We start from the raw sequence: 57671 nt of genomic DNA on the forward strand, positions 1-57671 counted from the left end.
AATCATGGCGCGTATCCGGTTATCACCAATTGCCACAATCGCTGCTTCGATTTTCCCCTGACGATATTGTTCCAGCAAAGCATCACGCCCACCTGATACAGCATAGCCAAAGAACGTCTGACCATGCAAAGCAACATTATCGTCAAATAACGTTGCAACCCGATACCGCCCTTCACGCTCCACAATATCAATCACCACCTTGGCGTGACCGCTTGCACCAAAGATACAAATATCAGGCTGGTTCATCGTCATTAGTCTGCTTCCCAGTAAATTTTGGCATCGTCACATGACCCGACTGACTCACCCCTTGCGGGCGTATCACCCGCAACACTGTCATCCATGCAATCCGCATATCCAGCGCAAAGGACAAATGATCAACATACCACACATCAAGTTTAAATTTTTCATCCCAGCTCAACGCGTTACGCCCATTGATTTGTGCCCAACCGGAAATACCCGGTTTTACCTCATGACGACGATACTGCGTTGCACTATATAACGGCAAATACTCAACCAGCAACGGGCGCGGGCCGATAAAGCTCATGTCGCCTTTCAGTACATTAATCAACTGTGGCAGTTCGTCCAGACTCAGCGAGCGTATCAGCTTGCCCACGCCTTTCAACCGCATATCATCCGGCAGCAGGGCGCCGTTAACATTGCGCTCATCAGTCATGGTACGGAATTTATAGATAGGGAAAATCTGCCCGTGCAAACCTGGTCGCAACTGACGGAACACCACAGGTCGTCCCATCGTCATGAAGATTGCCAGTGCCGTCAGCATGATCACTGGCAACAGCAAGGTCAACAACACCAACGCGCCAATTTTGTCCAGCAGGGGTTTGAAAAGTTTGATATACACAGTCAACCGCTTGTAAATTAAGGAAAGCGTATTAGCTTATGATCATGCTGTGACGACACACCATCAGACATGCCAGCAAAACACTAAGCCATTTTTTGCCAATAACATACGCCTGGCAATCCAGCGAAATGAGCATCAGATGTATATAATTGCGCATCAGCAGCAATCGCACTGGCATAGACCACTGCATCAGCCATAGCCAATTTATATCGCACAGACAAATCTGCCGCCGACAACGCTATACGTGTATCAAGTGGCCGCACCAGACAACTCTCGGTAATGCCAATGATGTCTAACGCAACAGCCTCATCCCTTTCGCGCATACACCATTTATAAAGTTCGAATTGCACCAATGTTGGCACAATCAAATTGGCATTATCAATCAGAAAAGGAGCGAAATTCTCCGCCAATGCCCCGTCAGTCAACCACTCTATCCAGCCGCAAGTATCAACAACCCGCATCAGAATCGGTCCACACGATCACGCAAGTTATCAGTGTTAGCGCCTTTGAACAAACCGCGCACAGCCTTAATATCGCGACGGGGAATCATGATAATGGCGTCCCCCTTGGCAACAAAAACAAATTGTTGCCCGGCTTTCAACCCAAGATCATCCCGAAACGCCTTGGGAATACCAATTTGAAATTTTTCAGTGAGTGTCGCAGCGTACATACTTACTCCTTAAATATCGTTCCACATAAAGTAAGAATACAGGACATAAAAACGCAACTCAAGCATAGAACATCATGCCAAGCTTTTTCAATTCCACGTATCAACGAATCACAGCAGGCACAACCCGCGCATAAAACGCCACCACTTCGCCCGTCACATACGCCTGAGAAAAACCCCTCCGCGCCCGCTGCATCGCCTGCTCACCCAAACGCTTGCGCAATTCCGCATCGGTGGCCAGCAACCGCATCTTCTCAGCAATCTCATTGACTGCTTTGGCCGTATGCAGCAAACCGGTCTCCCCCTCAACCACGGCATCAGTAATACCGTAGATGCGTGATGCCAAAGCCGGTATGCCCATCGCAGCCGCTTCTATCAGCACCGTACCGAAGCCCTCACGATAGCTGGGCAAGCAGAATACATCCGCTGCCGCCATCTCCACTTCAGGCGCGTGACTGCGCCCGACAAAATGCACTTGCGCCACAACTGCCTGACATTGCGCCATAATCACCGGCATCATATCGGCCTCGTCCGGCCCCACAATCAGCCAATGCCAGTTAGGTTGTGCGGCCAGTGCAAATGCCGCTGCCAAATCCAGCAGTCCTTTGTCAACATTCAACCGCCCCAGATACACAAACACCAAATCAGTATCCGCGATATCTAGCTGTTCACGTACTGCTTGCCGATGCTGCACATTCGGCACAAAGCGGGCAATATCCACCCCGCTGATCGAACCATGCCCGAGTACACGAGCCTTCTCCGCCGAAGTTACCCTCTCATCAATCAAAAACTGACGCTGAGAATCGCTATCCGTTAATAGATGCGTTGTCAGCCGTGCCGTCACCGTATCCAGCGTTTTCAGCACCAGCCGGGCCAAACCACTCCGAGTCGCCCAGACCTGTCCTGTGAACGTATGAATACGTACCGGCACCCGACACATTGCCGCAGCCAGCATCGCCAGCAGCCCCGCCTTAGGGGTTACCGAATGCACCGCAGCAAAATGCTCGCGCGAGAATATACGTACCAACTGCAACAGCGCCACACCATCCCGCCACACACTAATTTTACGCTCGATCTGTACTGGCAATACCCGAATAGTCAAACCCGCCTCGCGCAAAAAATTCGGATTATCGGTATTCACAATCAGCGTCACATCATAACGCTGACTTAACGCCGCCAGCTGATCCAGCAGGAACGAACGCACAGTCAGCTCGCTGGCGGTGATGAAACAGATTTTGGGTTTTAGGGGCATAAGGAAATGGATAAAAGCACGGGGCACCATGCACTAAATTCGATTAATCAATATCAATATTCGCAAAATCAAATTATCAATCAATTTTTGCCGCCAAACTTCTCTGGAGAACACTAATTTCAAACGCGACCAAAACGAAGATTTGGCAGCGATGAAATGATCAATAACATGCCTTTCAGGCGGAGGAATTCGGTTTCCATAAATTTTGAGGAACGTCATAGCATGGTCGCTACACCAAGCTCGCTGCTTACCTCTGCCGAAAAATCTTCGGAACCTTCTGCCATATCGAGCCATGATATTAGTCGCCACGCCAATCGTATTATTGCCATGCTGGCGATATTTAATCGTGGCTGCCGGATCAAAAATAACCTCACCAAAGCACGACAGCACCAAATAACACCACCAATCATGCATCTGTGGGCTACTTGGCAAATTCTCACAAAGCAGATCAATTGCTTTACGATTCAGTACTATCGTACAACCGGTAGCAATATTCTCAACCAATGCATTACCAAACCCGATCTTTCTGGGAACATCACCGAAACTGATATGTACTAAATGCTCATCAACCAACTCGACCCTGGTGCAATACATGGCTGGGCGCTCATTCGCAACCACACTCAAAGCCGAAACTGCTTGGGTAATTTTCTCAGGCTGCCAAACATCATCCTGATCACAAAAGGCAACATAGGCAGTATCAGTTAAGGCCGCTTGCCGCAGCAACTCAAAAAAGCTCAAAGCAGGGCCTAAATTATTTTGCGATTCCAATACATCAACGCGGCCCTCTAATTGCTCAACGCCTAATACATTTTTTGTCGAATCGGACGAGCCATCATCCCTGACCAGCATCCTGATATTCGGATAAGTTTGTTGATATAACGTATCTAACTGTTGCTGAAGGAATTTGCCCCCATTGTAGGTTGAGAGCAATATCGTAACCGCACCTAGCTTACTGGTTTGTAACGTCATTTATTATTCGTAAGCACAATACATTGTTTAAACATGAACGTGTCATACCACTTCAACCTGCGGCAATGGAAAAACCAAATGCATGCCAGCAAACTTTGCATTATTCTCAAAAAATCTTCTAAAATGCCACGGCAACACAATCAGGTAATCTGGTTTTTTTGCCAACAATTCTTCTTCCGGAATAATCGGTATCCAAGTACCTGGTGTATAACAACCAAACTTCTCGGCATTTACCTCACCTACAAACTCAACCTCTTTTGGGGTTAATCCGCAATATTGCAACAACACGTTACCCTTGGTTGATGCACCTAGTGCAGCAACAGTTTTACCCTCTGCGTGTGCATTTTCAATAAATTTCAATAAATCACGCTTTGTTTGAGCCACCCGTGCAGCAAATGCTTGATATGGGACAAGCGTATCCAATTTCTTTTCAATCTCACTATCAAGAATCTTTTGCACTGGTGCGGCAATGCTTGCATCACCATTTGCCTTCGACACCATGATCGAAAAACTGCCACCATTGATGTCATTGAATTCCACATCAATAATCCTGAAACCCACCCGATCTGTCATCCATTTAATCTGATGCAACGCATAAAATTCGAGGTGCTCATGACAAACTGTATCGTATGAATTCATATCGAGCATAGTTGGCATATAGCTTTGCTCAAATACCCAAACACCATCATCAGCGAGCACGTCATACACTTGCTGCATAAAACTCATCGGATCTTCAAGATCGTAGAACATTGAGAATGAAGTAATTACCTTTGCTTTCTGATTTGGGAAACGCGCGTTCACTAACGCAGAAGAAAAGAAATCAGGAATTAATTGAATATGTGCAGGATAATAACTGTGGAACTTGATACCGGTCGGATCTACACCTACCAAAATCGGCCCTGAAGATGGATACGCTTGCAACGTCGTGCTGTCATTGCTGCCAATATCAATTACAAGATCACCCTCAGCCAACTCAACCTGCCCAAGGATTTTTTTCACCTTATTGTTGAGATGTGTCACCATGCTTGCATTAAGGCCAGAGCGATACCCATAGTTCTCACCATACATCTCACCTAAATCGTATGAGTGCTCCATCTGCAGCAAGCCACACACATCGTCACCCGTACATTTGACCAGCCGCAACGGACCGGTTGTGACTTTTGCGTCTTTCTCACGTGGGAATACACCTGTTAACATTTGTTCACCCAAATCGAGCACGCATTCAAGATGTGTATTGCCACAAATTCTGCACTTTTCTATTTTTTTGTACACGGTTTTACACCCTTTCAGTTCATATTAATTTTGAGTGAGTAATTGCAGATCAGCATCCACCATCATACTCACCATCTCACGAAACCTTACTTCAGGCACCCAGCCCAATTGATTTTTGGCATTTGTGGAACAACCCACCAATTGCACGGCCTCAACAGGGCGATACCAAACAGCATCCTCTTTCACATAATCACGATAATCCAACCCAAGCCGTTCAAATGCAATTTCGCACAACTCACGAACCGAATGCGTTTCACCAGTAGCCACAACATAATCATCCGCATGTAATTGCTGTAACATCAACCACATCGCACGTACGTAATCCCCCGCAAAACCCCAATCCCGACGAGCATCAAGATTCCCAAGACGAAGCTCAGTGGCCAGACCCAGCTTGATTTTTACTGCCTCATGCGTAATTTTTCTGGTCACGAAACCTAATCCACGACGGGGGCTTTCATGATTAAACAAAATCGCAGAACACCCAAACAAACCATAATGCTGACGATAAATCCGAATCATTGAATGCGCATATAACTTTGCTGCGCCATAAGGAGTACGGGGGCGAAATGGTGTTATTTCCGACTGTGGGCTTTCTAATGCTTCACCAAAAAGTTCGCTGCTTGATGCCTGACAAAAACGGATACGTGTATCTACAGTACGAATAGCCTCCAATATACGAGCAACTGCAATGCCATTAACCTCACCGATCCCAACAGAGTCATCAAACATACCCGCACCTGATGAATAAGCTGCGAAATTATATATTTCGGTTGGGCGATATTCTGCCAACACCTCCATCATGTGGAATTGCTCCAACATGCTCCACTCAACTAGTTCCACACTACTACTCATTAGAAATGGAGGAAGGTCTTCTGCAGACCGCCCTGTTCTAATCGCACCAATAACACGATAACCTTTGCTGAGTAAAAACTCAGCCAAGTACGAGCCATCCTGACCTGTGATCCCAGTAATTAGCGCAGTCTTATTCATTTATAATCAGAGAAATTTGGCCAAAATCCGGCTCATCCAACTGGCATGCTGGCTACGAGAAATACTATCCAATGCCGTACGAGCCTTTCTATTCACGAAAACACAGTACAGCCCAGCAATAAAATTTGCTATTGTCGCTGGGAAAACTGCAATGCCAAAAAATACGGCACGAGACATACCATTTGCCCCGGCAGCCAATAGGCGACGGTACTCGGTTATGGTGTATCCCCCTATAGCCCGATAGAAAAACAATAGCCGCCCCCGCCGCCACGGTTCACGTGGGCAAACTGATATTTTGGCCTCATTTGAAAAATCCGTGAAAGACCAAATCAATTCTGGCCATTTAAACATCCAAATCTCAAAACCACGCGGCGTCCACATCGCATTACCATAGCGAATCATGATTAACGGCTCAGCTATAACCTTGGCTCTCACTATAGGAGGTTGCTGAAAAATCACACCAACATGAATAAACAATGTTCCGTAATAAGATGAACGGTCACGCTCTTGCCATAAGCTACGTTTAATCACAACGCCACCAATGAACGAAAGATAATTTGCCACTTCCGAGAAAAACTTTTCCCCAGCTACCGACGAGTACACCCTATCATCAGTAAACTTAAGAAAACCTTCTTCAAGCACGGTTGAAAAATCCACATTTCTTACTTCCGAATTCACCACGACAAGTTCATGATTGTCATTCAGCGACTCAAGTACGCGAAAAATCGCGCCAGAATGCATTAAATCATCATCCGTCATTAACCAGCAGTATTCGCCCCGCGCATAACCTACTGCCTTGTCATAGTCGCGATCAATCCCTGAGTTTTCCTGCTCTCGGTAATAACGAATTTCAGGATAACGTGCCATATATTGCACCATCACCTCTGGAGTAGAGTCTGGTGATGCGCCATCAACAACCACAAGTTCAACACCAGGTTCCATCTGCCCGAGAATGGAATCCAGTGTTTCACCGATGAATCGCCCTCTGTTGTATGTTGCAATACAGATCGACAGTTTCGGAAATTCATTATTAACCAATTGCAATTCAATCATCTGGTTATGCACTTTTTAATTGAATATGCCATTTCAAGCATGACAACAGGTGCCATTTTATAAAATGCATATTTCATCCTATTTTCAAAACCTGCGTTGGCATAATGAATTTTTACAATACGATTAAGCACATTAATATCTTCTTTTTCCGGGCTTTTGAATGCCATTAACTTTGCCATTATCAGTGCGCGAAACGGGATATCTTGTTGCAGCACTCGGCGAATGTGAAACGCTTCTTCGGAATGCTCTCCAAACACCATGTTAGCTATATGTTGAAAAGCTTCGATGGCAATCCGAAAACGATTAACAATACCGAGATTAGCAAACGAATCATTTTCTCCTCGTTTGTGAAGCAATATCTCACCCAAATACTTCACAGTAATCCCGGCGGGGATTAAACTCAGCAAGTGTCCAGCAACTATCCAACATGTACCGCGAAAAGATTCAGGCACGCTGGCGCTATCCCAAGCTGTTTTCTTGAATATAGGGCTAGACATGAAACTAAAGAATGCCTCACTGGTTCTAGCAGAACGGAAATAATCTTTTTTCTGCAAAACATCCGCAAGATTAAACAATTTAGGATGAGTCACATTTTTAAACGGCGGGTATTCACGAATTGGCTTCATCGCCAAATCACACAAAACATGCTCACAGAGATAAACATCGTAGTTTGAACTAATAGCCTCAAGCACCTTATCTATCGTACCTGGCAACATAATGTCATCAGCCGAGAATAACCAGCAATATTGCCCCTGCGCTAAACTGACAACTTTCTCAATATCACGATCAATACCGCCACGGAAATTTTGATAAACATACTTTAACAGAGGGTAATTCAACTGCTTAGATTGGACTACAGCGGATGTTTCATCTGTTGAACCGCCATCAAGTATGACGACCTCAATTTCTGGGGAAGCTTGCAGCAGAATGCTATCCAGCGTTTGCCCAATAAATTTCCCAAAATTGTAAGTTGGGATGCAGATTGATAACCGTATCATATTAAAACCAACTGCTTATAAACGTTTAAATGCTGTTCTGCAATATTCCGCCATTCTAATATTGGTTGCTTGCATGCAATATGCTGTCCCGCGTACTTTTGAATTGCGGCAATCATTTCATCTACATTGCCAGGTTTAGCAAAATAGATATTTCTTTCGTTGTTATAACCATTAACAATGACAGACGTACTTAAAACAAATACACCCTGAGCAACAGCCCCATCAATACTTGTATTCCATGCACCGGCCCCATCCCTAAAAGGAAGCACAACCGCATCCGAGGAAGCCAGAATAGAGGCCAACTGATCTTCTGGTAAAAAACCCATTATAGTTATGCGTGATGCAATCCCCATAATCGCAATATTATCCAATAACGACCTATGATAATCATCGTCAGATAGAAAGTCGCATGCCATCAATAGTCTTGCATTTGTTTTAGCGACGATTTCAAACAAAGCCTCAATGCCTTTAAGAGGTGCCACAAAACCATAATAAGTCAGCAATACATCGTTCTCTGAAGCATATGACTGACGAAACTTTAATCGCTGCTCATCAGACAACTTTGCTGTAGGCAACAAAGATGCTGCGGGTATCCAGATCAGTTTTGTACGTTTAAGCGCTTTTTGAGTTAACTTGGGAATGCTACCCATGAAATCTTCTCTTACAGTCACCAGAACCCTTAATCCGATTGCTAACAATACCCCTGACCAGCCGAGAACAGGCTCATGCCATGTTTGTACACAGGGCTTAGCTAACAAGCGCATTAACAGAGGCAAAAACCTCGGCATTCTGCCGGAGTAACCTTGCGTTGGGTATTGTATATGGACAACATCTGGATTCAATTGTTTGATATATCTTGCGATCCGAAACAATTCGATCATTCCCCAGCCCCTAACAATTGACAGCACCTCAATCCCATTCACTGTTACCGCTTCACTAGCGCGAACATCGGTTAGTACGGTTACTTGCATATCACCGTATTCTGTAAGCGCTACCGCCAGTCGTTGCGTATAAGCCCCAACTCCACACTTCATCGGTGGGTATGATCCAGTAATCAAAAGCACCTTCATATTTAGGTAGATTTTTTAAGTACCAACCAGCCAAAAGTATATTGCTTATCCGCGCAATCTATCGGCTTATCTTTGCCGTCATACTTCATCTCCCCATTGGGAGAAAAACCATAAGCTGCCGCCGCATTTACAAAATCCACGACTTCATTTTTTGAAAAAATTTTCCAGTCCATACCAAAAAACTTGGTTCCCGTTGTATCAATTTTCTCAGGCCAATAATCGAACGATGCTATGAAATAGCCTCCGGGTTTTAAAAGACGTGACATTTCCTTCAAAAGAGACTGCCCATCAAATCCATGTTCAATTACAGAAATTGATGTAATTGCTTGAAATGAAGCATCTTCAAATTTGGTATGCATGAAATCAGTAATTTCATAATGAATATCATTCTGATATGGCATTTTCCGTAAGTTCGGATTCAGATCTGCACCTGTTAAATTTGAAAATCCCAATTTATGCAACGCAACGATCACCTCTGATGCATAACACCCGATATCAAGTATCGGATCATTTTTTTGCACATTTTTTTCAAGAAAATCTACCGTGGCAAGCACATCCCAGCTTTTTACCATATCACCCATTGCCACGCCGCGCACTAACCCAAGTTTTCTCAACAAAGATCGCAGCGGAGATTCAATTAGAGAAGCGCCTTTATTTACCAATTCTTGACGCGCTTTGCTTATTTGCAATTTATCTTGTAAAACTTCCATAGTCATCGCATTTCCTTTCTAGTTTATTTCAATTTTCTCATCTCAAGAAAAGCTTGAGTTTAGTTTTATTATCTGGATAAAGCGATTTCGAATCATCAACATTAAAGATGGGGAAACTAACACTATTAATACGAAAGTAATCAATGTCAAACCGCCTCCGATAAATAACGTCGCATAAGGAGAATAGCCCAACCCACGAACTTCACCACCAACGATACCCAGCAACAGTAATGACAAGACAAGTGGCAGTCCAACATCCCATAACAACCATTTTAAACCAACACCTTTAAGCAATGCTCTGTGCGTGAGCCACGTACCAATTAACAAATATATGCCATTTAGTAGCGCCCACGATATTGCCCCTCCGATCGCACCAAACCGTAAAGCGAGAAAGATAGTCATGGGTATCATCACCATTATTAATATGGCATTGATGATAAGCGGCAAACGCGTCATACCATAAGCCAATTGCAATGCATAAGGAAAATGCATTGCACCATTTAGCGCAGTACCAAGCAAAAATAGTGAGACTATCGGCGCTGTGCTTGATGCCAAGGATGAGTTCCCCGTCCATAAAAAGAGCAGTTCATTTGAAAAAACAGCTGCAGTTACCGATATTGGAAACAATATGGCTAGGAGCAAACGGGTTCCATTCCTATATAAACTAATCAGCGTTTTTGTATCCCCGGTCACGACAAGTGCCGATAAACGCGGATAGATCACATTAAATGCAGGTGTAAGTAACACGTACAAACCACTTGCAACCACTCCGGCCAGCGCATACCGTCCAAAATCTTCCAAGCTAAGAATTCTGCTCAATAACACTTTATCTAATTGCATCAGGATAACTGCCGAAATGGCAACACCGCTCATGCCAGCAGAAAACCGCCATATACGCTTCAATTCATCAACATCGAACCGAATCACCTTTAATCGCCCTATGACCCGCCATGCAGCCAATCGCATGATCGCAGCATAAACAAGAGCCACCCCAGCCTGCCAAATAAAGAGCGCTTCAATCGTAGGCGACACAAACGCAAGAACTGCCACCGCACCCAAACTGCCAAAAGTTGCCATTACAATGCTCACACTGCTTGATACCGTCAAACGTTGCGCGCCCATCAATGCGCCTTGATACAAACCAATTGGCCAACGGCACGCTACGACTAGGCCCATTAGCATTACAGCATGCTCTACAGTTTGCTGAGTAAGATGTTTTGATTGCAGCCAATATTCAGCAATCCATGGTGCAAGCGCTATAACCAATAATGCAATTGCTATCGCCATACTCCAATAAACGATAGCTAGCGTATGCAGCAACTTCCCCGCCTGCTTCAAATCGCCAGTTGCTGAACAGCGTGCAACCTCGCGATTAATCGTTGGAGCCAACCCCATATCAAGGAGGCTAAGCACAGCTTGCGTAGTCGCAAAAAAGCCGATCAGCCCGTAAGCTTCAATGCCTAAATACTTAAGATACAGCGGGACAACCGCCAAGCCGATCAGTGCCGACCAGATCGAATTCGCCAATCCAGCCAACAAGTTACGACCTAGCCTCACATTAAATTACTCATGACTGTCATTCGCATAATAACCGTGACGCTTCACCAGTTCGTCGCGCTCAGCGGCCTTTAAATCTTCTCTTACCATTTCAGCCACCAGTTCATCAAAGCTAGTTTGCGGGGTCCAACCAAGCTTGGTTTTGGCTTTGGTCGCGTCACCCAATAACGTTTCAACCTCAGTGGGGCGGAAATAACGCGGATCAATTGCAACGATACAACGACCTTGTGCGTCGTAACCCTTTTCATCTGCATTTTCGCCACGCCAGGTGATCACCATGCCCAACTCTTTTGCCGCCGCATTGACGAAATCGCGTACGCTGTATTGCACACCGGTTGCAATTACGAAATCTTCTGGCTGATCTTGTTGCAACATGAGCCATTGCATTTCAATGTAATCGCGAGCGTGCCCCCAGTCGCGCTTGGAATTAAGATTGCCAAGATACAAACAATCTTGCAGTTCAAGCTTGATTCGAGCTAATGCGCGAGTTATTTTTCGGGTAACGAAAGTTTCGCCACGTATAGGAGATTCATGGTTAAACAGGATGCCATTGCACGCATACATGCCATAAGCTTCCCGGTAGTTCACAGTAATCCAGTAGGCATAGAGCTTAGCTACCGCATAAGGAGAGCGCGGATAAAAAGGTGTAGTTTCCTTTTGCGGGGTTTCCTGTACCAATCCATAAAGCTCCGAAGTCGATGCCTGATAAAACCGGACAGTTTTTTGTAGCCCAAGTATGCGTATCGCTTCAAGTATGCGTAGCGTACCCAGCGCATCTGAGTTCGCTGTATATTCCGGCTCTTCAAAACTTACTGCGACATGACTTTGTGCTGCGAGGTTATAAATTTCGTTCGGCTGCACTTGCTGAATAATTCTCAGTAGGCTACTGGAATCAGTCATGTCACCATGATGCAGGTGAAAATGACTGGTTTTGTCCTGAGGTTCATGTAACAGATGATCGATGCGACCCGTATTAAATAGTGAGGTACGGCGCTTGATACCATGTACCTCATATCCTTTACCCAACAAAAACTCAGCCAGGTAGGCTCCATCCTGGCCGGTCACTCCGGTGATAAGTGCTTTTTTCATTTTAATCTCTCATTGGATTCAATATCGTTCTGCAATTGCTGTATTTCAGCTTTTATCGCTTCGTATTCCGCCAGTTTATATTTCAGAAACTGCACGGTTATTTTCGCTTTTTCTTCAACGCCACTTGGGGTAAGCAAATAGATATAGCCTTTTTTATTCTCACTTTGACGAAAATTATTGGCTTTAACCAAGCCCTTTTCTATCAATGCATTCAGGCAATAATTTACCTTACCCAAGCTAATCCCTAACTCTCGCGCGAGTTCGCGCTGGCTGACTTCTGGCTCGGCTTCGAGTTTCTTAAGTATTTTGTAGCGGTATTCGTCAGTTAACATATGAACTGTTACGCCTTAAAAACGTTCGTTCAACCATTGAACATGCCGAATTTAAGCACTTATCCGGGATAAATTCAAGCATTGCAATTTACTTTTTTACGAAAACAGGCATCGCAAAAATGGACAATACCCACCCGGAGTCGGAGCAATACAATGAGTCGGTTCATGATCGCTTTTGAAAACTGCCTGGATAGGGATATCGAGAAAGTGTTTACACTCGGTTATTTACAGCCTCAGGCATTCATGCGCACGCATTTTCGCTTTTGTGAACGATGCCTATTTTTTATCCCGAAAGCCAATATAGCCGGTCCTCAGCGAGGTGTAAATTTTTTCCAGATTTGATTTAGCCGCATAAATTGCGTTGAGTGCATCAGCCGCTTGTTGCGGTTCATCTTCATACTGATGAGCGATATTGTTTCGGATTTTCCGCAATTCCAGCCAAACATTTTTGTCTTCCAGCAAAGCCAGCTGTTCCAGTCTGTTCAAGACATCGATAAAAGGTTTGTTTTTCGGATTTTCTTCTTGCAAAAACTCAAGCAGAAGGACAAATAATTTTTCACCCATGGCATCTTGTAACTTTGCAAATCGGAATAGAAATTGATCAATGTGCTCGACTTCATCATCGCCTAAAACTCGATACTTGGCTGCATCCAATGGCATAAACACAGCCATTTTTGCATAGGCATGATTGATTCTTGCCAAATGCTTATCACACTCGGCAATCAGTTTTTCCATTCTCAAATTGATCATAGTTTCACACCCGAAATCATTGCCTGTTGCTCTATCAGTCTATTTTTATCAGTAGCCAAAACCACATCAATTTTTTGTTCGCCGATTTTCTGCTCAAGCAAAACCTGAAATTTGATCTTGTGCGCGAGATCGTTGCCAGATTGTGGTTTGATATACAAGTCGATATCTCCCCCTCTTTTTGTATCATCCACCCTGCTGCCGAATAAAAACACCTCTGCCCCCGCCCCGAATACCGTCTGAGCAGTTTGCTTGATAGCAGAAATTTCAAACGAAGTTAATCTCATTTAAGAATCACCCACAAAACGCTGCAATTTTTCGACCGTAAAATTACAAACTCTGCATGCCTAGCAGCTTGGCTGCCTTGTTTAAACGGATATCAAAGCAAGCAAAAAATACGGGGGACTGCGAAATATGAGCCAATTCAGAAGCAGCTGCAAGCTGGATGCTGTCATAGCCGCGCAATGCAAACGTATCGGCATATTCCCCAGCGCACTCAACCAATGCCTGATCAATTTCTAATACTACAAAGTGCGGCCAATCATTCGCCAGCGCAACCTTGGCTTGCTCAATAAAAGATGCATCTTCCGGCACTTCCCGCGCCCGCCGGGACAATGCCGCATAAGCCTCTGCCCATGCAATACGGCAGACTGCAACGGCCTCCGCTTCCTGCAACAGTGCTTTCAACCCTGCGCTCCCCTCCTCAACGATATAGAGCTTTACCAATGCTGATGTATCGCAGAACAAAATCATCCACGATCTTCCATAACTAAAGTGGATACCGACTTACTGCACGCTTTTAACCTGAATTCAGCCCCAACCGGCTTACCACCTTGCCAAGTTGCGACGCCTGCGCTCAACAAGCGGGACACACCCGCATTATCTGTAGATGGCACACCCACAATCCGCGCCACAACCTTACGATGAGAAGTTAATTCAATCAACTGCCCCGATTGCGCTTGACCTACATACCGAGATAAATGAGACTTGAATTCCTGGATCGAAACCTGCATATAAGACCTCTTTTTATAAAAATATCATCAGATAATAGTCTTTTTTATAAAAATCATCAATATTTAGCTACTCATTTTTTCCACTCCAGTTCCTCATTTACTCCCTCATTTGGACTTCACCCATTTTCGCAGACACATCGCAGTAACTCGCATGATAATCCACACGAATTATCGGCCAGTATCACTGGCAACTCCGATTCGCGTCTTGGCACAGTATCCAGCAAGGCAAGTCGATGAACACTCTCACGCTCTAGCGGCAGAAGCTGCAAATCAGTATTAAATTTGAGCTTGTCTGCGGCATATTGCAAAAGTGCGTTATAGACACCTACCAGTTCCGCAACCTCAGAGTTGGCAAGATTGATAGCCTGTGCAAATTCGGCTGGGTCGGTCATGTATTTATGTATTCGTTATCAGGCTATTACGCAGCAGTCTCGCCATTATCCATTGATCTGCATTTTGCAATATACCCAGTTTTTCTGCACGGTTTATGGCTGTGCCGGTCGAATTTGAGTCACACCCATCCCCGCCGCTCAATTTCAGCCAGCAATTTGTTGGCTACAGCAATGATAGCAGGCACAAAGTCGTGGCCCGTTTGTAAGGCACTGGTGAGCACAGTCAGGTCTTCCACATATTCGTGAACCATCTGGTTTCTTAGTTGGCGCAGGTCATCCATTCTTCTACGGAATCCAGCAACCCCAGATGCTCTGCCCTGTTCAGGTTATCAATAGCGGCAGCAGGCGTTTCGCCCAGCGCCACCAGAAGTGTGGGCAGCAGTTTGTCGCCAATGGTATCTTGCAGCCGACCGAGCCTGCCTACAAAGGCCTCAACCCGCTCGGATAATTCGGGATCAGTTTCGAGTTGCCCGGCACGCCCAATGTTGAACGGTGTATCAAAAAGACGCTGATCTGTACTGATGAGGTGCCGACATTCTTTGCTTACCACACGCGCCAGGAATTGCAGTCGCAAGGCAGTATGCTTATTCTGGTCGAACGTCATAGTTTTTGCCCTTCTTTAAAGGCAATATCGTGGATAGGCAGGCGCATCAAATTGGGGGCGGACAGCAACACATCCACTTTACGGCCATGCATCAGGCGGCTAACTTTCGCTGAGAAGCGGGCAGCCAGAAGTGCCGGGTTGTCCACGGGTTCGGGAATGTCGAGCAGAATATCGATATCGCCTCCCCGTTGGTCATCATCCACCCGCGAGCCAAACAACCAGACGCCAACCCCTTCACCAAAGGTTTCAAGGCTGGCAGTACGTATCACTGTTTGCTGCTCTTGCGTGAGTCGCATGATGATTTAATTCCTCATAATGATCATGAGAGATAACTTTAACTCAATTCTCATCATTATAGCTTTTGCGAGAATTCCATCCGGCAATTCTCTTCCGCTTGTGGATCCCAGGTGATGCTAGCCACGAAAACGTGCGAATAATAATTTAATCCAATATCGTGGCGAACCACTGATGGTCTTCATCACTTCCGGAATTTTGTCTGCCATTTCCTGCCGACAAATGCGGTAGTTATCCCAACTGAAATGCGCCAAGCGCAGTAGTGAGTTGCCCACATACCGATCCAGCTTGGTGTTTTTTCTGAAGATGGCCAGTTGCTCAGGGGGGACGCGTCCTTTGGCAAACATGTAGGGCGCTACCAGATGATCCAGATTACCATAAATGAGTTCGGGTGATTTATTGACCGATTTCATCAGATTGCCGGGATGAAATCGATACACGGATACGGGACCCTTAACCACGCCGACATCGCCCATTAATGTCAATTTCAAGAACAACTCCGAATCACAGAAAATATTGTCCGGATTGGAAAACGCATTCAATGTTTTGGCCATAGTCCGATTGAACACGATATTGCACAGGGTAAGATCCTGCGGCTTGATTGTGCCGCGAGACAAGAACACATCCACGCCCTTCACCACGCCTTCAAACGGCAGCACGATCGACTTTTTATCGCCGGTGCTCTCATTCAGCATGTAGCCCTCAGCATACACCACTACCACCGACGGATTAGCTTCGATCATGCAACTGGCTTTAGCCAGATAATCGGGATCAACCAGATAATCATCATCCGAAAGCAACACGAACCAGTCGCCGCTGGCATGTTCGAACACGGCTTTGCGCCAGTTACGCACCATGCCTATATTCTCTTCATTCCGGTAATAGTGCACACGGTTGTCAGCAAGATATTTACTGACCACGGCAGTAGTATCATCCTGAGAACAGTTGTCCGAAACAATGATTTCGAAATCTGCACCACGCTGTGCCAGAACGCTGGCAATGGCCGCATCGAGATAAGCAGCCCGATTATAAGTAGGGATAACAACACTAATCTTCGGCATGAGTTTTCCTGGCCCCTGTATTAGTTGCCACTTCGGGCAACCGAGTATTTTGTTCCATCCGTGCTATTCCCGCAGCAAGTGCAACTTTGGGTGCCCAGCCCGGCACTACCTGCCCTTTATTCCAGGGAAGCATGATTTCACGGGGCCGATAGGCGCGAGCACCCCATTCAACAGCCAAAGACTGGTTAATTATCTGACCGTAACTTTCAACCAGATCACGTAATTTAATTGGCTTGCCTGAGGTGACAGCATATATCTCATGTTGAATAACTTTGCCCTGCAATAGCCGTTCGGCGCCAAGCAGATAAGCATCCAGCACATCATCGATGTACACCAGGTCTATCATTTGCTCCCCAGGCGACATGAGTAGCGTTTCCCCAGTGCGCGTAGTTGTACGTAGCAGGGTAAATAATTTTGCTCTGGGATCGTTTGGGCCGTAAGTATCACTGAGTTTCAGACTGATAGCAGTAAGACTCGACACTCCAGTGTAGTACGTCAACACTGCTTCAAATGCCTGCTTGGTTGCGGCATACAGACACACCGGACTGTAATCCTTATTTTCATAATGCTGCCAGGAGGTGCCTGTATTAATCAGGTGCCGCACGCCATTTACGCTCATTGCCTCAACCAATTGCGTCGAGAACAGCAGGTTGCTGTGTATGAGTGGCTCGACATCCTGTGGCGTATGTTGTGCGAGAAATAGCGATGCCAAGTGGAACACTACTTGCGGAGATGCGAGTTTGACGATTTCAATCAGTTGCTCAGTGGAGCCATCGTGCACATGCACCTGGATTGCCTGCTCGACACCCGAGAACATACTCAGATCGGAGCCTTGCCGGACAATGACATGCGTTTCCCAGCCCTCACTCACCAACCTACGAATCAGGTTAGAGCCCACAAAGCCAGTCCCGCCGGTCACCAGCGCGATACGATGCTCAGCCATAAACATGCTCCATTGACTGGAACCGGAACGGGCTCTGAAAATCGGCAAGTGCCGGGAAACCACAGTCCCTAGCAGAAAGTATAGGAGCGGCATCCGGCCACGCGATTCCTGCGCTATCCCAGCGGATACCGCCATCATGTTCCGGTGCGTAAATCGTGGTGACCTTGTACTGCATAATGGCTTCGTCAGTCAGCGCATAAAAGCCATGTGCCATACCGGGTGCGATGTAGAGCATATTGCCCAGCTCAGCGCTCAATTCAATGGTTTCTGATTGCTGATAAGTGGGCGAGCCCACGCGCAGATCGATAATCGCATCCAGCACCCTTCCCGTCAGACAATACACCAATTTGAAATGGTCATGCGGCGGAGTCTGAAAGTGCATCCCTCTCAACACGCCCTTATGCGAGATCGAGTAATACTCCTCTGCGAATTCAGTAACCAGACCATGTTTGGCGAACACGTCTTTATGAAAAGTCTTCACGAAACAGCCGCGGTTATCCTTGCGCACCAGCGGAATCAGCTGGTAGCAGCCAGGTATCGCAGTTTGCTCAACACGCATCTCAGAAATTCACCCCGAAGAACGCTTCCAGTTTTGCAATCACGAAATCGAGCATTTCTTTACTCAAGCCCGGGTAGACGCCAATCCAGAACGTATCATTCATCACTGTATCAGTATTGACCAACTCGCCGGAGACGCGGAATTTCTGCCCCTTCATGTACGGCTGGCGAGTCAGATTTCCGGCAAACAGCAAGCGCGTTCCGATTTTATTCTGGTCCAGATATTTCAGCAGATCCACACGGTTCGCGTCTGCATTTTGTTTAATGGTTATAGGAAAACCAAACCAGGACGGCTCACTGTTCGGCGTTGCTTCCGGCAGCAGCAGGAATTCCTCGCAGCTCCGCAGCCCGGCTTTGAGGTAAGCGAAATTGGCTTTACGCGCGGCGATAAACTCCTCCACGCGGTCCATCTGTGCCAGCGCGCAGGCAGCCTGCATATCGGTGATCTTGAGGTTGTAACCGAGATGCGAATAAGTGTATTTGTGGTCGTAACCTTCTGGCAGATCGCCGAGCTTCCAGCAAAAACGCTTGCCGCAGGTATTGTCCTTGCCGGGCGGGCAATAGCAATCGCGGCCCCAGTCACGGAACGACTCAATAATCATCTTGAGCTGGTCGTTATTGGTGAACACCGCGCCGCCTTCGCCCATGGTGATGTGATGCGCAGGATAGAAACTCAGTGTGCCGATGTCGCCGAAGGTGCCGACCAGCTTGCCGTTATAGGTGGAACCGAGCGCATCGCAGCAGTCTTCGATCAGCCAGAGATTATATTTTTTGGCCAGCGCGACGATGACTTCGAGGTTGTAAGGGTTGCCCAGGGTATGCGCGAGCATAATAGCCTTGGTCTTGGGGCTAATAGCCGCTTCGATGCTGGCCGGATCAATGTTGTAGGTGGGCAGGTGCACGTCGACAAACACCGGCACTGCGCCGAATTGCAGGATAGGGTTCACCGTAGTCGGAAATCCTGCCGCCACCGAAATGACTTCATCACCCTGCTGAATGGCGCGCTCACCCAGTTTAGGCGAAGTAAGCGCAGAGAATGCCAGCAGATTGGCAGACGAACCGGAGTTGGTAGTGAGCGCGTGTTTCACGCCAAGGAATTCGGTCAGGCGCTTTTCGAAGGCATCGTTAAAACGACCAGTAGTAAGCCAGCCATCAAGCGAAGCCTCCACCATATTTTGCAATTCGGCAGCGCCGATTACCTTGCCGGAGGGTGGAATGACGCTTGTACCCGCCTGAAAGGGCTTGTGTCGATATTTCAGCGCAGCAAGATTGGGAATATCCAATGTCACCAACCTGCGCAGCACGCGCTCATGGCCTTTGTCACTCAACCGTGCAACAGGTTTCTCGATGCGACTGATGTGCAAGTTAAATACCTTGTCAATTCGCACATGACTTTGATGCTTAAGCGGCTCGTCAGCAAAGTCAGTCAAATCCAGCGCAAAACCCTGCTCCTCTTCTACAGGCGTCTTGGTAATGAAAGCTATGCGTACATCGTCGTTTTCATCCTTGCCTGACAAGGCCAACACTGGCCTTTTCTTCTTGTTGCTGAGGTCGCTAAATGGAAAGTAGGCGCTGTAGATTGTGCCTGGCGTAATCTCAAAGGTCATTCCAGCAATCCTCTTCTACACTGTTAAGAATTTTTTTTGCAAAGCCACTTTCATCCATCAATTGAGTCATTTCCAGGCTTTCCTGGGGTATTCCTCCCTTGGAAGATGAGCGTGGAATGACGATAACATCAACTTCATCTCCCATTTCTGGCGGAAGAACAAGATGGATGGTGTGACTTGCATCGGCGATGAGATGTTGACGGAATATTGCGCTCATGATTGCGTTCCTCTTGTGAATTCTGCGATTTGGGCTATTGTTTTGGTTCTCATGTCTGCGCCATGTTCCACCTCTTTGTGCCACTCGATGATTTTTACCAATGCCAGCATCAGTGACCAGCGAGGATGCCAGTCTAAACGCGCTTTCGCCTTGGAGCAATCCAGCTTGAGGTAGTGTGCTTCATGCGGATGATCGACCTGATCCAGTTGCCAGCTGGCGCCCTCACCCCATTGCTGCGTTAGCTGCTCGACTATCCACTGCACTGGTTTGGCATCTTCATCGTTCGGCCCGAAATTCCAGCCTTCGGCATAGGCCACACCCTCTTCATATAGTTTTTGTGCCAGTTGCAGATAACCTGCGAGCGGTTCCAGTACGTGCTGCCAAGGCCGGATAGCGTGCGGATTGCGGATGGTCACTGGCAGCCCTGCGCTGACTGCGCGCAAGATATCCGGGATCAGACGATCATCCGCCCAGTCGCCACCGCCGATAACGTTACCCGCGCGCGCTGAAGCCAATGCAACATGATGCTCGTTGTATTTTTCCGGGTTAAAAAATGAATTACGATAAGCCGCAGCCACCAGTTCAGCACAACCCTTGCTGCTGCTATAGGGATCATAGCCGCCCATGGCTTCGTTTTCGCGATAGCCCCACATCCACTCTTTATTTTCGTAACACTTGTCGCTGGTGACGTTAACCACTGCACGCACACTGGGGGTTTTCCGCACGGCTTCCAGTAAATGCACGGTACCCATCACGTTCGTCGAGTAGGTTTCCACCGGCTCGATGTAGGAATAGCGCACCAGGGGTTGCGCCGCCATATGAATGACGATCTCTGGCTCAGCCGCCTGCATGGCACCAGCCAGAGCAGCGCCATCGCGAATATCGCCAATAATGGAATGCATACCCTGCCCGACTTGCGCTACGTCAAACAGACTGGGGGTGGTTGGCGGCTGTAAAGCATAGCCGGTCACGTCCGCACCCAACTCTTGCAACCACAGACACAGCCAGCTACCTTTAAAACCAGTGTGTCCGGTTACAAACACTTTTTTACCTGACCAAAATTTCATATTCACGGCCAGACCTTCCAAGGTGCTTTACCGCTTTTCCATAGCTCTTCCAGGTAATTTTTATCCCGTAGCGTATCCATCGGCTGCCAGAAGCCGTGATGCAGATAGGCCGAAAGTTGCCCAGCTCCGGCAAGCTGTTCCATGGGTTCACGTTCCCATATGGTGTGATCGCCTTCGATTTCATCAATCACCTTGGGGGACAGAATAAAGAAGCCACCATTGATCCAGCCGCCGTCACCTTGCGGCTTTTCCTGAAAACCACACACTTTATGCTGCTCCAGATTGAGTGCACCAAACCGCCCAGGTGGCTGCACTGCGGTTAGCGTCGCCAGCGTATTTTGTGCTTTGTGAAAAGCGATAGATTCAGCAATATTTACGTCACCCACTCCGTCGCCGTAGGTAAAGCAGAAATCTTCGTCACCCAGAAAATGCCGCACACGTTTGAGGCGCCCGCCGGTCATGGATTCGTCGCCAGTGTCAACGAGAGTAACTTTCCACGGCTCGGCACTGTTCTGATGCACTTCCATCTTATTATTCTGCATATCGAATGTCACATCCGAGGTATGCAGAAAATAATTGGCAAAGTACTCCTTGATCAAATAGCCTTTGTAGCCGAGGCAGATGATGAAGTCATTCACGCCATGCGCCGAATACATTTTCATGATGTGCCATAAAATCGGCTTGCCGCCGATTTCTATCATGGGTTTGGGGCGAGTTGATGTCTCTTCGCTGATTCGGGTACCGAGACCTCCCGCTAGAATGACTGCTTTCATACCATCCCTTTTAATCGTTCAATCCCATTTATTTTCATATTTACCCTACCTGCCAATCTCACCACTTCACCACATGCAAATGACTCAATGACCGCCCCAGAAAACGTTCGCCTATGGTCTGGAATTTCACCGGCACATCGGTCACATAATATTCGTAGTGCGGCAGGGCATGGCTGGTGTTGGCCAGATTGAGCTCTGTAAGCAGGGCCGCAGTACGGTTGGCCATGGCTTCAGCGGAGTCGACCAGTTTAACGCCCTCGCCCATGACTTCCTGCAGCAAGGGCTTGATCAGCGGGTAATGGGTACAACCCAGCACCAAAGTATCGATATGCTCGGCGATCACCGGCTTGAGGTATTCCTGCGCAGTGAGGCGGGTGACTTCGTGATCCAGCCAGCCTTCTTCGACCAGCGGCACGAATAACGGACAGGCTTGCGAATAGATGCGGGCATCCTGAGTGAGGCTGTGGATGGCGCGAGCATAGGTGTTGCTGTTAACGGTGGTGGGCGTGCCAATCACGCCGATCTGGTGGCTTTTGCTGGCTGCGACAGCGGCAAATGCACCCGCCTCGATAACATCCAGCACCGGTACCGGCGACATATCACGCACGGTTTGCGCGGCAACGGCAGCCATGGTGTTGCAGGCGATAATCAGTAATTTGACGTTTTTTTCCAGCAGAAACTGCGCTATCTGCGTAGTGTAATGCGCGATGGTTTCTACTGATTTCACACCATACGGCACGCGCGCGGTGTCACCGAAATACACGATGTTTTCAAACGGCAGGCGTTCCATCAGGGCACGCACGACGGTCAAGCCGCCGATACCGGAATCGAATACGCCTATGGGCTGTTTGGGATCAATCTGCATAGTAATTAATCGACTGAAGGTTGATGTTGCGAAAGCGCCCATTGTACATGTTCGCGCACGATTGCTGACGGGTGATCGGCATGCCGATTTAACGCTGCTACTATACCGGCACTGGGGGGCGCGTTGCCAAGTGCCACGGCAATATTGCGCAACCAGCGCTCATGGCCGATACGACGAATGGCGCTGCCTTGCAAACGCTGATTGAATTCATCTTCAGTCCATGCCAGCAAATCCACCAGCTGCGGACTATCCAGTCCGTTGCGCACACTAAAATCGGCGCTGCTGCTAGTTTTGGCAAAGCGGTTCCACGGGCACACCAACTGGCAATCATCACAGCCATAAATGCGATTGCCCATCAGCGGACGCAGTTCAACAGGAATCGCGCCGCTATGTTCGATAGTGAGGTAGGAAATACAGCGCCGGGCATCAAGATTATTGGGCGCGAGTATCGCCTGCGTCGGACAGACATCTATGCAGGCTTGGCAATCGCCGCAGTGCGCACTCACTGGCTGGTCTGCCGGTAGTGGTAAGTCGGTATAGATTTCCCCGAGGAAAAACCACGAGCCGGCGTCACGATTGAGCAGCAAAGTGTGCTTGCCGCGCCAGCCCAGCCCGGCCTTGCTCGCCAGCGCAACCTCCATCACCGGCGCCGAATCGGTAAACACACGGTAGTTGAACGTCCCCACTGCCTGATTAATGCGCTCCGCCAGCCGTTGCAGTTGCGTACGCATCACTTTATGGTAATCACGTCCTAGCGCATAACGTGAGATATACGCTAATTCGGGCTCAGCCATGACCTCCCAGCTACCGCGTGTATTTGGGGGCAAATAATCCATGCGCACCGAGATCACTCGCACGGTGCCCGGAACTAATTCGGCAGGGCGGGTACGCTTGCTGCCATGTTTTGCCATATAATCCATTTCACCGTGATAGCCTAGCGCTAGCCAGGCTAGCAGTTCAGTTTCCACCGCGCCCAGATCGCAGTCAGTAATACCCACGCCGTGAAAGCCGAGCTCCGCCCCCCAGACTTTAATCTGTTGCGCCAATACAACTAAATCGAGTTGATCATGATCCATACTGCTAATGATACCCTGCTCCGTTATTCCCGGCACCTTGCCGACGAATCCGCCACCCTTGCGCTTGGCGCCGATATTGCCCACGCGCTGGCGCCTGGCCTGGTGATTTACCTCTATGGCAACCTCGGTGCAGGCAAGACCACACTCTCTCGTGGCATCATGCGCGGCCTCGGTTACCAGGGCAAAGTCAAAAGCCCGACCTATACTTTGGTTGAAGTTTATGAGGTTTCTAGGTTAAAGTTATATCACTTTGATTTATATCGCTTCAATGATGCGTTAGAATGGGAGGAAGCGGGGTTCAGAGAATATTTTAATCGCGACAGCGTGTGCCTGGTTGAATGGCCTGAAAAAGCTGCCGAATTACTCCCTACCCCCGATATACGCTTGTATTTAACGCCTGATGGCGAAGGCCGCACCGCGGTCCTCGAAGCCGTCACGCAAGGAGGTAAACTATGTCTGACTCAATTACCCGCCGCAACTGGCTAAATCCGCTACGTCACGCCCTTGCGGCGGTGTGCCTGATCCCGCTGGGCGCCATGGCGGCGAACAGCATCAGCGACGTGCGCTACTGGCCGGCCAGTGATTACAGCCGGCTCACGCTGGAATCCGCCGCTCCCATCGAATACAAAGTATTCACCCTGAACAATCCGCAGCGCCTGGTCATTGATCTGGAAGGCGTGGATAACACCGCCGCGATGCAGGACCTGACCAGTAAAATCGGTGCCAATGACCCCTGGATCGCCAAACTGCGCGCAGGCATTAATCGTCCCGGCGTACTGCGTCTGGTGCTCGACTTGCGCGGTGAAGTCAAACCCAACCTGTTCACGCTCAAACCGGTAGGCAATTACGGCAACCGGCTGGTGCTCGACGTCTATCCGGCCAAGCCTGTCGATAATGCACCAGTAACCAAAACCACCGACAATTCCGACAAACCGGCTGCAGTTCAGGCAGAACCGGGCCAGCGCCTGGCCGACAACACACCATCAGCCGAACCTGCTACTGACAACACCCAGAGCAAAGACAAACCCGCCAAATCCGGCAAAAAACCAGCCTTTGAAATCACCCGGCTAATTACCGTCGCCATTGATGCCGGTCACGGTGGTGAAGATCCGGGTGCTCACGGCGCTGGTGGCACACTGGAAAAAAACGTGACCCTGGCTGTGGCCAAACGCGTCAAAGCCAAGATCGACAATATCGACAACATGCGTGCAGTGCTGACCCGTGATAGCGATTTTTTCATTCCGCTGGCTGAGCGCGTTAACAAAGCCCGCCGCCTCAATGCCGACCTGTTCGTATCCATCCATGCCGATGCCTTTGTCAGCCCCGAAGCACGTGGTTCCAGCGTCTTTACCCTGTCCGAACACGGCGCCACCAGCGCCGCTGCACGCTGGCTGGCGAAATCGGAAAACGATGCCGATCTGGTCGGTGGCGTCAATGTCGGCGTCAAAGACAAAAATCTGGCAAAGACGCTGATCGACCTGTCGCAAACCGCGACCAACAACGACAGCCGCCGCCTCGCCAGCTCTGTGCTTACTCAGCTTTCCGGCATAAATCGCCTGCACAAGGGTGAAGTGGAACAAGCCGGCTTTGCTGTATTAAAAGCCCCTGACATTCCGTCCATCCTGGTGGAAACGGCATTTATCTCCAATCCGGAAGAAGAAAAACGGCTTGCCGATGACGCTTATCAGGACAAACTGGCCAGCGCTATCGTGGATGGCATCAAACGTTACTTTGCCAGCAACCCGGCAACCGCCAGATCCAAATTGGCGATACGGGAATAGCAGCTAACATCGCATCAACAAAGATTAAAATACTTGCCAAACCATTATCCTTACTTTAAAGTAAGGATAATACATTCTTGAACCTTGGCGCAAAATGACCACAGCGACAATTACATCCAAAGGACAAATCACCATTCCCGCCACAGTTCGCAACGCACTCGGGTTGCACACCGGTGACAGAATCGAATTTGTCGAAGTAGACAATGGCCAGTTCGCCATTATTGCCGCCACATCACCTGTCACCGCATTAAAGGGCTTGATCCGCAAACCGGAACAAGCCGTCTCTATCGAACAAATGAATGCTGTGATCGCGCAATATGGCGCTGGTGAAAAATGATAGGACTGGACACCAACGTCATCGTCCGTTACATCACCCAAGACGATGAAACACAATCAGCACAGGCCACAGCCTTAATTGAAGCCTTATCCACCACACAACCCGGATTTATCACACTCATCTCCATCATTGAGTTAGTCTGGGTATTACAAGGTAGTTATGGCGCAAACAGGAATGAGATCATCGCCGCACTAGATGCCCTGCTTAAAACCAAAGAAATCCTGATTGAGCAAGCGGATGTGGTATATCAGGCGTTGCGGGTTTTCACCCATTCCAAAGCTGATTTTGCCGATTGCCTGATTGAACGCTTGGCACATTCAGCTCAATGTGAGTACACCGTTACTTTTGATAAAGGTGCTGCAAAATATGCAGGAATGCGCTTAATCAACTCACACTAGACCATCCCTAACTAGGCAAACCTTCCCCTGTTCACCATGCCCACCATCCAGTTCCTCCCCGATTTACTCATTAGCCAGATTGCTGCTGGCGAAGTCGTGGAGCGACCTGCTTCAGCACTGAAGGAATTACTGGAAAACAGTCTGGATGCCGGCGCAACCGAAATTCGTGTACATCTGGAATTAGGCGGTACGCAACTAATACGCGTAGCGGATAACGGCGTAGGTATTAACCAGACACAATTGAACCTCGCGCTGGCACGCCACGCCACCAGCAAGATCACCAGCCTGGAAGACCTGGAGCGTGTCGCCAGCCTGGGTTTTCGCGGTGAAGCTCTGGCCAGCATCGCCTCGGTCGCGCGCGTGCGTCTGGCCAGCCGTACCCAGGCGGCAGCGCATGCGTTCGAGATTCGCGCTGACGGCGCAACGCCCGGTGAATTGCAGCCCACCGCACTGGCTGCCGGCACCACCATCGAAGTGCGTGACATGTTTTTCAACACCCCGGCACGCCGTAAATTCCTCAAATCTGCCGCTACCGAATACGCTCATTGTGACGAGACGTTCCGGCGCATTGCACTGGCCCGACCGGATGTCACTTTCAGCCTGCATCACAATGACCGTGCCGTGCAGCACTGGCGCGCGCACAGCATGGCCGAGCGTATCGCAGCCGTGCTGGGCGCAGATTTCACTCACGCCGCCGTCGATATTGCCGAGATCGCCGCCGGCCTCAGCCTGCACGGCATGAGCGCCCTACCAGCTTACTCACGCGCCAACCGCGATGCGCAATATGTGTTCGTCAATGGCCGTTATGTGCGCGACAAACTGCTGGCGCACGCCTTGCGTCAGGCTTATCGCGACGTGTTGCACAATGACCGCCATCCGGCTTATTGCCTGTTTCTTACCCTCGACCCGGCCACGGTGGATGTCAACGTGCATCCGGCCAAAACCGAAGTGCGTTTTCGCGACAGCCGTGCCGTGCATCAGTTTTTATACCATGCCATCAACAAAGCCCTGGCCGGTCGTGCTGGCGACAATCCGGCTGCACATGCGCAACTGAGCGGTGAACAGCACTATGCAACACCACCCACCAACACCTTCGGCAACTCGGCACCAACACAACCCGCCTATAACGTACGCCCGACTTACAGCCCGTCCTATCAGGCCAGCATGCCATTAGGCGTGGCACAGCCTGCCGGGTTTTATGACCTGATGACACGCGACATAGCACCGCTGCAAAGCGCGCCTGCCACACCAACAGGCGACGCAATTGATGCACCAGCACACCCCTTAGGCTATGCCATCGGTCAAGTTCACGGGATTTATATTCTGGCGCAAAATCAGACGGGGTTAGTGCTGGTAGACATGCACGCAGCACACGAACGCATCATGTATGAGCGGCTTAAAACCGCGCTGGATCATCAGGCCATCGCCAGCCAGCCGTTACTCATTCCGGTGGCGATCACAGCAGATGCACTCGATGTAGCTGCCGCCACCGAACACGTAGACACCTTGGCGGCAATGGGCTTTGAAATCGCCCCGCTCTCACCCACCAGCCTGGCCATACGCGCCGTACCGCAACTGCTGCAGAATGCCGATCCGGCACAGCTCGCCCGGGATTTGCTGCACGAATTGCGTGAATCCGGCGCCAGTCGTGTGCTCACCGAGCAACGCAATGCGCTGCTCGGCACGCTCGCCTGTCACAGCGCCGTACGCGCCAATCGTCAATTGAGCATTACCGAAATGAACGCGTTGCTGCGCGATATGGAAACCACTGAACGCGCCAACCAGTGCAACCACGGCCGGCCGACCTGGTTTCAGATCAGCCTGGCGGAGCTGGATAAAATGTTTATGCGCGGGAAATGATGGGTTAATAGCGCTTGTCCAGCTGTGGCATATCCGCCGCCAAGCCTGGGATAGCAAATCGAGAACTGCCAGCCGGACTTGCATAACGTACGGCAAGTAGCCACTTATCTCCGACTTTTTTCCACACATCCACCATGTAAATATCAGCAGATGTTTTTGCCGACTTGTCCTGCTTCAGCAAAAAACTGACCACTGCCACACTATCGTAGTCATGCACTGCCATTTGCTGAATGTCGGCTAGGAAGCCGGGACGCTGTATAATTTGCTGCAACCACTGTGCACGCGGTACCGGATTGCCAGGCATGGCACCCACCCGCATCTCGAAATCATCCATCAGCATTTTGCCTACTGCATCGATATTACCATTTTTTGCATTATCGCCAAGATCATGCTCCAAACTGCCAAATATTTGCACAAGGCGGGTAACCGTGGGAACAGAAGTTTTCTGATCACTGATTTGTGCAGCCAATACGGTATCACCAGACACGGTAACTAAAAACATTAACAAGAATAAAGCCAGTTTTTTCATACAACCTCCATCACCCATTCGTCCCGATTACACGCGACAACCCGCGATTAAACTTAAATAAGGGGATGTCTCCCGAATTAACCGGCGCGCTTTAGCGCGTCCGGTTGAATGAATTGTTATACCTCTTTAACAGCGAAAAGGGTACAAATTAGCTTTTGACTATTCGTCCAAGTCCAATGCTACCCGCCATGACCTACCGATCGTTAAAGTAATCAAGTAACGTTCTTCTTTCGGGCGCTTGTCATCGGCAAAACGCGCTATCCAGTACGATACGCCATATTTCTTGTCGGCATCCCAATAGGCTTGGTAGGGTTTGCCTTGCTTTATTTTCTCTCTAACTTCTGGCGTATCAATGTAGGGAGCATCGCCATTCCCACGAACGCTCAGTACTTTCCATCCCCCGCGCCGCAACTGCTCTTGTAGACCAAGGACAACCTTCAACGCCTCATCCAGCGTAAGCGTATCGACCTGGGGGGACATACGGACAGTGGCAACACGCCCCTGTTCATCGTGGCTAACCGCCAAAAATTTTGCTGGCGGTGTTGTAAAACCGAACTGAGGGTCGTTGAACCGTAATATCGCGGGTTTTTCGACATCCCCACCCCAGACGTGCCCTGGAATCACAGGAGGGAGAGATGCACTGGAGTGCTTGCGCATCTGCTCGTAAGGCTCGCCTATCACCAGCACCACTTCCGGTGTGCTCGCGTGCGCTATTGAAAAAAGCCACGCAGCCGCCACCAGCATGAGCGCCAGCCCGACCAGCGTTTCGCGCCGATAGCGCCACCAAAAGCATTGAATGGCTTTCATCGCACGCTATGCCCCGCCGCAATCCGTTGCAGGGATTGCTCCAGCAGCGAGCGGTTGAGATTGTGCAGCATATCGTCGAAGCGTTTTGCAGCACGAAGCACGAAGGGCATGCGTTGGTTAAGGTCAGCCAGATTGGCTAATGGGTTGTTGCCGAAGCCAACGGTACGAGGGTCAGTCTCGGGCAAGCGGCACTCGCTCGCCAATGTCACCTGAACGGCCTCGGGCACACCGGACAGCATGTCCGTCACATATGCTGCATGGTTGCCCCGTAACAGGGTAACCAACTGAGGGTTGCTGTACATCGCCGGTTGCAGGATGTTTTTCTGTTCGTGCCGCGCCAGCCATTCAACACCCGTTGCTATCTGTCCCGCCTCAATTGCCTCGAAGGCTTGCAGAATCTCTTCAAAGTTCTGGCCAAACTGTACCTTGCCACCAATAGGCCACAGCACAGGAAACTTGGGATTGTCTGTGATTTTCTTTCGGGCTGGAAAACATTGCTTAAACTCCTGCAACCCACGCTTCTTGTAGAACGCATGCAGCGGGAACACATCCAGAAACAAGGTGGTGTTGCCCAAGGCCAGCATGTCATAGACGTGCATGAATTGCTGTTGGGCGGCGGAGTAAGTTTCACCCGTGCGGCGAACATCCGCCGTTGGAATGGGGTTGTTTTGGCGTGCCTGTTCCCAATCTTTCTGTGCTTTGTCATCGACCTTGCCGATATTCAAGCCGGGCATGCTGAATATCGGTTTCGCACTTTGCGTCATGCGTTGTGCAGCGTCATGTTCTTTCTGGATGCGACCAACGGAATCTGCGGCATGCAGTAACCCGCACCCGACTTGTTTTGACGCGAAAGCCGCCAGCCCTGCCCACTGAAAGCGATGATCGTCCAGCCATAGCGCGGCGTAAGCCGCGTTAATGCGTTTGTTGCGCTCAACCGGATTGGCGATCAGCTTGCCGCCGGGTGCTACGATGTCTTCGGCCTCTTTTTGGTAGGTGCGCCAGATACACTCACAGCCCAGTATTGGTACTTCGGTAATCTTGACCTTGCGCCCATTTTCTTCGGTGAAATAGCTTTTGCATTCCGAGATGGGCTTGGTGTTCTTGTGTAACTCCTGCTCGTCGCATTCGTGGTCTTTGAAGCATTGGCTCATTTAATATTCTCCTTGCGTGAAAGTTAAGAGGCATAACAAGCTATACCGACCCAACGTATTAATACGCCAATGTACATAACCCGCCAGATGCGTTCAGCCAGTTCTGCTGAATCAGGAAGTCACGCGCACCCAGTTTCATATTAGCCTTTGAGCCGTTGCTGGTGGTATAGGTCGTGCCGAATTTCCACGCACATTTATCAGCATTTTCCTGTCCCAGAGTGTCATACCATGCATTCAGATCGGGATCGGTCACCGCCTCTTCCAGTTCATGCGTAAGCACGCTGGCCATGCCATCCGCTCCGGCATTACCATTAGGACCGGTAGTTTGCGCTTCACAGGCACTCGGGCAGCGATCGGGATTGCCCACGAATGAGTATTTGATATCCTGACCGGCTATGGTGCCGTGGGTATGCCAGCCGCAATAAGAAGTACAGAAACCGGATGTCTCATTCACATCCGCAGAGGTCAGCACAAAATACACAGCGTTGGGATCAGCCGGCAATGCACCGCTGGTGATAGCGTTGCTCACCACCGCCGTCACATCTGCATCCGCCAGTGCCGTACCGCGCGAGTAATTGTCGGTTACACTTTTCTTCAACAGTGTCGAATTCGTCACCGCAACCGATGCACCATCATAATAACTGGTATTAATGTTGTAATAGGGCGAACCGCTCAATCCGGCAATCAGATCTGGCAGGATGCTGGTTGCGGTATTACCAGCCCAGTTACCGTACCAGATATAGTAAACATTGGTCGTACCCAATATCAGCGGACCGCCATGGTAATTAATCCCGTTAGCCCCGGTATTCTTGCGTCCGGTAGCCACAGCATAACCCTGACCGGCAGGCGGCTTCTCGCCCCAGCCTTTCCCGGTTGGCCTGTTATCAACCTCCCAGGCTTTGTGCGTGTTCTGTAGCACGGCGCCGCGAATAAGCTCAGCTTGAGCAGAAGGCAGTGCCAGTAAATTCAATACGGTTGCACCAATGATAGTGCTGACTTTGAGTTGCATGATTCCCCCTGATAGTTATATTTATTACATTAAGCCCCAAATTTTTGACAGCGTAATTCATACACATTACACCGTCAAGAATTACCTTATTCACAGCGCAAATTCTTACATAGCACAAATTACTCCAGCCAATTTGCACAACCACGCCCCAACCTCACCCCCGGCATTTCAGGATTTCGCAATATATTAGCGTTTTCTGTTATAATGCACGTTCTCGTTATGCACGCTCCAGTCCTCGCATAACGATTCTGGTTTATTCTCTTCATCTGCCTGCCCTAGACTGGCGTTACACTCAAGGTAACGACAGGCCGATCTGTTTTCAGGAAATTTATGTCATTTGCTACCCTCGGCTTATCCGAAGCCATCGTTCGCGCTGTTACTGAGCGCGGTTATACCGAACCTACCCCAATTCAGGCGCAAGCCATCCCCGTCGTCCTTACCGGCGGCGATTTGCTTGGCGGCGCCCAGACCGGCACCGGCAAAACTGCCGGCTTTGTACTGCCGATTCTGCATCGTTTATCCACCATGCCTGCCAAAGGCACTGGCCGCGCACCGATCCGCGCACTGATTCTGGCCCCTACCCGCGAACTCGCTGCTCAGGTAGAAGAAAGCGTACGCGAATATGGCAAATATCTGCCACTCACATCGATGATGATGTTCGGCGGTGTCAATATCAACCCGCAGATTCAGAAATTGCGTGGCCGTGTGGATATTTTAGTCGCCACGCCAGGCCGCCTGCTTGATCACGTCCAGCAAAAAACTGTCGACTTGTCACAAGTTGAAATTCTGGTGCTCGATGAAGCCGACCGCATGCTGGACATGGGCTTTATCCGTGACATTAAAAAAGTCATGGCGCTCATCCCTAAACAACGTCAGACCTTATTGTTCTCGGCGACGTTCTCGGATGAGATCAAAACCCTGGCGGACAGCCTGCTGATCAAGCCTACCACGATCGAAGTGGCACGCCGTAACGCCACCAATACCCTTATTTCACAAAAAGCCTACGCAGTAGACCGCGAACGCAAACGTGAATTGCTTACCAAGCTGATTAAAGATAACAACTGGTTTCAGGTACTGGTCTTCACCCGCACCAAACACGCGGCTAACCGCCTGGCCGAGAGTCTGGATAAAGACGGCATCCCATCCATGGCGATCCACGGCAACAAAAGTCAGGCTGCACGCACTCGCGCCTTGAAAACATTCAAGGATGGCACCCTGCAGGTACTGGTAGCCACAGACATCGCCGCGCGCGGTATCGACATCAGCGAACTGCCGCACGTCGTCAACTTTGAACTGCCTAACGTAGCTGAAGATTACGTGCACCGCATCGGTCGCACCGGCCGTGCAGGCAGCGAAGGCGAAGCCACCTCACTGGTGTGTGTGGACGAACTCAAGTTGCTCACCGCCATCGAACGTCTGACCAAAACTCAGATCATCGCCGAAGTGTTCCCCGGCTTTGAAATCGACCCGCGCATTAAAGCCGAGCCGATCCTGAACGGCAGCCAGCGTAGCGGTGGCAATCAAGGCGGCCAGAATCGGCGCCCTGCCGGCAACTCCAGCAGCCGCCCTGCAGCCAAACCTGTAGCGCGCGCACCAAGCAGCCCGCATCGCAGCGGCGGGCGCGGACGTTAAATCGCGGTATAATTCGACCATTGCATAACCACAATGGTCGTCTCGCATCGCATGATCTCCCGATTTAACTCTCGCATCCTGCTGGCTATTGCCCACGACATCAGCGCAGCTGCGCTGGCGTGGCTAATAGCGTACTGGCTACGCTTCAACCTGAGCATTCCCTCCGAATACTGGCCAAGTGCAATGAGTACGCTGGCCTGGGTAGTGCCGGTGCAGGCATTCGCCTTTTGGCGCTTCGGCCTGTATCGGGGCATATGGCGCTTTGCCAGCCTGCCGGATTTGCGCCGCATCCTGACAGCCGTCGGAGTAGCGGCGTTGCTGATACCGCTGGCGTTATTCATGTTTCAGATCAAGGCCACCGTACCGCGTTCGGTACTGGTGCTTGACCCTATTTTACTGCTGCTCATCATGGGCGGCAGCCGTTTGTTATACCGGGCATGGAAAGAACATCGCTTCGGCGCGCTCAGCAGCGACCGTGAGCCGATCATTATCCTGGGCGCTGGCGGTGCTGCGGCATCGTTAGTGCGCGAACTGGCGCACAGTAACGAATGGCGGGTGGTCGGCTTACTCGATGACATGCCTACCAAACAGGGCCGTGATTTATATGGCGTTGCCGTCTTGGGCAAGCTGGACAGCCTGCCTATCCATGCCGCAAAACTCGATGTCAAACACGCCGTCATCGCCATGCCATCAGCCGCGCATGGTGTGCGTCGCCATGCCGCGCAGATTTGCACCGAAGCCAATGTCGCCGCGCTCACCGTGCCCGCTTTTGAAGACCTGGCCAGCGGCAAAGTGACGGTATCCGCGTTACGCAAAATTGAGCTGGATGACTTATTGGGGCGTGATCCGGTACAACTCGATGATGCTGGCCTGCACGGCTTACTCACTGACCAGGTGGTACTGGTGAGCGGCGCTGGTGGCTCAATAGGCTCCGAGCTCGCCCGCCAGATTGCGCGCTTTCAGCCCAAACTGCTGATCCTGTTCGAGATGAGCGAATTCGCCCTGTATAAAATTGAACAGGAATTCGCTGTCAATTTCCCACAAGTACACATTCTGTGCGCGATCGGCGACGTCAAGCATCGCGCGGTGGTCGACAATCTGTTAAACCAGTACCACCCATCCGTGATTTTCCACGCTGCGGCCTACAAGCATGTGCCACTGATGGAACAGAGCAATGCCTGGCAAGCCATGCGCAACAACGTGCTCGGCACCTATACCCTGGCCAGCGCGGCACAGCGTCATGGCGTCGCCAAATTCGTACTCATTTCCACCGACAAAGCCGTCAACCCCACCAATGTCATGGGCGCATCGAAACGCCTGGCAGAAATGGTGTGCCAGAGCCTGCATGCAGCGCCTGCCGAAACACCGCGCACACGTTTCGTAGCGGTGCGTTTCGGCAATGTACTCGGCAGTTCCGGCAGCGTCATTCCCAAGTTCCAGGAACAGATAGCCCACGGCGGACCTATTACGGTCACCCATCCGGATATCACCCGCTACTTCATGTCCATCCCCGAAGCCTGCCAGCTGGTACTGCAAGCCGGCTTAATGGGTGACGGCGGTGAAATTTTTGTGCTGGATATGGGTGAACCCGTAAAGATCGCTGACCTTGCTCGCGACATGATACGGCTCTCCGGGTACAGTGAAACCGATATTAAAATCGTCTATTCTGGCCTGCGTCCCGGCGAAAAACTGTATGAAGAACTGCTCGCCGATGACGAACACACCTTACCCACCCCGCACCCGAAACTGCGCATCGCCCAAGCGCGCGCTGTAGACGACGCCTGGCTGGCGCTGGCGATGGAATGGCTGACTCAGGACAGCATCGTCTGCGAAACCGAAGTCAAAAATAAGCTTAAAACCTGGGTCACCGAATACACCCCACAATCTCAGCCTGATTAAATCCCTCTGTGGTTGTCATCCTGCCGGATGACAACATCAGAATAAACGTAATAGAATGATGACACTAAGCCTGATTTAATCAGGCGCTCATTCCAGGCCACAGCTTCACATGACAATCGTCCTTCCCGAAACGCAGGCACTTGCACCAGATCAGTGGTACCCGCCCCTGCCTGGCACCTATGACGAAATGCTCGACGGTAACGGACAGGTTCGCCCCCACTGGGAGTACCTGATCCGCGCCTTGGACACGCTGGGCACGACCGAATTCGAACGGCGCGGCACTGAAGCGGCAAAACTGCTGCGTGAAAATGGGGTTACCTACAACGTCTACGGCGATCCCGCCGGACAAAGCCGGCCATGGCAGCTTGATCCTGTCCCCATGCTGGTTTCCAGCGAAGAATGGAGCGATATTGAAAGCGGCTTGCAGGAACGGGCTGAACTGCTCAACCTGATCCTCGCCGATATCTATGGCCCACGGGAATTGATCAAAAAAGGCTTGCTGCCGCTGGAACTGGTTTATAGTCACCCCGGATTTTTACGCGCCTGCGATCAGGTTATGCTGCGCGGCAAACATCAACTGGTAGTGTACGCAGCCGATCTGGCGCGCGGACCCGATAACCACATGTGGGTGCTGAGCGATCGCACTCAGGCACCATCGGGTGCCGGCTATGCACTGGAGAACCGGGTCGCCATGACACGCGTACTGCCCAGCCTGTTTCGTGATTCACACGTGCACCGGCTGGCACTATTCTTCCAATCGCTGCGCGCCGGCCTGAACAGTATCGCCCCGCCATCCCAGGACACTCCGCGTGTTGTGGTGCTCACCCCCGGCCCGTTCAACGAAACCTTCTTCGAACACGCCTATCTGGCATCCTACTTGAGCTACCCGCTGGTGCAGGGTGATGATCTGACCGTACGTGATGGCTATGTGTGGCTAAAATCACTCAAAGGACTGGAGCGCGTCGACGTCATTCTGCGCCGGGTGGATGATGATTTTTGCGATCCACTGGAACTACGCGAAGATTCCCGCCTCGGCGTGCCGGGTCTGGTGGAGGTCGTGCGTAACGGCAACGTTGCTATCGCCAACCCGCTCGGTAGCGGTGTACTGGAAAACCCCGGCTTACTGGCATTTCTGCCGGGCATTGCCGAACATTTCCTGGGACGCCAGTTGCGCCTGCCCTCTGCGCCAACATGGTGGTGCGGCCAACCAAAAGAGCTGGAGTATGTGCTGGCCAATCTGCACAAGCTGGTGATCAAATCGACCTGTCGCACCTCAGGCTCACGCCCGGTGTTTGGCCAACTGCTGAGCCAGAAAGAATTAGCCGAATGGCGCACGCGCATCCGGGCACAACCGATGCTTTATGTCGGACAGGAACAGGAAGAGTTCTCTACCGTCCCCGTTCTTGTCCCCGGCGGGCTGGAGCCACGCCATGCCATTCTGCGCAGCTTCCTGGTGGCACGTGCCGACGGCTATGTGGTAATGCCAGGCGGCCTAACCCGCAGCGCGTCACACAAACACGACATACTGGTAAGTAACCAGACCGGCAGTATCAGCAAAGACACCTGGGTATTAGCATCCGAGCCGGAACAAACCACTGATCTGGTCATGAAGCCCAGTCCTGCCCAGGTTGCCGCCAGCCAGAGCGGCGCATTGCCGAGCCGTGCAGCAGACAATCTGTTCTGGGTGGGACGCTATGCCGAACGTGCAGAAGGCATCATCCGCCTGCTGCGCTCCACCATAAAAAAACTGCATGGCAACCCCGACCACAGCGCCCGGGAATACACCGAAAGCCTGCATTGCCTGCTGCGCGCCATAACCCAGATCACCCGTACCCAGCCCGGATTCATGGCAGAAAATGCGCAAGCGCTGCTGCGAGAACCGGATGCCGAATTACTTTCCATCGTATTGGATGAGACACGCATCGGCAGCCTCGCCAATACCTTGCGCTGCCTGGTGCAGGCCAGCTATACCGTGCGTGACCTGTGGTCGTCGGATACCTGGCGGGTAATGGAAGAACTGGAAGAACACTTGCACAACACCCAGCAACTGGCCAAGCCGACACTCGGGCAAGTACTGGATGTGCTGGATAAACTGGTGACATCATTGTCCGCCTTTAGCGGCCTGGTGATGGAGAACATGACCCGCGGCAATGGTTGGCTGTTCCTGGATATGGGGCGCCGCCTGGAACGTAACGTGTTGCAGCTCGCGCTACTGCGTGCCACGCTGGTTCAGCACAAGCGCGAAGCGGTAGAAAACCTGCTGATCGAAGCCTTGCTGGAAACCAGCGACAATCTGATCTGTTATCGCCATCACTATCGCAACAACATGGAACTCGTTGCATTTCTCGAACTGTTACTGCTGGATGAAAACAACCCGCGCTCGCTAGCCTATCAGACGGCACGTTTACAGGAGCACGTCAGCAAACTGCCGCGCGAGCAGCAGGGCGGCCTGCTTAGCCCTGAACAACGCCTGACACTGGAAGCCTCTTCCACATTGCGCCTGGCAATCATCGCCGAGCTGACCGCTATTGCCGAGAACGGCACACGCCAGAATCTTGATCAACTGCTCACCCGTCTCAATTATCTGACAAGTGCGCTGTCCGATGCCGTTACCGCCACCTACTTCCGCCATGAAAGCGCCCCGCAACCACTTGCCCCGCTAAGGACGACATAACGCCATGCGCTATCAGGTCATCCACACAACCGAATACGACTACCGCGAATCTGTCGGGCAGTCCTACAACGAAGCGCGTTTATTACCGCGGGTTACAGCCAATCAGCAATGTCACCGCACACAACTGCAGATTTCGCCGTCGCCGACCGATTATCATGAACGCGAAGATTTCTTCGGCAACCGTGTCGCCTATTTTTCTATTCGTGAATCCCACAAACGCTTCATCGTCACCGCAACCAGCGAAGTGCAAATTGCACCACAGGAAGCACAATTGAATTTTTCCCTGGGGGCAGACTGGGAAAGCGCGCGCCTCACACTGGGCCAGCAGCGCGACCCGCAAACGCTGGATGCGCTGCAATACACGCTGGACTCCCCTTTCATCGCTGCGACTGCTGAGTTGGCAGCCTATGCGCAGGCATCGTTCCCGCGCGGGCGGTCTTTGCTGGAGGCGGTGAACGATCTGATGGGACGCATCCATACCGACTTCACCTACGATCCCGATTTCACCACCCTTGCCACCCCGCTGGCAACCGTACTGAAACACCGCCGTGGTGTATGTCAGGACTTTGCCCATCTCGCCATCGGCTGCCTGCGTGCACACGGACTCGCCGCTCGCTATGTCAGCGGCTACATCGAAACATTCCCGCCGCCCGGCGAAGAAAAGCTGGTCGGCAGCGACGCCTCCCATGCGTGGTTCTCGGTTTACGTACCCGAACTGGGCTGGATAGATTTCGACCCCACCAATAACCAGATTCCAGTAGATCAGCATATCGTGCTCGGCTGGGGCCGTGACTATGGTGATATCACACCGCTCAAAGGCGTCATTTTCGGCGGTGGTGAGCATGAGCTGGCGGTGTCAGTGGATGTACGCAATCTGGGTGAATGACGACTGCGGATAATCCGCCATCAACAGCGACCTGCTTAGACGCAGAGATATTCCTGCTGTTTACGCATCAATGTATACCTGACCAGCAGCACTTCTGCCGCCATTGCACTATCCATTCACACTACCAGCCATCACCACCACTATCGCTGGAACTGTCATCATCCCAGGACGAACTGTCTGCCAAACCAAAATCTGTGCCACCCATATCATACTGCGGCTGCACATCATTACTCTGCACGGGTACATTGCTTATGGACTCATTGCTATTCGCCGCACTTGCAGACGAGCCGTCGGTGAAATGATGCATCAGCGCTTCACCCGCTACTATCCCCGCCCCCACCGCCGCTCCGGTAGCCAGACCAGATACGATGCTGCCGCCAATGCCGCTGCCCGCCTGAGCCGGATAAGGCGCAGCGCCGAAACCGGATGGGCCGGCAGGCATACCGCCATTAGGATAACCCTGAACCGGGCCCGGGCCCGGGCCGCCAATTTGCGGTTGATACGAGCCAGTATTGCGCGAGAACATGGATTTCATCACCCATACAATTAACAGCACGACGCCCAGGCCGGCAAGCAGCAGCATCCAGGGGAACGGTTTTTCATTTGCTTGCACAGGCTGCAATGCACTGTTATTCGTGATCTGCGCCGGATGGCTTGCAGCAATTCGCTGTTTGAGCTCCATTACCGATTGCGGCTTGGCAAAAGGCAAGCCGGGAGCCAGTTTTTCAGCGGTTTCCAGCTCGGCTTTTGCATTGGATAATGCGCCCTGTTTTGCCAATATCTCGGCATCGACAAAGTGCGCCTTGGCACTCTCAGGGTGGGCTTGCAACACCTGCTCGACCATGCGATGTGCATCATCCAGCTTACCGGATTCAGCTGCCTGATAAATTTGATGTACGGTGGGCAGATTGTCTGCATAAGCGACATTGCCCGCCATGAACAAGACTACCAATAACTTAATTGCCGTAAACATGAGATCACCTCTTATGATTTGCACTGGCGTAAGACATCGGATTATGGATACTGGTTCAGGGGTTGCAGGCTAAGCTGAATGATATTTATAGAGACCTTTGCACAATGTAGCGAGCGCAGTAATCGTGCAAAGGTCTCTTATGGTTTGAAACGCAGACGCAGACGCGTACTCAACTATTTTTTGCATTAAAAAAGGCAGGGATATCCCTGCCTTTTTGTACAACTAAAGCGAATTACTTAGCGGCTGGAGCTTCTGCAGCTGGAGCAGCGGCTTCTTTTTTAGCTGCTGCTTTTTTCTTGGCGTGATGCTTTTTAGCTTTATGCTTTACTGGTGCAGCCATTTCGGTTTTAGCAGCTTCAGCAGCTGGCGCAGCAGGTGCATCAGCAGCAACAGCAGAGAAAGAAACAGCAGCAAAAGCAGCAGCGATGATAGCGGACAACAGTTTGTTCATTTTGAAATCCTTAAAGTAAAAAATCGGTGGTTAGTTGAGCGTGATGACAAAATCATCGACCTCACAGCATATAACGCGGTCTTAAGATCGGAAGTTGACACGGTTTTGCAAAAAAATCCTAACCAGTTACTTTGTTTAGCATATGCGCGGCAACGGATCATCTTCCAGCTCATCCAGCATGCGTGTGCCGCCCAGCGGCGTATGCAACACCACCTGCACCCGACCGGCTTGCATATAACCAATTAGCGCGGCATCCTGACCATCCAGCAATGCCTGAGTCAAGGGCAACACACTGGCGCTATCCGATGCCAGCTCGCCTTTCAGTCCAAACTGCTCACGCGCCCACCGCCAGATCATTCACCGTGCCATGCACCGCCAGACTGCCGATATCGCCGCCCGGAAACTCCAGCGGCTGCACGGTAAAGCCATCCGTAGTTAACATCAGCTCACCCGCATCCCACGGCAAGCGTGCCGCATCGACATTTACATCCAGCAGCGGATTACCCAGATGACGGGCAAACACCTGCTCGATCAGTTCGCGCATATAGCGGCCGCCATTGCCGTGCGCCACGGGTAATGTAAATTTCACTCATGTCTATACCCCGCTTCTATAATCTGACCGAAGCTGATGCCTCCGTCATTGATGGGTACTCGCTGTGCCAGTCTAACTTTCACCCCCGCTTCCGTGAGCAGATTGACCACTAATTCAGTCAATCGCCGATTCTGAAACACACCACCCGCCAGCCCGACGCACTGCACCGGGTGTATGGCCTGCACCGCTCGCACCTGCGCCAGCAGTGCATGCGCCATGCTGGTGTGGAATAGATCTGCACGCTGACTGACACTCAGTGTCGCATCCAGCAGCATCGCCACTAATGGCGCCCAGTCGCTGCGCCACACACCCTCTTCATCACGGCTTAGCGGCAAGGTGATCGCATCACACACACTGCCTGTGCACGCTGCTTCCAGGTACATCGGCCCTTGCCCTTCAAAACTCGCATGGCTGCTCAGCCCGGTAAACGCTGCCACCGCATCAAACAGCCGTCCGACGGCCGAGGTTTGCTGCGTATTCAGACGCCGCTGCCACACGGCATGTACCAGCGCGCTGTCCGCTGGTAACTCCGGCCAAGCCATGCCGGTCTCCCATGCCAATGCCGCCGCAGCGCGCCACGGCTCACGTCCGGCTGTGTCACCGCCGGGCAGATAGAACGGACGCATACTGGCCGCCCGCATCCAGTTGCCGGGCTTGCCTAACAAAGCCTCACCCCCCCACATCGTGCCATCTTCGCCGTAGCCAACACCATCCCAGGTGAATACCAGCCATTCGCTGATATCCGGATATTCTCCGGCCAGTGCCGACGCGTGGGCATGATGATGAAACACCGTATTCAGTGTCAGGCCGCTGTTCCGCGCCCAGCGGCTGCTGGCATAACCACTATGTGCATCGCACACTACACGGCTGGCAGTAACACCATACAGTTTTTGCAAATCGGCGATGACCTGTTCAAACACCATCATCGACCGCAGCGAACCCAGCTCCCCAATATGCGGTGAAATAACCACGCGCCGCCCCCAGGCCAGTGCGATGGTGTTTTTGGTATGCCCGCCCACTGCCAGCAGCGGCGTATCCAGCGCAAACGGCAATTCCAGTTCCAGCGGTGCACAGCCACGCCCCAGCCGTAACGGCCGCGCAATACCGGCACTGAAGCGGAATACCGGATCGTCGGCAGGGCGCACGATGGGCCGGTCATGGTGCAGGAAGGCATCGGCCACGCCAGTTAATCTGGTTTCGGTTTCGGCATTGTCCGTCAGTACCGGCTCACCGCTGATATTGGCAGAAGTCGCCACCAGCGGCCCGCCGAAATCGGCCAGCAGCAAGTGATGCAATGGACTATAGGGCAGCATTACGCCAATTTCCGTCAGTCCGGGTGCGATGTGTGCAGAAAGCAGACTGCCTTCCCGCTGATTTGCCAGCAATATTGGGCGTAGCGGGCTGGTCAGGAATACCGCTTCGTCTTCACTCAACGCTGCATCATGCTGCATGCTCGCCAGATCAGGGAACATCACCGCCAGCGGCTTATGCGGGCGCACCTTACGCTCGCGCAACCGCGCCACCACGGCATCCGAGCGTGCATCGCACAGCAGGTGATAACCACCCACGTCTTTGACCGCCACAATCTGGCCGGCACGCAAAGCCGCGACGGCGGCTGCCAGCGCGCCCGCACCGATCAGCGTCAATCTGTCGTTCTTGAATAACAGCTGCGGACCACACTGCGGGCAGGCCACCGGCTCAGCATGAAAGCGCCGATCCAGCGGGTTTTCATACTCAGCCCGGCAAGTGGGACACAGCTCGAAACCGCGCATACTGGTCGTAGCGCGGTCATACGGCAAATGCTCGATCAGCGTATAGCGCGGACCGCACTGAGTGCAATTGATGAAGGGATAACGGTAACGGCGGTTCTGCGGATCAAATAGCTCGGTCAGACAATCATCACAGGTGAAGTAATCCGGCGGCACATGAATATCCGCTTGTGCATCGCTGACACTGGGGCGAATAGCAAAACCGCTGGCGCCGGTGGCGGGCGTTTTCATCTGCGCGAGTATGCTGGGCTGTGCCAGCGGCGGCGCTTCACCCAGCAAGGCCGCGGCAAAAGCGGCCAGATGCGGCAGACTGCCTTCCACCTGAATTTCAACCAGCCCCAGCCGGTTCTGTACCCAGCCACTCAAACCAAAACGCTGCGCCAGCCTGAATACAAATGGCCGAAAACCCACGCCCTGCACCCGACCGGAGACAACGAAATGCACTGCGGCAGAACTATTCAAGCGACTTTCGCCTCCCTGATGCCGCTGGCCCACCAGATACGGCAGGCGCCTTCATCCGACACCATGCACGGCCCCACCGGGGTGCGTGGCGTACAGGCAGTGCCATACAGACGACACTGATCCGGGTAGAGCTTGCCCATGACCCCTTTGGCGCAATCGCAACCGGGTGGCATTTCCCCGGCACATTTGCGTGTCGGATCGTCATAAGCAGGGAAACGCAGCCGCGCATCATGTGCCGCCAGCGCAGCATTAATGCCAAAACCTGATGAAGCAATCACGCCCACGCCGCACCAGTTGGCATCGACCACGTCCATCGTCTGCGCCAGTTGATGCCGCGCGCTGACGTTGCCACCGGGTCGCACCAACTGTGGATAACAGTTATCGAGAAAAGGCCGCTCAGCCAGTAACTGGCGCAATACTGAATAAGTCGCCGCCAGCAGCGATTCCGGCGTAAATCCGGCCACTGCCGCAGGCAGGCCAGCGTGATAGAGCGTTCATGGCCACCACACACATTCATGATTTTGACGCGCGGCGGCAAATCCAGCGCGCGGATTTTTTGCAACCAGTATGCGGCATCGTGACTCATCAACTGACCTCAGCGTGTATGTAGGTTTTAACGCCATCAGTCTGGCAGGTGCGCCCGGCATAGCATGGTTCATGCACCGTGCATGGCCGACTCAATCGCCAGCATTTCGTCAAACAGTTCCCAAGCACTTTGCGCCTCGGTTGCCGTCATGGTCTGGATCGCATACCCCACATGCACCATCACATAATCACCGACCACCGGCATTTCATCCAGCAACAGAAACAGACTGACCTCGCGTGCCACCCCCTTGGCAGCAGCCTGCGCAACGAAACCATCAATGGCGGTATTTGCATGGGTATGGCTAGACACATGATGCACCTCGCTTAATTTAGCCCAGTATAAACCCGGATCCGGATTACACCACTACAACTTGCCGGACAAAAATACCCTACTGTTTCAGTGGGTTGTTATTTGAATTTGGCGTGCTAGTATTAACCCTAGTCACATTACTGGATTATTTTAGTATAACTTTTATGGTTACTCTAGTGCTCGGTATCGGCAACACCCTGCTCTGCGACGAAGGCGTGGGGGTACACGCGGTACGCGCTTTTGTTGGCGCCGACATGGATCGATTCCTTGGCGTCAACCGAAAACGCAGCGTACATGAAGTCGGCCTGCTCGATCTGATGGCCGTTGCACATCTGGCCGGACACCTGCCGGAACGCCGCGCGCTGATCGGCATCCAGCCCGACATCGTAGGCTGGGGGGATGCACCGACTACCGCAGTGGCGCAAGCCATACCGCAGGCTTGCAGCCTGACCCTCGACCTGATCGCAGCGTGGCGCACATGAGCAGCCTGGACAATATCGGTGTCAAAGTGATCAACCCGCTACCGACCGGAGCGGACGGCTTGTCCGGCAATGCTGACGCCATTCTGCATGAAATTGTGGCACTGCTGGAAGCCTTCACGGCCACCGGGGAAACCGGTGCGATAGATCTGCACAGCCTCCCGGTCACCCCGACCGACTACGAATTGCTGCGCACCACCTTAGCTGAAGGTGAAGTACACGCGCAGATTAACGCCATCGGCAATACCGAAGTACGCGAAACCCTTTACCCCGGCGTATGGTGGCTGACTTATTACAATGTCGAAGGCGACATTGTCGCCGATCTGCTGGAAGTCACTGCCGTACCTGAAATCCTGAAAGCGCCTGCCGAGGATATATGCGACGGACTTGTCCGTTTACGTGAACTATTATCGCAATTGGAATAGCACTCACCTGGAGTAGCCATGAACGAACCCGATACACTAGGCACAAATTTGGCGCACAGCGGGATCAGTCGGCAAACATCAGACCAGCATCAGCGAGGAGAAGTAGCATGAATTATTACAGTTTGCCCGTGGCCCGGCACCCTCCATCCCTTCACTGGCATCGATCACCTGCTGGCCATGCTTGCTGTCGGCATGTGGGCAGCACAACAAGGCGGACGTGCACTGTGGAGCATCCCGCTGGCTGCATCACCTGTTAGCTACGCGCTGGGATTTGTGCTGGCCACAGCCGCCTTACATGGTATGGGTATCGCTCTAGGCAAATATATGAAGGACGGCTCACTGCCATTGCTGCAAATATCCGGCGCAGCAGTGGTAGCGACCGGCATCTGGCTGCTGGTAAGCACCTGATAAACCAGCAATTTTCTAGGACCATGCGCTAGAGTGCCCCGTACACAATATCGGATTTATTATCGCTAAATAACATCGCGGTACGGTGGCGCAGCGTTCACACATAATGCTATAGTCTTGCCATGACTCATGTGATCAGCACAACCAAAGTCACCCGCCACGTCTGGCTAACGCTAGTCATGTACATTGCGCTTTCCGCCGCTTTTGCGATCTATGTGAAGGCAGAAAAGCGCATTGACCGCGCCAATGAATTAAGCCTGCAATCTTATCTGCTTGCCGATGAGTTACGCCAGTCGTCCGACGATCTCACCCGCATGGCGCTTGCCTATGCAGCCACCGGCAAACCGATTTACAAACAGCACTATCAGGAAATTCTGGACATCCGCAATGGCAAGCGTGTGCGACCAGACCATTATGAGAATATTTACTGGGATTTAGTCACACCTGATGATATACGGCCACGCCCGAACAGCGGCAAAGCCATGGCGCTGCTGGACAGAATGCGTCAGGCGGGTTTTACCGAACAAGAGTTTGCCAAATTGGCGCAAGCCAAGGCAAATTCAGATGCGCTGACCAGCACAGAATTCGCGGCGATGGAACTGGTTGAAGCCGACTTGCGGCAGAACAAAACCTTCCATATTGAAGCCTTGCGGCTGTTACAAAACCCAAAATACTACCAGGCCAAAACAGGCATCATGCAGCCTATTGCCGAATTTCAGGAAATGATGGCCGAACGCACCTTGGCGAAGGTACGTCAAACCGAAACAACAGCTACCATACTGCGAGTGATCTTTATCTGTTTCGGGTTAGCGCTGCTTTACACGCTGTGGCGCACGTACCAGACCCTGAACAAAACCCTGGGTGGCCCGGTTGATACGCTTTATGCCCATATTGCCAGAATAGGCAACGGCGATTTCACTACAGCTATTCCTGTCGCTCCGGGTATGAAAAACAGCGTCATGGACTGGCTGGCTGCCACACAGAAAAAATTAAACAAACTGGATTATGAGCACCAGCTAGCCGAAGAGCAGCTACGCAACATGAGTAAGCTCTATGCGACATTAAGCCAATGTAATCAGGCTATTGTGCGCAGCACCAGCGAAGCGGAACTGTTCCCGCAGATATGTCAGGCTGCAGTGCAATTTGGCGGCATGAAAATGGCATGGATAGGCTGGGCAGATGAAGCGCAACTACGCGTCACCCCCGTTGCAAGTTATGGCGAAGGCGTCGAATATCTGGAAAATATCACTATCTCCACAGACCGTAACAACCCCTATGGAAACGGCCCGACCGGCTCTGCCATCAACAAAGACCAGCCATTTTGGTGCCAGGATTTTCAGCATGATCCGCGCACCGCATTATGGCACGAACAAGGCGCTCATTTTGGCTGGGGCGCTTCGGCCTCCTTGCCCCTGCACCGCAATGGCAAAGCCATAGGTACTTTTAACATTTACAGCAATAAAATCAATGCATTCGATGAGCCAGCCCGGAGCCTGCTAATTGAAATGGCGATGGACATCGATTATGCACTGGAGAATTTCGATCGCATCGCCGCACAACGCCATGCGCAACGAATGGATGCGGAACGCAACTTCATGCTGGAACGCATTACCAGCGACAAACCGCTTACCGTCATACTGGATGAGATTGCCCATCGGCTGGATAATGTTCGACCCGGCAATCTGTGCAGTATCCTGTTGCTCAGCGAAGATGGGCAACACTTGCGGCTGGGCGCTGCGCCCAGCCTGCCTGACTTTTTTAACCAGGCTATCGAAACTGAACAAATCGGTCCTGGTGTAGGATCCTGCGGCAATGCCGCCTATACCGGCAAACGCACCATCATCGAAGATATTGCCACCCATCCATTCTGGGTAAACTATAAAGCGCTCGCCGAACAGGCCAATTTGCGCGCATGCTGGTCAGAACCCATTATCTCCGCCAATAATAAGATCCTGGGTTCATTTGCCATTTATCATCGCACTCCCACCAAGCCCGATGCATATGACATCCAGCTGATAGAAATGGCGGCGCACTTTATTGCTATTGCTATCGAGCGTAAACAGGCTGAAGCACACATTCATCAACTGGGACACTTTGACCCGCTCACCAAGCTTCCCAACCGCTTGCTGCTGGATGAACGTGCCCATCAGGCCATCAGCATAGCGCAACGTAGCGGGACATCACTGGCAGTACTATTCCTCGACCTCGATCACTTCAAGAACATTAACGACAATCTGGGTCATCGCGTTGGCGATGAATTGCTGATCATGCTGGCTCAACGCCTGCAATCACTCATGCGCGATGTAGACACGGTATCCCGTCTGGGCGGTGATGAATTTATATTTGTGTTACCCAATACCGATATCGATGAAGCGGCACATGTAGCCGACAAATTACTGGCCATCGTTAGCCAGACTTACCATCTTGGCCATCATGAACTGACGATCACCTCATCCATCGGCATTGCCATGTACCCGAACGATGGTGACGATTTTGACAGCCTGGTCAAAGCTGCGGATGTGGCCATGTATCGTGCCAAACAAGCGGGGCGTAATGGTCACTGCTACTTTACCAATGAAATGCAGGCGCGCTCTGCACGCAAACTGATCCTGGAAAATGCGTTACGCCGTGCGCTCGAACGCAACCAGCTTGCCATCCATTATCAACCGCAAATTTCGATAGTAACCGGCCAGATTATCGGTGCCGAAGCGCTGGTACGCTGGCAGCATCCCGAGCTGGGCATGATTTCTCCTGCCGAATTCATCCCTGTTGCCGAGGACAGCGGCCAGATTCATCAAATTGGCGCATGGGTATTACGCAGTGCAACGCAGCAGTTAAAAGCATGGATGGATGCAGGAATGGCGCCCATGACGGTGGCTGTTAACCTGTCCGCAGTCCAGTTCCGTCATGTGCGCCTGCCGGAACTGATCACAACCATACTTGAAGAAGTCGGGTTGCCGCCGCAATATCTGGAACTGGAGCTGACAGAAGGCGTGGCCATGGATGATCCGCTCGCTGCGATTGCGGTAATGGATGACCTTCATAGTCGCGGCGTACGCATGTCGATAGATGACTTTGGTACTGGCTATTCATCACTCAGCTATCTCAAAAAATTCAAAGTCTACAAACTCAAGATTGATCAGTCTTTTGTCCGCGACATCAGCACCGATCCGGAAGACAAGGCCATCGTCGCCGCTATTATCAGCATGGCACACAGCCTTGGTTTTGAAACCATTGCAGAAGGCGTGGAGACACCGGGACAATTAGCATTTCTGCAAGCACAGGGTTGCACTGAAGTACAAGGTTACCATTTCAGCAAGCCCTTACCCGCGGATGCGTTCCTAAGCTTTGTGCGCAACTGGCAACCGGACTGAATCCACACTAAATCAGCCAGCTACAGGTACCCGCGCGTGCAGCTAACTGACTATACCGTTTGCGTTTTCACACCCAGCCATTTAACCGCTTCGAATAGTATGAACGAACTTATACCCACGCGGTGAAGACTCGGTGACTATGGTTTCCAACGACTTGCCGATCTTGCCCAGCTCAGTCGCGACACCAATCGCCGTAACACGCGCAAGCCCCTGACCGCCGGTCAGTAAGGTACCTGCAAAAACGCGATTAGCTGTGTCGGATTTATCCGTTTCAAGGCTCAAGGCATGCTTGGCAACCGCCACCGACTCTCCGGTCAGCAATGACTCATCGGCTGCCAGATCATGGGAGGAAAGAAGCAGCGCATCAGCCGGCACGCGATCACCTTCGCTCAATACCAGCACATCATCCCGCACGACCTCACGCCCGGCGATACGCACCGCCTTGCCATCCCGAATCACCAGTGCGCGCGGACTGGCCAGATCACGCAAGGCGGCAAGTGCCCGTTCGGTTCTCCGCTCCTGCACTATCGTCACCGCCATGATGACGAACACGAAACCCAGCAGGATCAACGCCTCATGCATATCGCCCAGCAGCGCATAAATCCCGCCCGCCCCCAGCAACAGCAAGAACATGGGCTCCCGAACGACTTCCAGCACAGTTCTGCGCAAACCATACCCCTGAGCGGCCGCCAGTTCGTTGCTGCCTTCGGCCAGTCGCCTGGACTCCACCTCGGCAACTGTCAGACCGTAAGGAAATTCATTGTTGTCCATCGTCGTACTTATCCGGAAAGAGATAACATCATCGCCACATCAATTTCAGAGCACATTCCTACTTGGTATCTATCAGATGAATGGCAGGGCGTCTTTATTTCGGTACCTGTTTTATTCACTACAACTGGAAAAACCATGTTTCATCATGCCTATATATCACTCACACTTGACCGGATGTACATTCGTTGATTTGGCTACAATCCAATAAATTTCGTTTGGCGTCCATAAAGATGCAAATTAACTACATTTTATTAGGCTTGTTTTATCAAACACGGCAAACCATTCTGCTACTTGCCTCAGTGTTGCATGGTGGAGATATTTAAGCACCACCACACTCATTACTGGTGGGTATCACCGCTGAGCTGGTCGAGGATTGGCTCATGCTGTTCAATACAGGATCATTTGCCAACGAGCTGGCAGAACCGTGCCTGGTCAGGGAATCGCGCCGTGTAGCACAAATGATTAATTTCGGCAGCACCATTGCTGTGCTGATCGCGTCTTTGCTGATGATCAAGACCTTGTATCCAGCTTCCTTTATGCATTGACAACGCGCCATCCAACTGGGTATAAGTAAATAAAAATTAAACATTAAAGTAAACATATTTAACTTTAATTAAACAAACAAACCATCCAGAATACTAGTCATCGGTTAACTGTTTCAGGATACCAACCGATTCAATTGAGAACACCTCGCCATGTAATTTGGAGAATATTTATGTTATCGAACCCGGATTTCGTCATTTTTGTCCTTTGATTTCCGCCATCAGGATAAGCAATGGCAGCAGATGTAATCCGATTTTTTCGATTTCCGTCAGGGGCAAACTATGCATGAGTTAGCATCTACAAAACCAGGTGACTCAGGAAAATCCATATACAGTGGCTCAAGCATTGCTCTGCTCACCCAGCACGGCAAGGAGAAAGTTATCGCGCCTCTGCTTGCCTCTACAGTCGAATGCCAGGTGATGCTGGTAACAGGCTTCGATACCGACAAGTTGGGCACCTTTACTCGCGATATCCCGCGGCCTGGTACGCAGCTCGATGCAGCGCGGACAAAGGCGCGCATGGGTATGGAACTGGCGGGAGCATCTCTCGGGCTCGCGAGTGAGGGTAGCTTTGGACCTGATCCTTACACGGGCATGTTTCTCTTGAACGTGGAAATGATAATCTGGGTCGACGATATACTGGGAATCGAAGTGGTCGGTGTAGCCTCGGGCAAGGCCAGTTTATCCCACCAGCTCACCGCAAATTGGGAGGAAGCTGAAATGTTCGCCAATAAGGCGGGTTTTCCCGAGCATGGATTAGTTGTACGCCCGCAGCACAAGGATGATCCCCGCATACACAAAGGCATTACCGACTGGGAAGCACTACGTAGCGCCTTTGATTGGGCCTGTCGTGAGGCGAATAACGGCTGCGCCTTTCTGGAAACCGATGTACGTGCTCATATGAATCCTACGCGTATGGAGGTAATTGCCGAAGCTACGCAGGATCTAGCACGCAAGCTTTGTACCCTGTGCCCTGTCTGCAACACCCCTGGATTCCAAATCGCTGATCGTGTCCTTGGTCTACCCTGTGAAAATTGCGGCATACCAACGCGTGAGACCATGGCAGACATTCACCGCTGTGGCAAATGCAATTACCAAGTCAAAGTAGCTCGACCGGAGAAAAAAGCACAGGCCGGATGCTGTGTATTCTGCAACCCATAAACAAGCTCATACCATCATGCCAATATCGCAACTAAATATCTCAACGAATTGATTTTAATGAATTAAAAAATATTTACTCCTAAATTTTACTGTGATTTAATATTTCCATGCCTATACACCATGCCACTCTACACCAACTTAAAATTTTTGATGCCGTAGCCCGGCACATGAGTTTCGCTCGCGCTGCTGAAGAGTTGCATTTGACACCACCAGCGTTGTCTATCCAAGTCAAGCAGCTCGCTGAAGCCATCGGTCAGCCGCTATTTGAACAGATCGGCAAAAAAATATCGCTCACCCCATTTGGCGTTGCCTCATGGGCTACCTGCCGTGACGTACTTGGCCGACTGGAACAGCTTAGCCATGAACTGGCTGCACTTCAAGGACTGGAAAAGGGCAGCTTGAAACTGGCTACCCTTGCCACCGCGAAATACTTTCTTCCCCGGCTGTTGGGTGATTTCTGCAAGACCCACCCCGGGATCGACACCACCCTGTTCATGGGCAACCGTAAGGATCTGCTGGAACGTTTAACACAGAACCAGGACGATCTTTATATCCTGGGTCAACCGCCGGAACACATGAATGTGGTTATGGACGCTTTTGCCGACAACCTCCTGGTGGTGGTCGCCAGTCCGACTCATCCGCTAGCGCAGGAAAAGGATATTGACCCGACACGTCTGCAGAACGAATCATTTATCTTGCGTGAACCAGGCTCTGGAACACGTCTGGCTGCCGAGAATTTTTTTGAGCAGCACGGAGTAACTCTCAAGGTACGTATGGAATTAGGCAGCAATGAAGCAGTCAAGCAGTTAGTGGCTGGGGGGTTGGGTGTAGCCGTACTATCCGCTACTACGCTACGTTCTGAGCTTGCTAATGGAGAGCTCTCGATACTTGATGTACGTGGTTTACCGTTGGAGCGGAAATGGCATTTGGTCTATCCGGCTGGTAAGCAGCTTACCCCGGCAGCCAAGGCATTCATAGCGCTCATGCACTCTGCCGTGAAGCCTCTCGATCAGCCACTGCCCGTAAAGGACTGATAATGAGTTGGTGAATATCACTGACAGCAAACCCGTTTTATTTACAGGATTGCCAAAAATACAGCTATCGCATCTGGTATACATTGCTACAGATTACAACTTCCTGCACAAAGCCAGCCATGCAAAAACCGTCAACGACTCTGGGCGCCGCGCCGTAACCTATCTTTGACTGCAAACCAAGGCCACGTATCCGGAGGATGTTCCACAAGCAGGTAGTCGAGCCCGGCACGGTCAAACTGACGCAGCGTTGCATAAAGCATATGAGCATAATCTTCTGCCAATTCAGGCATGGGAAAATAATCAAAACCGATGTCGCTAATATCGTTTTCACTCGCCCTGCCCAATCCCAATACCACCACCTTACAGCCTTGAGCTGAGAGGTGGCGCGCCCTCTGAAATAATGCATCGGCACAATGTAATTCCATCGGTGTTGCTGGCGCATAGTGCGCAGAAAGCACACCGGGAACTCGAATCTTCTGCTCAGCCGCCTGAGTCAATATTATTTTCTGTTTAAGCGTGTCTTCAATGGCTGCAATAGACAGGCCGCCAGGTCGTAGCAATACCGCCTTATCATGCACCAGACTAATGATGGTTGACTCTACACCGACGCGACATGAGCCGCCATCCAGTATCATGCCGACCTTGGTGCCCAGTTCCTCACGCACATGATGCGCCGAGGTTGGACTAACCCGACCAAAGCGGTTAGCCGAGGGTGCAGCAATGCCGCTACCAAATGCGCGTAGCAACGCGATAGCTACCGGATGGTCAGGTACCCGCAGAGCCACAGTATCTTGGCCGCCAGTGACTGCATTCAAGACTTGCTCATGACGTCGCAGAATCAGCGTCAGCGGTCCAGGCCAAAAGGCAGCAGCCAGCTTCCACGCCATATCGGGAATATGTTGAGCCCACACAGACAGGTGAGAAGAATCAGCGATGTGAATGATAAGTGGGTGATCGGTTGGCCGGCCCTTGGCCTCGAACACCTTATGCAGCGCCAGTGGGTTGGCTGCATCTGCACCCAGTCCGTAAACCGTCTCGGTAGGGAAAGCCACCGTGTCGCCTGCGCGGAGCAGATTGGCAGCGCTATGAATAGCGTTATCTGGATTCATTTACTATGTTGACTGCGCAGAAATGACTTTTCAGGTTTCCTGCTAACCCACCCGCATTCTCTCCAGGTTATCGCCGTCAAAATTTGCATACGCACGATCCCGCGACTGACATTGCAACAGCACTTCCGCTGCCCGACCGCCACAGCCCCAGACCTTTATACAGCGCTCTACTTCAAGACGAACCGCCTCGCGCACGCCTTCCATGATAGCCGTATAACCCTCGACTCCGGCCAACGCATTTTCCCTGATACGTTGAGCCGCGACATCGAGCAGAACCGAGCTGTAGTTAATTTTGGCCGCACCGAAACTGATCATGCGTTTCAACTGGTCATCGGTAAAACCTGCACTGCCGTGGATGCCAAGCGGGATACCGACGGCCTGACTGATTTTCGAGAGCCGGGTGAAATCGTATTTGTTCCCGCCTGAGTTTAAGCGCTTGACCGATATTGCCAGGCAACCCACACCAGTGCGTTCAACATAATATTTGGCTTCAGGTGGAGTTGTAGAGCTATTGTCGACAGAATCCACTCCGTCAACGGTATCCCCACTCTCAAGCTGCCCCACTTGACCGACTACCAGCACACCACTGGCAGCCGCCATCTCAACAACCTTTTGAGTCAATCTCACATTATCTGGCAAGGCGTGCGAAGAGGCATTGAACACGATTCCATTGCAACCCATACTAATTGCAACAGCCACTGCCTGAAGGTTATCCTCCACCTCGATTTGAAATGCCACCGGTATTGTGGCCCGCTGTCCCATTTCAATGACCCCACGCGCCAGCGATTCAATGCTATCAGTTCCTGGATAAGCGTTGGATACACTTAGAATAATCGGTGTGCGCATACCCTCTGCAGCCGCAACCACTCCTTCCAGAATTTCCCATCCATCCACGCCAAAAGCACCCACGGCATATCCATGATAGTAGGCGTGATCAAGCATGTTTTTCATATCAACCAATGGCATTCTTAATCTCCTGAAAAAATATAGCTTGCAACATTTGCAAGACCACGCCGCTCTATCCGAACAGGTTTCCCTCACCAGACCATCGTTACAATTAACGACCTGAACCAACCACCAGAATTGACTTTAGATTTGGTCAATTAGCCGTGCAGTTAAAATCACATTTTCAAAATAAACAACAACTGCAACTCAAAAATACCGTAACTATCAATATTATTTCAATAACATACGCGCGATATTTCACAGTTCACAGAGGCGACAGTTATGATAAATTATGGCGTTATCCATGTTTTAATAAAAGTTAAATATTATTACATTAACAATTTACTTTTATTTATTATACGGCCATATATTTAACTCTGTTGGCTCTCCGAGTGCTACACATCAGGCAATCTCACATCTCCGCAGGCGCTGCCTTGCTGTTTCATTTTCTTTCCAAGTTGCATGGTCTAACCAGCGTTACTGCCACAACCAACTTAAACATTCCTGGTATGTAACATCGTGTTTGATCACACGAAATTTATTACCCCATTATTTGACTGACTGACCCACCATGTTAGAACGAGCCGATACCATTTAATTGACCAATGGCTCGTTCGTTATGGTCAAACGCCAGAAGACTGCGCATCGTCAGACCGTTCCCAATGAGCAGCAGCAACGCGACGGTAGACGCCGCCTTTATCGCCAATACGGAACAGGTGTAGCCAACCATTTTCAACCAATTGCCGCACCAGTTCGTGGCGGGCAATGATGTCTTCCATAGCAGCTTCTGGAGCCTCGATGAATACGCTCAGGCGCAGCGGTTCGTGTACCCAGCGCTTGCCATTGTGCAGAGACTGCATCGGCAGACCGACGCGCAAGTCGCCGCCATTACCCTCCAGCACGCCGATGGCGCCGCCCACCACGTTGTGCAGTACTTTATTGCCGCTGCCGAAACGCGGGTTGTCGACGACGGAGCCGTAATACTGCATGTTGATCCAGTTAGCCACCACCATAGGTGCGGTCATGATCAGTTCCAGTATCTTGAATCCGCTGTCGTTTTGCCATGCATAGTCGTGCAGAAAGGCGCGACCACCCAGATTCATACTTTCTGTGCGTGCACGCGGCGCAGCAATGAAAGCGGCGTTATTGGCTAACGCCCATTCCGGCCGCAGTTGCGACCAGTCGCGGCTGCGCTGCCGCACATTGGCTTCAACGGCCTGATCCGACAGACCAGAAATCCCCAGCAAGGCAGAGCGCTGCATGCGGGTCAGGTCACCAGCTTGATCCAGCCACTCACGCAGGTGTGCCAGATCCGGGATCAATTGCTTGGGTACTTCGTCGGTGTCGAACAGCCGTACCTCGTCCGTAGTCGTGTCGTGCAGACCAGCCAGGAACCAGGTGTCGTCCGGAATTACGATACCCCGCTCACGCAGATCACGCCGTACCGCTGGCTGATTCAGCAGGGCAACCACCACGCGGGCACTGGCTTCGCCAGTCTGTCCGGCGCAGGCACCACAATCCAGGCCAGTGGCGTGGGGATTATTTACCGTGGTGCTGCCATGACCAGTCAGTAGCACCAGTCGCCCGAAGTTGTCCGTCATGGACATAGCGCGCAGGATACGTTCTGCATGGCCTACCCAGTCGGATGGCGGGATCCCAGAATCCGCATGGTGAGGACATGATTGCGACTCAGCAACCTGAGCCAGCGTAGGTCCTATCCGATCAATGACCTGCTTGTCGAGTCCCTGAGAGAACGGATCCGGCACCGGCCGGCTCCAGCCAAAGCTGTCGGTCAGCAGTTTGGGCGCATACATCAGCCCGGCGGCCTCGACGAAAGAAAAACAGGAGGAGGCCGACAGCTTGAAACCTTTCCACGCTTTGTATAAACCAATACGTTGACGCCGCTTGGCCAACTCCTTAAACGTCTGCTGCTCGCCATCCTTGACCTTTTCGTAGATACGATAAGCCGGATTAAAGAGTACCGGCACATGGGAATGCCCAGTGCTGGCACCCAAAGGTACGTATTCGATGAAAATACCAAAGAAGCCTGCAAAACCGATGGTCTGTACCGTGGGGGCAACGGTCTCCAAGGAGCGTCGAAATACCTCGGAGCGCACATCGATGCAGAATGCCGCCTGGGCTGCCGGCCGAGCAACGGACTTAGCCGGCTCGTCATTCCGGGATACTTTATTCAAGCCACTGATCACGCTACGCTGAAAGCCGATTTCCATGGCGTTGAGCATGATGCGATCGATCTCCGCCGCCACCTGACGCCTAGAGGAAGGCGCGCGCATGCTGGCCGCGAGCATTTCGCGCCAGCGTGCTACCAAAGCTACCGACTGTTTCTCCTTGAACAGCAGCACATCCCACATCAGACGAATCGCCAGCAGATCGACGATGGAATCGTCCTGCCCCCCGGTCAACTCGGCCTGCCAGCGCAAGTAACGCGCCCAGGCTGCCCAGCCACCTATGCTTAGTAGCGAGGCATGCAGATAGCGCTCCATCCCTGCCTCCGGAATATCCAGCTGTGCAACAGCCCAGGCGATGGCAGCGCGCGGATCGGCAGGCAAGCGGCTGATTTCCGAGCGGAAGCGGTGCAGACCCATCATTGCCGGACTGCGGTCGATGGCGGCTGCCTTGCGCCAGGATGCATAGAGGGACAGGTTGCGCCAAGGCATGGCCTGGATAGCCTGTCCCAGATCAAAATAGGCGGCGCAGTGCATACTGATGCGTTCAGTAACAAAACTCGACCAGAGACCACCTTCCACCCGCTCCAGCACCTCACTTACCGGAGCCATACCCAGCCTGGGCTTGGGTGCCTCAGCGGCCAGCGACCACTCAACGACAGATATATCCAGTTGGCTGCCACAGCGGCTGATGGCCTGTTGCAGGTCCTCACGGGAAATACGCCCGGTTGCCAGCTGCTCGTGGTAATAATCACGAGGCATGTATAGGTTAGAGCCGGTGATACGTGCCAGTGTGTCGGAGGCCTCCTGGAAACTGTAGTCGCATAGCCCGAAGAAAGGATTAACGGCGACAAAGTGCTTTAGCGGCCACAACGGTGCGATGCGCCCGCAGGCTGCGTTGATGCGCTGGTTCAGCTCAGCTGCATCCATCGTCTTATTTACAGGCGCTTCGTGAACTGCATTATCGGCGTCGCTCAAGGCGATGCTATCGTTCATGGTCATGATCAACCTCCCGTTGATTTTTCAGTAGCAAAGGGGCTGGGACGTGTGCTGTGAATTGGCGCTGGCCACACCCGCTGCAGCAACCGGGTGATGTA

At 51.5% G+C, this 57671-nt stretch carries 63 protein-coding genes (2 of these 63 cut by a window edge); 16 read left to right on the forward strand and 47 right to left on the reverse strand.

The genetic code is table 11. The annotated features are described in order from the left end of the window. From EJE49_RS09150 to queG, 31 genes are all read right to left on the reverse strand, one after another. Positions 1-252: the start of an acetyltransferase gene (locus EJE49_RS09150; RefSeq protein ID WP_124950142.1), read on the reverse strand. The gene continues 390 nt to the left of window position 1, outside the view; the window shows 252 of its 642 coding nt (coding positions 1-252); it begins with the start codon at positions 250-252; its stop codon lies off the left edge, out of view. Then, the gene (locus tag EJE49_RS09155) at positions 233-859 is read right to left on the reverse strand and encodes a sugar transferase (RefSeq protein WP_124950143.1); all 627 of its coding nucleotides are present in this window, start codon (positions 857-859) and stop codon (positions 233-235) included. The genes EJE49_RS09150 and EJE49_RS09155 overlap by 20 nt, the downstream gene beginning before the upstream one ends. Positions 860-942: 83 nt before the next feature. Next, positions 943-1320: a type II toxin-antitoxin system VapC family toxin gene (locus EJE49_RS09160; protein WP_124950144.1), complete on the reverse strand. Its 378-nt coding sequence runs from the start codon at positions 1318-1320 to the stop codon at positions 943-945. Continuing rightward, positions 1320-1529: an AbrB/MazE/SpoVT family DNA-binding domain-containing protein gene (locus EJE49_RS09165; RefSeq protein ID WP_124950145.1), complete on the reverse strand. Its 210-nt coding sequence runs from the start codon at positions 1527-1529 to the stop codon at positions 1320-1322. Before EJE49_RS09165 ends, EJE49_RS09160 begins: the two co-directional genes overlap by 1 nt. A 100-nt stretch (positions 1530-1629) precedes the next feature. Beyond that, positions 1630-2778, reverse strand: a complete 1149-nt coding sequence (locus EJE49_RS09170) for a glycosyltransferase (protein WP_189941801.1) — start codon at positions 2776-2778, stop codon at positions 1630-1632. 33 nt (positions 2779-2811) lie between these two features. Continuing rightward, positions 2812-3747, reverse strand: coding sequence for a glycosyltransferase family 2 protein (locus EJE49_RS09175; protein ID WP_124950147.1), 936 nt, complete (start codon positions 3745-3747; stop codon positions 2812-2814). A 42-nt stretch (positions 3748-3789) separates the two neighbouring features. Next, positions 3790-5019 carry a class I SAM-dependent methyltransferase gene (locus tag EJE49_RS09180; RefSeq protein WP_124950148.1) on the reverse strand — a complete coding sequence of 410 codons (1230 nt, stop codon included), beginning with the start codon at positions 5017-5019 and terminating at the stop codon, positions 3790-3792. Positions 5020-5043: 24 nt separating this feature from the next. After that, positions 5044-6009: a GDP-mannose 4,6-dehydratase gene (locus EJE49_RS09185; RefSeq protein WP_124950149.1), complete on the reverse strand. Its 966-nt coding sequence runs from the start codon at positions 6007-6009 to the stop codon at positions 5044-5046. A gap of 6 nt (positions 6010-6015) precedes the next feature. Further along, positions 6016-7062 carry a glycosyltransferase family 2 protein gene (locus tag EJE49_RS09190; protein WP_124950150.1) on the reverse strand — a complete coding sequence of 349 codons (1047 nt, stop codon included), beginning with the start codon at positions 7060-7062 and terminating at the stop codon, positions 6016-6018. Continuing rightward, complete coding sequence (locus EJE49_RS09195; RefSeq protein WP_124950151.1) at positions 7059-8060, reverse strand: glycosyltransferase family 2 protein; 1002 nt, start codon at positions 8058-8060, stop codon at positions 7059-7061. The genes EJE49_RS09190 and EJE49_RS09195 overlap by 4 nt, the downstream gene beginning before the upstream one ends. Beyond that, a complete protein-coding gene (locus EJE49_RS09200) occupies positions 8057-9130 on the reverse strand; it encodes a glycosyltransferase (RefSeq protein WP_124950152.1) in 1074 nt (357 codons plus the stop codon). Before EJE49_RS09200 ends, EJE49_RS09195 begins: the two co-directional genes overlap by 4 nt. A gap of 2 nt (positions 9131-9132) precedes the next feature. After that, positions 9133-9846: a class I SAM-dependent methyltransferase gene (locus tag EJE49_RS09205; protein WP_124950153.1), complete on the reverse strand. Its 714-nt coding sequence runs from the start codon at positions 9844-9846 to the stop codon at positions 9133-9135. 36 nt (positions 9847-9882) lie between these two features. Beyond that, complete coding sequence (locus EJE49_RS09210; protein ID WP_223246891.1) at positions 9883-11379, reverse strand: oligosaccharide flippase family protein; 1497 nt, start codon at positions 11377-11379, stop codon at positions 9883-9885. A 24-nt stretch (positions 11380-11403) separates the two neighbouring features. Then, complete coding sequence (gene gmd / locus EJE49_RS09215; protein WP_124950155.1) at positions 11404-12486, reverse strand: GDP-mannose 4,6-dehydratase; 1083 nt, start codon at positions 12484-12486, stop codon at positions 11404-11406. Beyond that, entirely contained in the window at positions 12483-12818 is a 336-nt protein-coding gene (locus tag EJE49_RS09220) for a MarR family EPS-associated transcriptional regulator (RefSeq protein ID WP_124950156.1), read from the reverse strand. Before EJE49_RS09220 ends, gmd begins: the two co-directional genes overlap by 4 nt. Positions 12819-13094: 276 nt before the next feature. Next, positions 13095-13553, reverse strand: coding sequence for a hypothetical protein (locus EJE49_RS09225; RefSeq protein ID WP_189941807.1), 459 nt, complete (start codon positions 13551-13553; stop codon positions 13095-13097). An 11-nt stretch (positions 13554-13564) separates the two neighbouring features. Continuing rightward, the gene (locus EJE49_RS09230) at positions 13565-13852 is read right to left on the reverse strand and encodes a nucleotidyltransferase domain-containing protein (RefSeq protein ID WP_124950158.1); all 288 of its coding nucleotides are present in this window, start codon (positions 13850-13852) and stop codon (positions 13565-13567) included. Between the two features lie 43 nt (positions 13853-13895). After that, the gene (locus tag EJE49_RS09235; RefSeq protein ID WP_124950159.1) at positions 13896-14318 is read right to left on the reverse strand and encodes a type II toxin-antitoxin system VapC family toxin; all 423 of its coding nucleotides are present in this window, start codon (positions 14316-14318) and stop codon (positions 13896-13898) included. Positions 14319-14694: 376 nt separating this feature from the next. Then, the gene (locus EJE49_RS09245; RefSeq protein ID WP_124950161.1) at positions 14695-14970 is read right to left on the reverse strand and encodes a hypothetical protein; all 276 of its coding nucleotides are present in this window, start codon (positions 14968-14970) and stop codon (positions 14695-14697) included. Between the two features lie 119 nt (positions 14971-15089). Continuing rightward, the gene (locus tag EJE49_RS14240) at positions 15090-15251 is read right to left on the reverse strand and encodes a hypothetical protein (protein ID WP_223246892.1); all 162 of its coding nucleotides are present in this window, start codon (positions 15249-15251) and stop codon (positions 15090-15092) included. Then, positions 15230-15574: a hypothetical protein gene (locus EJE49_RS09250; RefSeq protein ID WP_223246893.1), complete on the reverse strand. Its 345-nt coding sequence runs from the start codon at positions 15572-15574 to the stop codon at positions 15230-15232. Before EJE49_RS09250 ends, EJE49_RS14240 begins: the two co-directional genes overlap by 22 nt. Next, on the reverse strand, positions 15571-15870 hold the full coding sequence (locus tag EJE49_RS09255) for a nucleotidyltransferase domain-containing protein (protein WP_124950162.1): 300 nt from the start codon (positions 15868-15870) through the stop codon (positions 15571-15573). The genes EJE49_RS09250 and EJE49_RS09255 overlap by 4 nt, the downstream gene beginning before the upstream one ends. 117 nt (positions 15871-15987) lie before the next feature. Next, positions 15988-16929, reverse strand: coding sequence for a glycosyltransferase family 2 protein (locus EJE49_RS09260; RefSeq protein ID WP_124950163.1), 942 nt, complete (start codon positions 16927-16929; stop codon positions 15988-15990). After that, entirely contained in the window at positions 16916-17872 is a 957-nt protein-coding gene (locus EJE49_RS09265; protein WP_124950164.1) for an NAD-dependent epimerase/dehydratase family protein, read from the reverse strand. The genes EJE49_RS09260 and EJE49_RS09265 overlap by 14 nt, the downstream gene beginning before the upstream one ends. After that, positions 17865-18431, reverse strand: coding sequence for a dTDP-4-dehydrorhamnose 3,5-epimerase family protein (locus tag EJE49_RS09270; protein ID WP_124950165.1), 567 nt, complete (start codon positions 18429-18431; stop codon positions 17865-17867). Before EJE49_RS09270 ends, EJE49_RS09265 begins: the two co-directional genes overlap by 8 nt. Position 18432: 1 nt before the next feature. Then, positions 18433-20037: a lipopolysaccharide biosynthesis protein RfbH gene (gene rfbH, locus EJE49_RS09275; protein ID WP_124950166.1), complete on the reverse strand. Its 1605-nt coding sequence runs from the start codon at positions 20035-20037 to the stop codon at positions 18433-18435. Then, positions 20027-20254 (reverse strand): hypothetical protein, encoded by a 228-nt coding sequence (locus tag EJE49_RS09280; RefSeq protein WP_124950167.1) that lies wholly within the window; start codon positions 20252-20254, stop codon positions 20027-20029. Before EJE49_RS09280 ends, rfbH begins: the two co-directional genes overlap by 11 nt. Beyond that, positions 20251-21321 carry a CDP-glucose 4,6-dehydratase gene (rfbG, locus tag EJE49_RS09285; RefSeq protein WP_189941815.1) on the reverse strand — a complete coding sequence of 357 codons (1071 nt, stop codon included), beginning with the start codon at positions 21319-21321 and terminating at the stop codon, positions 20251-20253. Before rfbG ends, EJE49_RS09280 begins: the two co-directional genes overlap by 4 nt. A 2-nt stretch (positions 21322-21323) precedes the next feature. Continuing rightward, positions 21324-22094 (reverse strand): glucose-1-phosphate cytidylyltransferase, encoded by a 771-nt coding sequence (gene rfbF, locus EJE49_RS09290; RefSeq protein WP_124950168.1) that lies wholly within the window; start codon positions 22092-22094, stop codon positions 21324-21326. A 58-nt stretch (positions 22095-22152) separates the two neighbouring features. Continuing rightward, on the reverse strand, positions 22153-22959 hold the full coding sequence (murI, locus tag EJE49_RS09295) for a glutamate racemase (RefSeq protein ID WP_124950169.1): 807 nt from the start codon (positions 22957-22959) through the stop codon (positions 22153-22155). Positions 22960-22964: 5 nt separating this feature from the next. Beyond that, positions 22965-24035 (reverse strand): tRNA epoxyqueuosine(34) reductase QueG, encoded by a 1071-nt coding sequence (gene queG, locus EJE49_RS09300; RefSeq protein WP_124950170.1) that lies wholly within the window; start codon positions 24033-24035, stop codon positions 22965-22967. Between queG and tsaE the strand changes: the two genes are divergently transcribed. The 5 genes from tsaE (at position 24027) to mutL (ending at position 28411) form a co-directional block, all read left to right on the forward strand. Then, positions 24027-24521, forward strand: coding sequence for a tRNA (adenosine(37)-N6)-threonylcarbamoyltransferase complex ATPase subunit type 1 TsaE (tsaE, locus tag EJE49_RS09305; protein WP_124950171.1), 495 nt, complete (start codon positions 24027-24029; stop codon positions 24519-24521). The two genes, queG and tsaE, sit on opposite strands and share 9 nt — an antisense overlap. Continuing rightward, complete coding sequence (locus EJE49_RS09310) at positions 24488-25816, forward strand: N-acetylmuramoyl-L-alanine amidase (protein ID WP_124950172.1); 1329 nt, start codon at positions 24488-24490, stop codon at positions 25814-25816. The genes tsaE and EJE49_RS09310 overlap by 34 nt, the downstream gene beginning before the upstream one ends. Positions 25817-25910: 94 nt before the next feature. Continuing rightward, a complete protein-coding gene (locus EJE49_RS09315) occupies positions 25911-26153 on the forward strand; it encodes an AbrB/MazE/SpoVT family DNA-binding domain-containing protein (RefSeq protein WP_124950173.1) in 243 nt (80 codons plus the stop codon). Beyond that, positions 26150-26551, forward strand: coding sequence for a type II toxin-antitoxin system VapC family toxin (locus tag EJE49_RS09320; RefSeq protein ID WP_124950174.1), 402 nt, complete (start codon positions 26150-26152; stop codon positions 26549-26551). The genes EJE49_RS09315 and EJE49_RS09320 overlap by 4 nt, the downstream gene beginning before the upstream one ends. 36 nt (positions 26552-26587) lie before the next feature. After that, positions 26588-28411: a DNA mismatch repair endonuclease MutL gene (gene mutL, locus EJE49_RS09325; protein WP_124950175.1), complete on the forward strand. Its 1824-nt coding sequence runs from the start codon at positions 26588-26590 to the stop codon at positions 28409-28411. 4 nt (positions 28412-28415) lie between these two features. On the opposite strand, the gene EJE49_RS09330 is transcribed toward mutL, so the two are convergent. The 4 genes from EJE49_RS09330 to EJE49_RS09345 all read right to left on the reverse strand — a co-directional run bounded on the left by EJE49_RS09330 (position 28416) and on the right by EJE49_RS09345 (position 31907). Further along, a complete protein-coding gene (locus EJE49_RS09330; protein WP_124950176.1) occupies positions 28416-28940 on the reverse strand; it encodes a nuclear transport factor 2 family protein in 525 nt (174 codons plus the stop codon). Positions 28941-29099: 159 nt separating this feature from the next. Further along, entirely contained in the window at positions 29100-29747 is a 648-nt protein-coding gene (locus EJE49_RS09335; RefSeq protein WP_124950177.1) for a hypothetical protein, read from the reverse strand. Next, positions 29744-30898: a DUF2515 family protein gene (locus tag EJE49_RS09340; RefSeq protein WP_124950178.1), complete on the reverse strand. Its 1155-nt coding sequence runs from the start codon at positions 30896-30898 to the stop codon at positions 29744-29746. Before EJE49_RS09340 ends, EJE49_RS09335 begins: the two co-directional genes overlap by 4 nt. 58 nt (positions 30899-30956) lie before the next feature. Further along, on the reverse strand, positions 30957-31907 hold the full coding sequence (locus EJE49_RS09345; protein WP_124950179.1) for a hypothetical protein: 951 nt from the start codon (positions 31905-31907) through the stop codon (positions 30957-30959). Positions 31908-32237: 330 nt separating this feature from the next. Here EJE49_RS09345 and EJE49_RS09350 point away from each other — a divergent pair, with 330 nt between their 5' ends. The 4 genes from EJE49_RS09350 to EJE49_RS09365 all read left to right on the forward strand — a co-directional run bounded on the left by EJE49_RS09350 (position 32238) and on the right by EJE49_RS09365 (position 38998). Beyond that, a complete protein-coding gene (locus tag EJE49_RS09350; protein ID WP_124950180.1) occupies positions 32238-33539 on the forward strand; it encodes a DEAD/DEAH box helicase in 1302 nt (433 codons plus the stop codon). A gap of 33 nt (positions 33540-33572) precedes the next feature. Next, positions 33573-35438 carry a polysaccharide biosynthesis protein gene (locus EJE49_RS09355; protein ID WP_223246894.1) on the forward strand — a complete coding sequence of 622 codons (1866 nt, stop codon included), beginning with the start codon at positions 33573-33575 and terminating at the stop codon, positions 35436-35438. A 109-nt stretch (positions 35439-35547) separates the two neighbouring features. After that, positions 35548-38112: a circularly permuted type 2 ATP-grasp protein gene (locus EJE49_RS09360; RefSeq protein ID WP_124950181.1), complete on the forward strand. Its 2565-nt coding sequence runs from the start codon at positions 35548-35550 to the stop codon at positions 38110-38112. 4 nt (positions 38113-38116) lie between these two features. Then, complete coding sequence (locus tag EJE49_RS09365; protein WP_124950182.1) at positions 38117-38998, forward strand: transglutaminase family protein; 882 nt, start codon at positions 38117-38119, stop codon at positions 38996-38998. A gap of 121 nt (positions 38999-39119) precedes the next feature. Here EJE49_RS09365 and EJE49_RS09370 read toward each other — a convergent pair whose 3' ends face one another. The 7 genes from EJE49_RS09370 to EJE49_RS09395 all read right to left on the reverse strand — a co-directional run bounded on the left by EJE49_RS09370 (position 39120) and on the right by EJE49_RS09395 (position 44140). After that, complete coding sequence (locus EJE49_RS09370) at positions 39120-39971, reverse strand: tetratricopeptide repeat protein (protein ID WP_124950183.1); 852 nt, start codon at positions 39969-39971, stop codon at positions 39120-39122. A gap of 232 nt (positions 39972-40203) precedes the next feature. Beyond that, positions 40204-40422 (reverse strand): hypothetical protein, encoded by a 219-nt coding sequence (locus EJE49_RS09375; protein ID WP_124950184.1) that lies wholly within the window; start codon positions 40420-40422, stop codon positions 40204-40206. Between the two features lie 135 nt (positions 40423-40557). Beyond that, positions 40558-40779, reverse strand: a complete 222-nt coding sequence (locus EJE49_RS14245; RefSeq protein WP_223246895.1) for a hypothetical protein — start codon at positions 40777-40779, stop codon at positions 40558-40560. Next, positions 40757-41011, reverse strand: a complete 255-nt coding sequence (locus EJE49_RS14250) for an AIR synthase family protein (RefSeq protein WP_223246896.1) — start codon at positions 41009-41011, stop codon at positions 40757-40759. Before EJE49_RS14250 ends, EJE49_RS14245 begins: the two co-directional genes overlap by 23 nt. Next, positions 41008-43245, reverse strand: a complete 2238-nt coding sequence (hypF, locus tag EJE49_RS09385; RefSeq protein WP_124950185.1) for a carbamoyltransferase HypF — start codon at positions 43243-43245, stop codon at positions 41008-41010. The genes EJE49_RS14250 and hypF overlap by 4 nt, the downstream gene beginning before the upstream one ends. After that, the gene (locus EJE49_RS09390; RefSeq protein WP_124950186.1) at positions 43242-43721 is read right to left on the reverse strand and encodes a HypD family hydrogenase formation protein; all 480 of its coding nucleotides are present in this window, start codon (positions 43719-43721) and stop codon (positions 43242-43244) included. The genes hypF and EJE49_RS09390 overlap by 4 nt, the downstream gene beginning before the upstream one ends. A 179-nt stretch (positions 43722-43900) precedes the next feature. Then, positions 43901-44140 (reverse strand): HypC/HybG/HupF family hydrogenase formation chaperone, encoded by a 240-nt coding sequence (locus EJE49_RS09395; RefSeq protein ID WP_223246898.1) that lies wholly within the window; start codon positions 44138-44140, stop codon positions 43901-43903. A 164-nt stretch (positions 44141-44304) separates the two neighbouring features. Between EJE49_RS09395 and EJE49_RS09400 the strand changes: the two genes are divergently transcribed. The 4 genes from EJE49_RS09400 (at position 44305) to EJE49_RS09415 (ending at position 48826) form a co-directional block, all read left to right on the forward strand. Beyond that, positions 44305-44622 (forward strand): hypothetical protein, encoded by a 318-nt coding sequence (locus EJE49_RS09400; RefSeq protein ID WP_124950187.1) that lies wholly within the window; start codon positions 44305-44307, stop codon positions 44620-44622. Then, positions 44619-45044, forward strand: coding sequence for a hydrogenase expression/formation C-terminal domain-containing protein (locus EJE49_RS09405; protein WP_124950188.1), 426 nt, complete (start codon positions 44619-44621; stop codon positions 45042-45044). Before EJE49_RS09400 ends, EJE49_RS09405 begins: the two co-directional genes overlap by 4 nt. A gap of 114 nt (positions 45045-45158) precedes the next feature. Next, complete coding sequence (locus EJE49_RS09410; RefSeq protein ID WP_223246902.1) at positions 45159-45452, forward strand: HupE/UreJ family protein; 294 nt, start codon at positions 45159-45161, stop codon at positions 45450-45452. A gap of 122 nt (positions 45453-45574) precedes the next feature. Next, complete coding sequence (locus tag EJE49_RS09415; protein ID WP_189941809.1) at positions 45575-48826, forward strand: bifunctional diguanylate cyclase/phosphodiesterase; 3252 nt, start codon at positions 45575-45577, stop codon at positions 48824-48826. Positions 48827-48907: 81 nt separating this feature from the next. Here the strand turns inward: EJE49_RS09415 and EJE49_RS09420 are convergent, their stop codons facing one another. Continuing rightward, the gene (locus EJE49_RS09420) at positions 48908-49597 is read right to left on the reverse strand and encodes a P-type ATPase actuator domain-containing protein (protein ID WP_124950190.1); all 690 of its coding nucleotides are present in this window, start codon (positions 49595-49597) and stop codon (positions 48908-48910) included. Between the two features lie 380 nt (positions 49598-49977). Between EJE49_RS09420 and EJE49_RS14110 the strand changes: the two genes are divergently transcribed. From EJE49_RS14110 to EJE49_RS09430, 3 genes are all read left to right on the forward strand, one after another. Further along, positions 49978-50142 (forward strand): hypothetical protein, encoded by a 165-nt coding sequence (locus EJE49_RS14110; protein ID WP_189941811.1) that lies wholly within the window; start codon positions 49978-49980, stop codon positions 50140-50142. Between the two features lie 279 nt (positions 50143-50421). Continuing rightward, entirely contained in the window at positions 50422-51300 is an 879-nt protein-coding gene (locus EJE49_RS09425) for a DUF6671 family protein (protein WP_124950191.1), read from the forward strand. Between the two features lie 107 nt (positions 51301-51407). Then, positions 51408-52334, forward strand: a complete 927-nt coding sequence (locus EJE49_RS09430; RefSeq protein ID WP_124950192.1) for a LysR family transcriptional regulator — start codon at positions 51408-51410, stop codon at positions 52332-52334. A gap of 131 nt (positions 52335-52465) precedes the next feature. On the opposite strand, the gene EJE49_RS09435 is transcribed toward EJE49_RS09430, so the two are convergent. From EJE49_RS09435 to EJE49_RS09450, 4 genes are all read right to left on the reverse strand, one after another. Beyond that, complete coding sequence (locus tag EJE49_RS09435) at positions 52466-53443, reverse strand: L-threonylcarbamoyladenylate synthase (RefSeq protein ID WP_124950193.1); 978 nt, start codon at positions 53441-53443, stop codon at positions 52466-52468. A gap of 42 nt (positions 53444-53485) precedes the next feature. Further along, on the reverse strand, positions 53486-54409 hold the full coding sequence (locus tag EJE49_RS09440) for a class II fructose-bisphosphate aldolase (protein WP_124950194.1): 924 nt from the start codon (positions 54407-54409) through the stop codon (positions 53486-53488). Between the two features lie 602 nt (positions 54410-55011). Beyond that, positions 55012-57576, reverse strand: a complete 2565-nt coding sequence (locus tag EJE49_RS09445) for a YbcC family protein (RefSeq protein WP_223246899.1) — start codon at positions 57574-57576, stop codon at positions 55012-55014. A 2-nt stretch (positions 57577-57578) separates the two neighbouring features. After that, positions 57579-57671: the 3' end of an NADH-quinone oxidoreductase subunit L gene (locus EJE49_RS09450; protein ID WP_124950195.1), read on the reverse strand. It continues 1557 nt past the right edge of the window; 93 of the gene's 1650 nt are visible here — the last part of the coding sequence; its start codon lies beyond the right edge, outside the window — the gene reads right to left on this strand; it ends in the stop codon at positions 57579-57581.

The organism is Sulfuriferula thiophila (assembly GCF_003864975.1).
Classification (GTDB): Bacteria; Pseudomonadota; Gammaproteobacteria; order Burkholderiales; family Sulfuriferulaceae; genus Sulfuriferula; species Sulfuriferula thiophila.

Excerpts from the sequence above, each read along its gene's own strand:
- tsaE (WP_124950171.1), top strand. The coding sequence starts at position 24,027 with ATGATCCATACTGCTAATGATACCCTGCTCCGTTATTCCCGGCACCTT.
- EJE49_RS09245 (WP_124950161.1), bottom strand. The coding sequence starts at position 14,970 with ATGACCGACCCAGCCGAATTTGCACAGGCTATCAATCTTGCCAACTCT.
- EJE49_RS09335 (WP_124950177.1), bottom strand. The coding sequence starts at position 29,747 with ATGAAAGCCATTCAATGCTTTTGGTGGCGCTATCGGCGCGAAACGCTG.
- EJE49_RS09205 (WP_124950153.1), bottom strand. The coding sequence starts at position 9,846 with ATGACTATGGAAGTTTTACAAGATAAATTGCAAATAAGCAAAGCGCGT.
- EJE49_RS09415 (WP_189941809.1), top strand. The coding sequence starts at position 45,575 with ATGACTCATGTGATCAGCACAACCAAAGTCACCCGCCACGTCTGGCTA.
- EJE49_RS09220 (WP_124950156.1), bottom strand. The coding sequence starts at position 12,818 with ATGTTAACTGACGAATACCGCTACAAAATACTTAAGAAACTCGAAGCC.
- EJE49_RS09175 (WP_124950147.1), bottom strand. The coding sequence starts at position 3,747 with ATGACGTTACAAACCAGTAAGCTAGGTGCGGTTACGATATTGCTCTCA.
- EJE49_RS09170 (WP_189941801.1), bottom strand. The coding sequence starts at position 2,778 with ATGCCCCTAAAACCCAAAATCTGTTTCATCACCGCCAGCGAGCTGACT.
- EJE49_RS09360 (WP_124950181.1), top strand. The coding sequence starts at position 35,548 with ATGACAATCGTCCTTCCCGAAACGCAGGCACTTGCACCAGATCAGTGG.
- EJE49_RS14240 (WP_223246892.1), bottom strand. The coding sequence starts at position 15,251 with ATGGATGACCTGCGCCAACTAAGAAACCAGATGGTTCACGAATATGTG.
- EJE49_RS09365 (WP_124950182.1), top strand. The coding sequence starts at position 38,117 with ATGCGCTATCAGGTCATCCACACAACCGAATACGACTACCGCGAATCT.
- EJE49_RS09420 (WP_124950190.1), bottom strand. The coding sequence starts at position 49,597 with ATGGACAACAATGAATTTCCTTACGGTCTGACAGTTGCCGAGGTGGAG.
- EJE49_RS09375 (WP_124950184.1), bottom strand. The coding sequence starts at position 40,422 with ATGAACAAACTGTTGTCCGCTATCATCGCTGCTGCTTTTGCTGCTGTT.
- murI (WP_124950169.1), bottom strand. The coding sequence starts at position 22,959 with ATGCAGATTGATCCCAAACAGCCCATAGGCGTATTCGATTCCGGTATC.
- EJE49_RS09230 (WP_124950158.1), bottom strand. The coding sequence starts at position 13,852 with ATGAGATTAACTTCGTTTGAAATTTCTGCTATCAAGCAAACTGCTCAG.
- queG (WP_124950170.1), bottom strand. The coding sequence starts at position 24,035 with ATGGATCATGATCAACTCGATTTAGTTGTATTGGCGCAACAGATTAAA.
- EJE49_RS09185 (WP_124950149.1), bottom strand. The coding sequence starts at position 6,009 with ATGAATAAGACTGCGCTAATTACTGGGATCACAGGTCAGGATGGCTCG.
- EJE49_RS09400 (WP_124950187.1), top strand. The coding sequence starts at position 44,305 with ATGGTTACTCTAGTGCTCGGTATCGGCAACACCCTGCTCTGCGACGAA.
- rfbG (WP_189941815.1), bottom strand. The coding sequence starts at position 21,321 with ATGAAATTTTGGTCAGGTAAAAAAGTGTTTGTAACCGGACACACTGGT.
- EJE49_RS09435 (WP_124950193.1), bottom strand. The coding sequence starts at position 53,443 with ATGAATCCAGATAACGCTATTCATAGCGCTGCCAATCTGCTCCGCGCA.
- gmd (WP_124950155.1), bottom strand. The coding sequence starts at position 12,486 with ATGAAAAAAGCACTTATCACCGGAGTGACCGGCCAGGATGGAGCCTAC.
- EJE49_RS09345 (WP_124950179.1), bottom strand. The coding sequence starts at position 31,907 with ATGCAACTCAAAGTCAGCACTATCATTGGTGCAACCGTATTGAATTTA.
- rfbH (WP_124950166.1), bottom strand. The coding sequence starts at position 20,037 with ATGACCTTTGAGATTACGCCAGGCACAATCTACAGCGCCTACTTTCCA.
- EJE49_RS09190 (WP_124950150.1), bottom strand. The coding sequence starts at position 7,062 with ATGATTGAATTGCAATTGGTTAATAATGAATTTCCGAAACTGTCGATC.
- rfbF (WP_124950168.1), bottom strand. The coding sequence starts at position 22,094 with ATGAAAGCAGTCATTCTAGCGGGAGGTCTCGGTACCCGAATCAGCGAA.
- EJE49_RS09160 (WP_124950144.1), bottom strand. The coding sequence starts at position 1,320 with ATGCGGGTTGTTGATACTTGCGGCTGGATAGAGTGGTTGACTGACGGG.
- EJE49_RS09265 (WP_124950164.1), bottom strand. The coding sequence starts at position 17,872 with ATGGCTGAGCATCGTATCGCGCTGGTGACCGGCGGGACTGGCTTTGTG.
- EJE49_RS09320 (WP_124950174.1), top strand. The coding sequence starts at position 26,150 with ATGATAGGACTGGACACCAACGTCATCGTCCGTTACATCACCCAAGAC.
- EJE49_RS09425 (WP_124950191.1), top strand. The coding sequence starts at position 50,422 with ATGCATGAGTTAGCATCTACAAAACCAGGTGACTCAGGAAAATCCATA.
- EJE49_RS09225 (WP_189941807.1), bottom strand. The coding sequence starts at position 13,553 with ATGGAAAAACTGATTGCCGAGTGTGATAAGCATTTGGCAAGAATCAAT.
- EJE49_RS09370 (WP_124950183.1), bottom strand. The coding sequence starts at position 39,971 with ATGTTTACGGCAATTAAGTTATTGGTAGTCTTGTTCATGGCGGGCAAT.
- EJE49_RS09405 (WP_124950188.1), top strand. The coding sequence starts at position 44,619 with ATGAGCAGCCTGGACAATATCGGTGTCAAAGTGATCAACCCGCTACCG.
- EJE49_RS09250 (WP_223246893.1), bottom strand. The coding sequence starts at position 15,574 with ATGACGTTCGACCAGAATAAGCATACTGCCTTGCGACTGCAATTCCTG.
- EJE49_RS09270 (WP_124950165.1), bottom strand. The coding sequence starts at position 18,431 with ATGCGTGTTGAGCAAACTGCGATACCTGGCTGCTACCAGCTGATTCCG.
- EJE49_RS09445 (WP_223246899.1), bottom strand. The coding sequence starts at position 57,576 with ATGACCATGAACGATAGCATCGCCTTGAGCGACGCCGATAATGCAGTT.
- EJE49_RS09355 (WP_223246894.1), top strand. The coding sequence starts at position 33,573 with ATGGTCGTCTCGCATCGCATGATCTCCCGATTTAACTCTCGCATCCTG.
- EJE49_RS09340 (WP_124950178.1), bottom strand. The coding sequence starts at position 30,898 with ATGAGCCAATGCTTCAAAGACCACGAATGCGACGAGCAGGAGTTACAC.
- EJE49_RS14110 (WP_189941811.1), top strand. The coding sequence starts at position 49,978 with ATGCTGTTCAATACAGGATCATTTGCCAACGAGCTGGCAGAACCGTGC.
- EJE49_RS09330 (WP_124950176.1), bottom strand. The coding sequence starts at position 28,940 with ATGAAAAAACTGGCTTTATTCTTGTTAATGTTTTTAGTTACCGTGTCT.
- EJE49_RS09235 (WP_124950159.1), bottom strand. The coding sequence starts at position 14,318 with ATGATTTTGTTCTGCGATACATCAGCATTGGTAAAGCTCTATATCGTT.
- EJE49_RS09200 (WP_124950152.1), bottom strand. The coding sequence starts at position 9,130 with ATGAAGGTGCTTTTGATTACTGGATCATACCCACCGATGAAGTGTGGA.
- EJE49_RS09440 (WP_124950194.1), bottom strand. The coding sequence starts at position 54,409 with ATGCCATTGGTTGATATGAAAAACATGCTTGATCACGCCTACTATCAT.
- EJE49_RS09165 (WP_124950145.1), bottom strand. The coding sequence starts at position 1,529 with ATGTACGCTGCGACACTCACTGAAAAATTTCAAATTGGTATTCCCAAG.
- EJE49_RS09195 (WP_124950151.1), bottom strand. The coding sequence starts at position 8,060 with ATGATACGGTTATCAATCTGCATCCCAACTTACAATTTTGGGAAATTT.
- EJE49_RS14245 (WP_223246895.1), bottom strand. The coding sequence starts at position 40,779 with ATGATCTGGCGGTGGGCGCGTGAGCAGTTTGGACTGAAAGGCGAGCTG.
- EJE49_RS09310 (WP_124950172.1), top strand. The coding sequence starts at position 24,488 with ATGTCTGACTCAATTACCCGCCGCAACTGGCTAAATCCGCTACGTCAC.
- EJE49_RS09280 (WP_124950167.1), bottom strand. The coding sequence starts at position 20,254 with ATGAGCGCAATATTCCGTCAACATCTCATCGCCGATGCAAGTCACACC.
- mutL (WP_124950175.1), top strand. The coding sequence starts at position 26,588 with ATGCCCACCATCCAGTTCCTCCCCGATTTACTCATTAGCCAGATTGCT.
- EJE49_RS09430 (WP_124950192.1), top strand. The coding sequence starts at position 51,408 with ATGCCTATACACCATGCCACTCTACACCAACTTAAAATTTTTGATGCC.
- EJE49_RS09350 (WP_124950180.1), top strand. The coding sequence starts at position 32,238 with ATGTCATTTGCTACCCTCGGCTTATCCGAAGCCATCGTTCGCGCTGTT.
- EJE49_RS09315 (WP_124950173.1), top strand. The coding sequence starts at position 25,911 with ATGACCACAGCGACAATTACATCCAAAGGACAAATCACCATTCCCGCC.
- EJE49_RS09255 (WP_124950162.1), bottom strand. The coding sequence starts at position 15,870 with ATGCGACTCACGCAAGAGCAGCAAACAGTGATACGTACTGCCAGCCTT.
- EJE49_RS09260 (WP_124950163.1), bottom strand. The coding sequence starts at position 16,929 with ATGCCGAAGATTAGTGTTGTTATCCCTACTTATAATCGGGCTGCTTAT.